At 69.3% G+C, this 50,524-nt stretch carries 46 protein-coding genes and 2 pseudogenes (1 of these 48 running past the window's edge); 25 read left to right on the forward strand and 23 right to left on the reverse strand.

All coding sequences use genetic code 11. The features are described from left to right. The 6 genes from ACWGJO_RS01310 to ACWGJO_RS01335 all read right to left on the reverse strand — a co-directional run. Window positions 1–907 carry the 5' portion of a Rieske 2Fe-2S domain-containing protein gene (locus ACWGJO_RS01310; RefSeq protein ID WP_452181579.1) on the reverse strand. The gene continues 2 nt to the left of window position 1, outside the view, so the window shows 907 of its 909 coding nt (coding positions 1–907); it begins with the start codon at window positions 905–907; only part of the stop codon is in view: it crosses the left edge, with 1 base visible at window position 1. Between the two features lie 113 nt (window positions 908–1,020). Further along, entirely contained in the window at window positions 1,021–1,737 is a 717-nt protein-coding gene (locus tag ACWGJO_RS01315; protein WP_452181580.1) for a glycosyltransferase, read from the reverse strand. Beyond that, entirely contained in the window at window positions 1,734–2,393 is a 660-nt protein-coding gene (locus ACWGJO_RS01320; RefSeq protein ID WP_452181581.1) for an SAM-dependent methyltransferase, read from the reverse strand. The genes ACWGJO_RS01315 and ACWGJO_RS01320 overlap by 4 nt, the downstream gene beginning before the upstream one ends. After that, window positions 2,390–3,202 (reverse strand): PIG-L deacetylase family protein, encoded by an 813-nt coding sequence (locus tag ACWGJO_RS01325; protein ID WP_452181582.1) that lies wholly within the window; start codon window positions 3,200–3,202, stop codon window positions 2,390–2,392. Before ACWGJO_RS01325 ends, ACWGJO_RS01320 begins: the two co-directional genes overlap by 4 nt. Beyond that, window positions 3,199–4,260, reverse strand: a complete 1,062-nt coding sequence (locus ACWGJO_RS01330; RefSeq protein ID WP_452181583.1) for an acyl-CoA dehydrogenase — start codon at window positions 4,258–4,260, stop codon at window positions 3,199–3,201. The genes ACWGJO_RS01325 and ACWGJO_RS01330 overlap by 4 nt, the downstream gene beginning before the upstream one ends. Window positions 4,261–4,636: 376 nt before the next feature. Further along, entirely contained in the window at window positions 4,637–5,149 is a 513-nt protein-coding gene (locus ACWGJO_RS01335) for a hypothetical protein (protein ID WP_452181584.1), read from the reverse strand. Window positions 5,150–5,728: 579 nt separating this feature from the next. Between ACWGJO_RS01335 and ACWGJO_RS01340 the strand changes: the two genes are divergently transcribed. Beyond that, window positions 5,729–5,995 (forward strand): hypothetical protein, encoded by a 267-nt coding sequence (locus ACWGJO_RS01340; RefSeq protein ID WP_452181585.1) that lies wholly within the window; start codon window positions 5,729–5,731, stop codon window positions 5,993–5,995. Window positions 5,996–6,029: 34 nt separating this feature from the next. On the opposite strand, the gene ACWGJO_RS01345 is transcribed toward ACWGJO_RS01340, so the two are convergent. Together ACWGJO_RS01345 and ACWGJO_RS01350 are read right to left on the reverse strand one after the other, a co-directional pair. After that, window positions 6,030–6,278: a DUF6296 family protein gene (locus ACWGJO_RS01345; protein WP_452181586.1), complete on the reverse strand. Its 249-nt coding sequence runs from the start codon at window positions 6,276–6,278 to the stop codon at window positions 6,030–6,032. 128 nt (window positions 6,279–6,406) lie between these two features. After that, a complete protein-coding gene (locus tag ACWGJO_RS01350; RefSeq protein ID WP_452181587.1) occupies window positions 6,407–6,532 on the reverse strand; it encodes a hypothetical protein in 126 nt (41 codons plus the stop codon). Between the two features lie 444 nt (window positions 6,533–6,976). Here ACWGJO_RS01350 and ACWGJO_RS01355 point away from each other — a divergent pair, with 444 nt between their 5' ends. After that, the gene (locus ACWGJO_RS01355; RefSeq protein ID WP_452181588.1) at window positions 6,977–7,402 is read left to right on the forward strand and encodes a BrxA/BrxB family bacilliredoxin; all 426 of its coding nucleotides are present in this window, start codon (window positions 6,977–6,979) and stop codon (window positions 7,400–7,402) included. 214 nt (window positions 7,403–7,616) lie between these two features. On the opposite strand, the gene ACWGJO_RS01360 is transcribed toward ACWGJO_RS01355, so the two are convergent. Beyond that, complete coding sequence (locus ACWGJO_RS01360; RefSeq protein ID WP_452181589.1) at window positions 7,617–8,312, reverse strand: HAD family hydrolase; 696 nt, start codon at window positions 8,310–8,312, stop codon at window positions 7,617–7,619. 115 nt (window positions 8,313–8,427) lie between these two features. Between ACWGJO_RS01360 and ACWGJO_RS01365 the strand changes: the two genes are divergently transcribed. From ACWGJO_RS01365 to ACWGJO_RS01405, 9 genes and pseudogenes are all read left to right on the forward strand, one after another. Further along, window positions 8,428–9,495: an SDR family oxidoreductase gene (locus tag ACWGJO_RS01365; RefSeq protein WP_452181590.1), complete on the forward strand. Its 1,068-nt coding sequence runs from the start codon at window positions 8,428–8,430 to the stop codon at window positions 9,493–9,495. Window positions 9,496–9,505: 10 nt separating this feature from the next. Beyond that, window positions 9,506–9,829, forward strand: coding sequence for a plasmid stabilization protein (locus ACWGJO_RS01370; protein WP_452181591.1), 324 nt, complete (start codon window positions 9,506–9,508; stop codon window positions 9,827–9,829). A 352-nt stretch (window positions 9,830–10,181) separates the two neighbouring features. After that, window positions 10,182–10,631, forward strand: a complete 450-nt coding sequence (locus ACWGJO_RS01375) for a hypothetical protein (RefSeq protein WP_452181592.1) — start codon at window positions 10,182–10,184, stop codon at window positions 10,629–10,631. Further along, the gene (locus tag ACWGJO_RS01380) at window positions 10,628–10,924 is read left to right on the forward strand and encodes a monovalent cation/H+ antiporter complex subunit F (RefSeq protein ID WP_452181593.1); all 297 of its coding nucleotides are present in this window, start codon (window positions 10,628–10,630) and stop codon (window positions 10,922–10,924) included. The genes ACWGJO_RS01375 and ACWGJO_RS01380 overlap by 4 nt, the downstream gene beginning before the upstream one ends. Window positions 10,925–10,984: 60 nt before the next feature. After that, window positions 10,985–11,287, forward strand: coding sequence for a cation:proton antiporter (locus ACWGJO_RS01385; protein ID WP_452181594.1), 303 nt, complete (start codon window positions 10,985–10,987; stop codon window positions 11,285–11,287). Continuing rightward, window positions 11,284–11,577: a Na(+)/H(+) antiporter subunit B gene (locus tag ACWGJO_RS01390; protein WP_452181595.1), complete on the forward strand. Its 294-nt coding sequence runs from the start codon at window positions 11,284–11,286 to the stop codon at window positions 11,575–11,577. The genes ACWGJO_RS01385 and ACWGJO_RS01390 overlap by 4 nt, the downstream gene beginning before the upstream one ends. Further along, window positions 11,574–12,326, forward strand: coding sequence for an MnhB domain-containing protein (locus ACWGJO_RS01395; protein WP_452181596.1), 753 nt, complete (start codon window positions 11,574–11,576; stop codon window positions 12,324–12,326). The genes ACWGJO_RS01390 and ACWGJO_RS01395 overlap by 4 nt, the downstream gene beginning before the upstream one ends. Further along, window positions 12,326–12,673, forward strand: a complete 348-nt coding sequence (locus ACWGJO_RS01400) for a sodium:proton antiporter (RefSeq protein ID WP_396323516.1) — start codon at window positions 12,326–12,328, stop codon at window positions 12,671–12,673. Before ACWGJO_RS01395 ends, ACWGJO_RS01400 begins: the two co-directional genes overlap by 1 nt. 6 nt (window positions 12,674–12,679) lie before the next feature. After that, window positions 12,680–14,494, forward strand: a pseudogene (locus tag ACWGJO_RS01405) (complex I subunit 5 family protein). A 601-nt stretch (window positions 14,495–15,095) separates the two neighbouring features. Here the strand turns inward: ACWGJO_RS01405 and ACWGJO_RS01410 are convergent. Next, complete coding sequence (locus tag ACWGJO_RS01410; RefSeq protein ID WP_452181597.1) at window positions 15,096–16,001, reverse strand: SigB/SigF/SigG family RNA polymerase sigma factor; 906 nt, start codon at window positions 15,999–16,001, stop codon at window positions 15,096–15,098. Window positions 16,002–16,341: 340 nt separating this feature from the next. Then, window positions 16,342–16,764, reverse strand: a complete 423-nt coding sequence (locus ACWGJO_RS01415) for an STAS domain-containing protein (RefSeq protein WP_452181598.1) — start codon at window positions 16,762–16,764, stop codon at window positions 16,342–16,344. Between the two features lie 131 nt (window positions 16,765–16,895). Here ACWGJO_RS01415 and ACWGJO_RS01420 point away from each other — a divergent pair, with 131 nt between their 5' ends. The 5 genes from ACWGJO_RS01420 (at window position 16,896) to ACWGJO_RS01440 (ending at window position 19,351) form a co-directional block, all read left to right on the forward strand. Further along, window positions 16,896–17,252, forward strand: a complete 357-nt coding sequence (locus ACWGJO_RS01420) for a helix-turn-helix transcriptional regulator (RefSeq protein ID WP_452181599.1) — start codon at window positions 16,896–16,898, stop codon at window positions 17,250–17,252. Window positions 17,253–17,342: 90 nt separating this feature from the next. After that, window positions 17,343–17,891 (forward strand): DUF6328 family protein, encoded by a 549-nt coding sequence (locus ACWGJO_RS01425; RefSeq protein ID WP_452181600.1) that lies wholly within the window; start codon window positions 17,343–17,345, stop codon window positions 17,889–17,891. A 141-nt stretch (window positions 17,892–18,032) separates the two neighbouring features. After that, a complete protein-coding gene (locus tag ACWGJO_RS01430; protein WP_452181601.1) occupies window positions 18,033–18,533 on the forward strand; it encodes an ATP-binding protein in 501 nt (166 codons plus the stop codon). A 192-nt stretch (window positions 18,534–18,725) separates the two neighbouring features. Next, on the forward strand, window positions 18,726–18,899 hold the full coding sequence (locus tag ACWGJO_RS01435; protein WP_452181602.1) for a CsbD family protein: 174 nt from the start codon (window positions 18,726–18,728) through the stop codon (window positions 18,897–18,899). A gap of 242 nt (window positions 18,900–19,141) precedes the next feature. Further along, window positions 19,142–19,351, forward strand: coding sequence for a hypothetical protein (locus ACWGJO_RS01440; RefSeq protein WP_452181603.1), 210 nt, complete (start codon window positions 19,142–19,144; stop codon window positions 19,349–19,351). Between the two features lie 469 nt (window positions 19,352–19,820). Here ACWGJO_RS01440 and ACWGJO_RS01445 read toward each other — a convergent pair whose 3' ends face one another. The 3 genes and pseudogenes from ACWGJO_RS01445 to ACWGJO_RS01455 all read right to left on the reverse strand — a co-directional run. Next, window positions 19,821–20,981, reverse strand: a complete 1,161-nt coding sequence (locus ACWGJO_RS01445) for a tyrosine-type recombinase/integrase (protein WP_452181604.1) — start codon at window positions 20,979–20,981, stop codon at window positions 19,821–19,823. Window positions 20,982–22,151: 1,170 nt separating this feature from the next. After that, window positions 22,152–24,101: a helicase-related protein gene (locus ACWGJO_RS01450; protein ID WP_452181605.1), complete on the reverse strand. Its 1,950-nt coding sequence runs from the start codon at window positions 24,099–24,101 to the stop codon at window positions 22,152–22,154. A gap of 301 nt (window positions 24,102–24,402) precedes the next feature. Further along, window positions 24,403–25,239: pseudogene (locus tag ACWGJO_RS01455) on the reverse strand (DEAD/DEAH box helicase); the annotation flags it as partial. On the opposite strand from ACWGJO_RS01455, the gene ACWGJO_RS01460 reads away from it, so the two are divergent. Continuing rightward, on the forward strand, window positions 25,183–25,608 hold the full coding sequence (locus ACWGJO_RS01460) for a hypothetical protein (protein WP_452181606.1): 426 nt from the start codon (window positions 25,183–25,185) through the stop codon (window positions 25,606–25,608). The pseudogene ACWGJO_RS01455 and the gene ACWGJO_RS01460 overlap by 57 nt on opposite strands. Window positions 25,609–25,682: 74 nt before the next feature. Here ACWGJO_RS01460 and ACWGJO_RS01465 read toward each other — a convergent pair whose 3' ends face one another. The 7 genes from ACWGJO_RS01465 to ACWGJO_RS01495 all read right to left on the reverse strand — a co-directional run bounded on the left by ACWGJO_RS01465 (window position 25,683) and on the right by ACWGJO_RS01495 (window position 33,529). Beyond that, on the reverse strand, window positions 25,683–26,576 hold the full coding sequence (locus ACWGJO_RS01465; RefSeq protein WP_452181607.1) for a hypothetical protein: 894 nt from the start codon (window positions 26,574–26,576) through the stop codon (window positions 25,683–25,685). 625 nt (window positions 26,577–27,201) lie between these two features. Next, window positions 27,202–28,563 carry a restriction endonuclease gene (locus ACWGJO_RS01470; RefSeq protein ID WP_452181608.1) on the reverse strand — a complete coding sequence of 454 codons (1,362 nt, stop codon included), beginning with the start codon at window positions 28,561–28,563 and terminating at the stop codon, window positions 27,202–27,204. A 327-nt stretch (window positions 28,564–28,890) separates the two neighbouring features. Continuing rightward, window positions 28,891–29,076 carry a hypothetical protein gene (locus ACWGJO_RS01475; RefSeq protein WP_452181609.1) on the reverse strand — a complete coding sequence of 62 codons (186 nt, stop codon included), beginning with the start codon at window positions 29,074–29,076 and terminating at the stop codon, window positions 28,891–28,893. 94 nt (window positions 29,077–29,170) lie between these two features. Further along, window positions 29,171–30,421 (reverse strand): tyrosine-type recombinase/integrase, encoded by a 1,251-nt coding sequence (locus tag ACWGJO_RS01480; protein ID WP_452181610.1) that lies wholly within the window; start codon window positions 30,419–30,421, stop codon window positions 29,171–29,173. Continuing rightward, entirely contained in the window at window positions 30,422–30,730 is a 309-nt protein-coding gene (locus ACWGJO_RS01485; RefSeq protein WP_452181611.1) for a hypothetical protein, read from the reverse strand. It lies immediately after the preceding gene. A gap of 610 nt (window positions 30,731–31,340) precedes the next feature. Continuing rightward, a complete protein-coding gene (locus ACWGJO_RS01490) occupies window positions 31,341–32,708 on the reverse strand; it encodes a tyrosine-type recombinase/integrase (RefSeq protein WP_452181612.1) in 1,368 nt (455 codons plus the stop codon). Window positions 32,709–32,923: 215 nt separating this feature from the next. Next, entirely contained in the window at window positions 32,924–33,529 is a 606-nt protein-coding gene (locus tag ACWGJO_RS01495; RefSeq protein WP_452181613.1) for a hypothetical protein, read from the reverse strand. Window positions 33,530–33,785: 256 nt separating this feature from the next. On the opposite strand from ACWGJO_RS01495, the gene ACWGJO_RS01500 reads away from it, so the two are divergent. After that, the gene (locus ACWGJO_RS01500; protein ID WP_452181614.1) at window positions 33,786–34,724 is read left to right on the forward strand and encodes a phosphorothioated DNA-binding restriction endonuclease; all 939 of its coding nucleotides are present in this window, start codon (window positions 33,786–33,788) and stop codon (window positions 34,722–34,724) included. 111 nt (window positions 34,725–34,835) lie between these two features. Here ACWGJO_RS01500 and ACWGJO_RS01505 read toward each other — a convergent pair whose 3' ends face one another. Next, window positions 34,836–36,749, reverse strand: coding sequence for a DNA/RNA helicase domain-containing protein (locus tag ACWGJO_RS01505; protein WP_452181615.1), 1,914 nt, complete (start codon window positions 36,747–36,749; stop codon window positions 34,836–34,838). Window positions 36,750–39,234: 2,485 nt separating this feature from the next. Between ACWGJO_RS01505 and ACWGJO_RS01510 the strand changes: the two genes are divergently transcribed. From ACWGJO_RS01510 to cas7c, 4 genes are all read left to right on the forward strand, one after another. After that, a complete protein-coding gene (locus ACWGJO_RS01510) occupies window positions 39,235–41,373 on the forward strand; it encodes a CRISPR-associated endonuclease Cas3'' (RefSeq protein ID WP_452181616.1) in 2,139 nt (712 codons plus the stop codon). A gap of 473 nt (window positions 41,374–41,846) precedes the next feature. Continuing rightward, window positions 41,847–42,539: a type I-C CRISPR-associated protein Cas5c gene (gene cas5c, locus ACWGJO_RS01515; RefSeq protein ID WP_452181617.1), complete on the forward strand. Its 693-nt coding sequence runs from the start codon at window positions 41,847–41,849 to the stop codon at window positions 42,537–42,539. Window positions 42,540–42,541: 2 nt separating this feature from the next. Next, on the forward strand, window positions 42,542–44,389 hold the full coding sequence (gene cas8c, locus ACWGJO_RS01520; RefSeq protein ID WP_452181618.1) for a type I-C CRISPR-associated protein Cas8c/Csd1: 1,848 nt from the start codon (window positions 42,542–42,544) through the stop codon (window positions 44,387–44,389). Window positions 44,390–44,420: 31 nt separating this feature from the next. Next, window positions 44,421–45,278: a type I-C CRISPR-associated protein Cas7/Csd2 gene (cas7c, locus tag ACWGJO_RS01525; protein ID WP_452181619.1), complete on the forward strand. Its 858-nt coding sequence runs from the start codon at window positions 44,421–44,423 to the stop codon at window positions 45,276–45,278. A gap of 2,771 nt (window positions 45,279–48,049) precedes the next feature. On the opposite strand, the gene ACWGJO_RS01530 is transcribed toward cas7c, so the two are convergent. Continuing rightward, window positions 48,050–48,343: a hypothetical protein gene (locus ACWGJO_RS01530; protein ID WP_452181620.1), complete on the reverse strand. Its 294-nt coding sequence runs from the start codon at window positions 48,341–48,343 to the stop codon at window positions 48,050–48,052. Window positions 48,344–49,272: 929 nt separating this feature from the next. Here ACWGJO_RS01530 and ACWGJO_RS01535 point away from each other — a divergent pair. The 3 genes from ACWGJO_RS01535 to ACWGJO_RS01545 all read left to right on the forward strand — a co-directional run bounded on the left by ACWGJO_RS01535 (window position 49,273) and on the right by ACWGJO_RS01545 (window position 50,475). Beyond that, a complete protein-coding gene (locus ACWGJO_RS01535; RefSeq protein ID WP_452181621.1) occupies window positions 49,273–49,677 on the forward strand; it encodes a hypothetical protein in 405 nt (134 codons plus the stop codon). Between the two features lie 80 nt (window positions 49,678–49,757). Further along, window positions 49,758–49,958 carry a hypothetical protein gene (locus ACWGJO_RS01540; protein ID WP_452181622.1) on the forward strand — a complete coding sequence of 67 codons (201 nt, stop codon included), beginning with the start codon at window positions 49,758–49,760 and terminating at the stop codon, window positions 49,956–49,958. 109 nt (window positions 49,959–50,067) lie between these two features. After that, window positions 50,068–50,475, forward strand: coding sequence for a VOC family protein (locus ACWGJO_RS01545; RefSeq protein ID WP_452181623.1), 408 nt, complete (start codon window positions 50,068–50,070; stop codon window positions 50,473–50,475). The last annotated feature ends 49 nt before the right edge of the window (window positions 50,476–50,524 follow it).

Here is a 50,524-nt window from a genome sequence, read left to right on the forward strand (position 1 = left end):
AGCCGGCGTCGGGCAGGCGCACTTGAAGGTTGCCGGCGCTGTCGGTGCGGGTGGCGAAGCACGGTTGCGGGGCGGTCGCCGGCCCTCCGACGTTCCAGCCGTCCGAGAGCCGGAAGACGCTGCCGTGCCAGGGGCACGTCACACAGCCGTCGGCGACCTCGCCCTGTGAGAGGGGGCCGGAGAAGTGGCTGCACCGGTCGGCCAGAACCCGGAACGCGTCGTCGGCCTGCCGCACGACCAGCACCGGCACCTCGCCGACCATCCGGCGCGCCGCCTCGCCGATCGTGAACTCGTCCGCGCGGCCGAGGTCGTGCCAGCCGGGCTCGACGAGGTGGGGGACGGGTTCTGTCTTGTTCGCGCCGGCGGCCTGCCGGTAGGCGAGGTGGCCGCCGATCGCCGCACCGGTCCCGACCGCGGTCAGTCCGGCGAAGCCGAGCGCGCGTCCCAGCCCGTTACGGCCGCGCGAGCGGGCCGCCCACGACGCACCGTACAGACCCACCGCGGCCGCGATCGACGCCGCGTGCAGCAGACCGGTACGCATCTGCTGCTCGTGCTGCTCGGCCCAGTCGACCCAGCCCGTCCACGCCGTGGGGGCGGCGGTGACGACGCCGATCGCGACGAGCAGGCGTGCGGCGCGTTCCGAGCCGGGCACCAGGTCGAGGACGCCTGCGGACAGCCAGGCACCGACCGGAACTTGGACCAGCGCGGGGTGCAGCGGGTGCCCCAGGGGGCGGCCGTGCAGCACGCCGCGCAGCCGCCCCAGCGGAAGGCCCTGGACGGCACGCTTCAGGGGCTCGGTGACCGCGTCGAGTTCCTCGGCCCCAGCCACGGCGTCGAGCACCTTCAACGCCCGGACGCCGATACCGTCGTCACCGTCCGACCGTGCGGCGTCGGTGATACGGGTCATGATGGTTCCCATGGGAACCACGCTGCCCGCTGCCCCGCAGCCGCGCTGGCCGGGTTGAGCCGGACGGCGTACCGGGTATCCCGTGCGATCCACTGTCGACAGACCTGGGGCTGTCAACCGGCCAAGGCGTCGAGGTCGCGCAGATAGTCACCGAATCCGCCGCGGGCGCGTGGATCGCGCCGCGCCGAGGTGAGGACGGGGCTGCGGTCGGTGCGCTTGACGCGGTAGCCGCCGGCTTCCAGGGCGGCGACCAGGGCGCGGTCCTCGCCAACGGGCAGCGACTCAAAGCCGCCGGCCGCGCGGTAGGCGTCGGCCCGCACGGCGAGATTCGCGCCGTGGACGTGCCGATGCCCGCCGGCGTACCTCTCCTGCTGGTAGTGCCGCCGGAAAGCAGCGCCGGTGCCTTGCGGGTGGCCGGTCCAGTCCGCGACGTGGACGGTGCCCACGACGGCGTGCCAACCACCGTCCGCGTCGGCCCGCTGGCGGGCCAGCCAGTCGGCCGGGACGCGGGAATCCGCGTCGGTGTGGGCCAACCACATGCTGTCGAGAGTGAGGCCCGGGCAGGAGCTGAGGGTGAGGTCCAGGGCGTGGCGGCTGCCGGCCGCACGGGCGGTCCCGACGTTGCCCGCGGTCAGTTCCAGCAGCTCGGCGCCGTGCCGGCGGGCGATGGCCGCAGTGCCGTCCGTGCAGGCGTCGGCCACCACGACCACCCGGCTCGGCAGGTCCCGCACGTGCGGATGCCGGGCCGCCCGGTGCAACGCGTCCAGGCAGCCGGCGAGCAGCTCCTGTTCGTCGCGGGCCGGCACGATCACGGCGAGGGCGTGGATCACGTCAGCCCTTCGGCGGCGGCGACCGACAGGCTTGCCGCCGGGGTGCCGGGCCGCTCGGGGCGGGTGAACACGTCCAGGAGGAAGTCCGGCTCGGTGTGCGAGGCGATCCGTACCAGGGCCGGATGGCCGCCGGCCTGCTGGTGGACGGCCTCGGCGCTGCGGGCATGGTCGGCCACCAGGTGGCGCCAGTGGACGAGTTCCAGGGTTCCCCCTGGCTCCAGCGACCGCACCGCGCGGTCCAGCAGGTCGGCGGCCTCGACGGCGTCGAAGTAGTACAGGAGTTCCGAAAGGACGACGAGGTCGAAGCTCTCCTGCGGCCAGTCGTCGGGCAGCAGGCGGTGCTCGACCCGCACGTGCGGCAGGTGCGCCAGACGGGCACGGGCCCGCGCGAGGGGGCGTTCCTCCCGGTCGCAGGAGAGCAGGGCCCGGCAGCGGTCGGCGAGCAGAGAGGACAGGACGCCGACCGAGCAGCCGGGCTCGAAGGCGCTGCGGTAGGCGGCTCTGGGCAGAGCCGCGAGGGTGAGGGCGTACTTGCGCTGCTCGTACCAGCGGTCGGCGAGTCGCCATGGATCGTCGTGGTCGGCGTACATGCGGGCGAAATAGCCCCCTGGCGTGCCCGTCGCCTCGCCCACAGTGCCGGGTCGGGACGCGGTCATCGCCAGATCACCTCGAAGTCGCGCCGAATATGGGCGAGTTCGTCGGGCGGCAGGATCGCCGCGTCCTCGGGCCCGGTGCCGAGCGGCTCTGTCTGACTGCGGAAGCACTCCAGCGCCGCGCGCTTGCGGGCCCGGGCGGTGGGCGGCAGCGGGATGCGGGCCGCGCGGTGCCAGGGCAGTCGCGGATCGCCGGGCGCGGCCCAGTGCCAGGCCCACACCGGGTACTCCCACACCGGCACGCCCCGCGCGGCCCCGGCTGCCAGGGCGGCACGGCCGGCCGCCTCGTGGTCCGGGTGCAGGTCCCCGCTGAACGGCGCCACGCACAGGTCGCAGTCGCGCAGCAGCTCGGCCAGCTCGCCGGTCAGCTCCTGTTCGTGCCGTGCGACCCGGCCGTCGGGCACGCCCAGCGCCACGCTCTGTACGTCGGCGCCCAGCCGGCCGAGCGCCTGGTGCAGCTCCCGGGTTCGGACGGCCGCCAGGTCGCGGGCCACCGGGGTGCGGCTGTGCGGGTGGGAAGCCTCGCCGGCGGTGACCGACACCAGGCGCAGCCGGATGTCGCCGGCCGCGAGGGCGGCGATCGTGCCGCCGAAGCCGAGGACCTCGTCGTCGGGATGGGCCGCCACGACAAGGACCCGCGCAGGGCGGCCTCGCGTGGTCGGCAGGCAGGCGAGCGGGTCGATGACGGGAAGGCGGTGAAGCCCGGGCCAGTCCTGCCAGTCCTGTTCGGGGGTGCCGGGCGCCTGGATCGGGTCGGCCGGGGACGATTTCGGCTCAACGGTGGAGAGGGGCTGGGCCTGGCGACTCGTCACTTGTCCTCCCAGTCCAGGCGGGCGGCGGAGGCGGCCCTGCCGAGAGCGGCGAGGTCCCGCTCGGCGTGATGCTGGCGCAGATAGACGGTCAGGTCCGCGACGGCGCGCGCATGGACGGCGTCGTGTCCCAGCGGCGCGGCGCCCAGTGCCCGGCCGACCCGGACCAGGACCTCGCCGGCGGCGTCCTCGACGGCGGCACGCACCCGCATCGTGCGCAGGCGCGCCCTGCCGTCCGCGTCGAGGGGGTCGGTGTCCACGGCAGCAGCGGAGCCGTCCAGCAAAGAGTCGATGGTGGCCAGGCGGGCGTCGACGGCACCGAGGTGCGCCAGCGCGTGCGCGTCCAGGTCCCACGTGCGCGAGGCGGACAGCAGCGTACGGGCGACCGCGCGCGCACCGCCGTACCAGCAGGCGGCGACGCCGATCCCTCCGTGATGGAACCCGGGACGCGCCAGATAGGCACCCGGCTCGCCGACCGGGACGGCGCGGACTCCGTCGAGGTTGACGTCCAGGGTGTCGCTGCCCGCCATACCCGGCCCGGGCCAGCTACCCGGCAGCGGTTCGACGCCGGGCTGTGCGACCTCGACAGCGAACAGGAGCCGCCGATCCCCCTCCCGCGCGGTCACCAGCGCGTGCGTGCACACCCGGGCGCCCGAGCAGAACGGCTTCACCCCGAACAGCCGCCACCCGCCCGGCACCCTGCGGGCCTCCAACGTGTAGCCGGGCGGCTCGGCTGCCCACACCCCCCAGCGGGCCCCGTCCGCGCCCGTCGGCAGGTCGTCCGTGCCCTCGGCGTCGATCTCGGCGAGAACCGCGACGGCGTCCGCGTGCCCCTCGGCGAGCCGGGCCAGGGACAGATCCCACTGCGCCCACCGGGTCAGCGCCTCCCACCGGGTACGGGTCCGGCCGCCACCGGGCAGCGGCAGGTCCAGCTCGCCGCAGAGCGCCATCCGGGTGAACTCCTCCGCGATGCACCGGCGGTGCTGCTCCGCATCGGCTCCCAGGTTCGAAGGATCGCCCAAGCCGCTCAGCGCACCGGCCACCACCTCGTCGGTACTCATCGGCTGTCCTTCCTGTCCGCCCTGCGCGGATCAGGCTGGCGTGGCAGCCGCACAGGCCACGGCGGCAACGTGGACGGTCGGAAGGACGAGCCAGCGGTCACAACGAACTCCTCGACATCGGGCCGGGCGCGGGCAGCGCCGCGCTCGGCAATGCTCCGACTCTGCACCGCGAGCCGGATCCCTGCCCGCTCGACGGCGACAGTTCGCGGCGCCGAACGAGGCACTCAGAGCCGGCAGCAGGACAAGAAGAGAGGAACCATCGCCGGTTGCCTCCACGCGGCCGGACAGCTGATGTCGGGCACGCGTCTGCCCCCGCTGCGACAATCCACTCAGCCAACCCCACCGCTAAGCGAAACGCCGATCCGGCGGAATCAGCTCACAGGGGCGACGGCGAGCTGCTGCCCCCGCCGGACGCGGGGCCTCTGCCGGTGAGGACCTCGGCGCTGACCGCCTGGTGCCAGGCGCTCAGCGTGCGTGTCTGCTCAACCGCACGCCGGATGAGCCGGTCCAGGTCGTCCGGGTCAAGGCGGGGATCGTTGTCGGCAATGGCGCGCAGCGCCTGCCACAGCGCGGTCTTGCCCTCGACGCCGGTGCGCATCGCTTCCAGCTCGATCAGGTCGCTCAGCGGAGAGCGCCGCGCCAGGGTTCCGTTGGGCTTGAGGCGCGCGATACGTTCACCCGCCAGGCCGAGCCAGGTGCGGTAGTGGCGCACGGGCACCGCGAGGGTGTTCATGATCCGTACGAGGTCGTCGCGGTCCTGCTCCACATCGCGGGCCAGGCGGCGCAGCTCGGTCGCGCGGCGGCTGTCCGAGTGTGTGTCGGCCATGCGGCGGGCTAGCGCGGCGCCGCCGAACGCACCGGTCAGGTGATCGTTCAGGTAGACGCTCATCGGCTCCGCCAGGAGTTGGGGAGACATTGCGAGTCCTCCGAGAGAGTGCCGGCCCGGCCGCGCCGGCAGGGACAGAGGCACCGGGGGTGCGCGGCCCGGGGAGTTCTTCCATGGTGCCCTGTGCCGTCGGCGAATGCCTGTGCGGCGAGGCTCTCCACAACGGTTCGGCGAGAGGCTCGGTGGGTCCCGGACAGCGTGCCGGCCGGCAGGCGGGGGACGTCCGGCGGACGTGGTTGCCGACGTGACCACAGACGGGGCGCGGCGACCGCCGCCGTAGGAGCGCGTTGCATGGACGAGGTGCGCGAGGCGAGCAAGGCGGTCCCAGCGCCGGCCCTCGTCGTGCGCCGGTTTCGAGCGCGGCGTGCTGGTGTCCTACCAGTGGGCCACCGGAGCGCAGCCCGAAGCGCTCATCACCGCTGGCGCGTCACTCGGTACTGGGGCTCACCCGCGTGACGTGCTGGTTACCGCCTGGCCGGTGTTCGGGCACGGCAGGCTGTTGGGCTCTGCCCGGTCGGCGGGATCGGGAGCGCTCCCTTCGCGGGGTGGCGTTCGGGCGGCGGGGCGGCGAGCATCAAGCCTATGGCCGACCACGAACTTCCCCTGAGTCACGATGCGTTCTACCTGGACGCCACAGCCCGCATGTTCGGGTGGAGCGTCGCGCGGGAGACTGACGAGAGCCTCGTGCTGTCGCTGTCCGAGTGGACGCTGCGGGCGTTGTTCTCGCACGACGGTGGTTTCCGCTGCGCGCGGGCCAAGGGTCCGGGCAGCGCCGATGTGGAGTTGGCGCTGCGGGAGGTCCTCGACGTGGTGGAGGAGTACGGCAGCGCCAAGCCGCCGACACCGTAGCCCGGCCTCGAAGAGAGCTGCCGGCGGGGACTCGTCAGTGCAGCGGCTCGGCATGCAGACACTGCCACTGCCGGGCTCCGCCGCCAGGACAGTCCGCTCCCGGGAGCGGCTGCGCGACGTGGTCGTCACCGATCTGCACGCGGAACGCGCCCGACTCGTCCGCGTACACGGGCAGTCCTTCCGCGGTGAGATCGCCGGTCAAGTGCACCACGAGCACGGTGGGCGGCCCGTGGCGGCCGGGGGTGCCAGGAAGGGTGATGCCGTAGCGCCGGATGGGGGCCATGAGGGGCACTCTCCTCACCGTCTTCGTACCCTGGGCGGCCTGTCGCCGCAGGGGGCGCCGCCACCTGCGGAATGCTCGTCCATCGTAGTCGCGTGGCCCGGAGCACAGCCTGGGGCTGGTGGGGCTGCTCATTGCCCTTGGCGGCCGAGGCTGCGACGGTGGGCAAAGACCCGTCCGCCACCCTCGCCGGCGAACGCGCCCAGGGCGAAGCCGGCACGATCGGCGCCGGAGACGATGCCGACGAGATCCTTCACCCCATGGGCCGTCCACGAGGTCCGCCGGCTGCCCGTCATCGACGGCCGCCGCCTGATCTGCATCGTCGCCCAGACCGACGTCGCACGCGCACTGCCCGACCCTCAGGTCGGCCAGCCCAGCGACTGGTACCGCAGGCCCCCCGAGCCGGCCACTTCGCCCCGTGCCGACAGCGCCTTCCCGGGCAGGCGTCGAACGACCGGTGGGGCCGTTCCGAGACGGGCTGTCGGTGGCCAGTTGGATTCCCCCACCGGCGGCCACCTGTCGGCGGTCGCTTGGCCACGAATCTCGCCACGGTCAGTAGCGAAGCTTGGCTCATTGCCCCGGGCGACCCCGCGCTCGGTCGGCACGTCGCTTCCGAGCCGACGGTTCCGGTCGGTGTCGCCATGAGCGGACACGAACCAGTACCTTGAGTAACTCACTCGTGATTCTCAGTGAGGATTGTAATGCCGTACTCACCGTTGCTGATCAAGCCGTTCCGGGACGAACTGACCTCGGTCGGCTTCGTCGAGCTGTACACCTCTGACGATGTCGACCGCGCCATGAAGGATGCCGCCACCGGCATGACCCTGGTGGTCTTCAACTCCGTCGCCGGCTGCGCGGCCGCCACGGCCCGCCCTGGTGTCCGGCTCGCTCTCGAAGGGGACGCCAAGCGCCCGGACCGGCTGCTCACCGTCTTCGACGAGCAGGACATCGAAGCCACCGCCAAGATGCGCTCCTACATCGAGGACATCCCCCCGTCCCACCCCTCCATCGCCCTCTTCAAGGACGGCGAACTCGTCTACTTCGTACCCCGCCACCGCATTGAAGGCCGCGACGCCCAGAGCCTCGCCGCCGACCTCCAATCCGCCTTCAACGAGCTCGGCCGGTAACAGCCCCACCGCGCTGCGGACCGGTCCCTGCCTACTGGCCGGGACCGGTCCGCACGGGTCGCGGTTCCTCAAGACACATTGCGCGAGCCGACTGGTCCGTCAACGGTCACCGCGAGTGTCCGGCAGTCCGCCGCCGCGGAGCGCAAACTGGCCGCAGGCGGGGGCCACCAGTGGGGAACCGCCGGCCGTGCACGGGAGTCAATCTCGGCCGCTGTCAACGGGCCCAGTGGGCCTCGGGCGCGTAGCCTGCCGGGTCTGCGAGGACGCTGCCGTCCAGGCCGGTGAGAAGCTCGGTGACGTCGGCGTGGATCTCCAGTGCCCCGGCCGCGCGAAGGGCGCGCTCGCCGAAGCCGCCGGACAGGACCGCGATGCACGGCACCTCGGCCTGGGCGGCGGCCTGCACGTCCCACGGGGTGTCGCCGACGAACACCGCCCGGTCGGGTCCGACACCGGCCTTGGCCAGGGCGGCATGGACGAGGTCGGGGGCGGGCTTGCTGGCGTCCACGTCGTCGGCGCAGGTAGCGGCGTCGATCGCGTCGTCCGCGTCCAGGGCGCGCCGCATCACCGCGAGGTCCCGGGAGGAGGCGGAGGAGGCAAGAACGACCGTCCAGCCGCGGCGCTTGAGAGCCCGCAGCAAGTCGCCGGCCCCGTCGAAGGCCCGCAGGCCGGGCCAGAACCGGGCGAACAGCGCATGGTGCGCCGTGCTGATCGCCTCGTCGCGGTCGCGGTCGCGTCCCTCGCCGAGCAAATGGTCCAGGAGCTGGTCGCCGCCCATGCCGATCGCGCCATGGATGCGCGCCATCGCCGGGTTGTGACCGAACTGGGCCAGGGCTTGCGCCCAGGCCACGGTGTGCCAGTAGTTCGTGTCGAGCAGCGTCCCGTCGACGTCGAACAGCGCTGCGGCCGGCATCGTCCGCCTCCTCGCTCGGGTCGTGTTCGCCGATCCTCGACGCTACGGCCCGCCCGCGCCGACTGCACGGCCGCCACGCCCGTTTCCGGCCGCCGATCGCGGGAACCCGCCCCGTATGACACCTCACCAGCCGACCGTCCGGACCGTGGTGGTCACCGGGGCCAGCGGCGGCATCGGACGCGCCTGCGCAGTAGCGTTCGCCACCCGTGGGGACCGGCTCGCGTTGATCGCCCGCGGCCGTGCCGGCTTGGCCGGGGCGGTGCGCGAGGCGGAGCAGGCCGGTGCCGCGAAGGTGATCGCCATCGAGATGGACGTCGCCGACCCGCAGGCGGTGGAGGTCGCCGCCGAGCGGGTCGAGCAGGAGCTCGGCCCGATCGACGTGTGGGTCAACGACGCATTCGCCTCCGTCTTCGCCCCCTTTGTCGAAATCACCCCCGAGGAGTTCCGGCGGGTCACCGAGGTCAGCTACCTCGGCTACGTGTACGCCACCGGTGCGGCGCTACGCCGCATGCTGCCGCGTGACGCGGGGGTGATCGTGCAGGTCGGCTCGGCGATCGCCTACCGCGGCATCCCGCTGCAGAGCGCCTACAGCGGCGCCAAGCACGCCATCCAGGGCTTCAACGAGGCGCTGCGCTGCGAACTCCTCGCCTCCGGCACCAAGGTGCGCACCACGATGGTGCAGATGCCGGCCGTGAACACACCGCAGTTCGACTGGGTCCGCTCCCGCCTGCCCCGGCGCGCCCAGCCGGTGCCACCGATCTACCAGCCCGAGGTCGCCGCCCGCGCCGTCCTGTACGCGGCCGACCACCCCGGGCGGCGCGAGTACTGGGTCGGGGCCAGCACGGTGGCCACCCTGATCGCGAACACCCTCGTTCCGGGCCTGCTGGACCGCTACCTGGCCCGCACCGGCTTCGCCTCCCAGCAGACAGGCCGGCGGCGGCGCACGAGCGACCCGGACAACCTCTTCCAACCTGTGGATTCGGGGCGGGACTTCGGAGCCCACGGCCGGTTCGACGACCAGGCACAAGCTCGCAGCCTCCAACAGGAAGCCGCCCACCGCCTGGGCGCTCTCGCCAGCGGGGCACGGCGGGCGGCCGGATGGGTGAGGGCGGGTTTGCCCCGGGCTCGCGCCGGGTTCGTCTCCCCGATGCGGGGCACACGCGCCTCGCAGCCACACGAGTAGGAGAGTGACCATGCCTCGCGGATCAACTCCCAAGCGGGAACGCCAGTACGAGCACATCAAGGACAGTGCGCAGGAGCGCGGTGAGAGCGAGAAGCGCGCCAAGGAGATCGCCGCCCGCACGGTCAACAAGGAACGGGCACGGCACGGCGAGTCGAAGACCGCCAGCCGTAGCTCGGTCAAGGACATCTCCTCCTCCCGGCGCGGCGGCCTGCGCTCCCACAGCGGATCCCAGGGCCCGACGAAGGAGCAGCTGTACAACGAGGCGAAGAAGCGCAACATCCACGGCCGCTCGAAGATGAACAAGAAGCAGCTCGAGCACGCACTCGGCCGATAGGAGACCGTGATCATGGGATCCGTTCCCATTCGGCCCGACCCGGACGTCACCCCCGTGCCGCCACCCGCATCTCCGTCACCCCCGGGCCCGCCGAAGCCGGTCGAACCGCCACAACCTCCGGACCCGCCGGCACCGCCCGGCCCGCCCACCCCGCCCCCCGAGCCGACCACCCCACCCCGCCCGGGCGAACCCGCCCCGCAGGAGCCCGGGTCTCGCCCCCAGGAACCGCCGGACTGAACGCAGCTTGCTCGGCGGCGCTGAACCGTACGGGTGGCGCGCCGGGCATGCCACCCGCCATTCGCGGGGCGGCGGGCCAGGTGGTCGAACAATGGCTTGGGTGACAGGAGGTCCGGTGCGCGCTGGGGTCGAGATCGTGGTGTGGTGCGCAGGCCTGCTGGGCCTGACGGTGGTGTCGATCAGCTCGGTGACGCCCGCCGAGCTGGCGGTCGCCGGCGTCGCAGCGGTGGGCGGGGCACCGGCGGCGCGGCGGATGCGCTTGGCCGCCGGCGCCGGTTTCACTGGAGCCCGCTGCGCAGCACGGTCGGTGCTGTCCCTGCCTCGGGCGGTCGTTCGCGGCCTGGCCGTCCTGGTGGCCGCCATGGCGCACTGCCCCGAGACTGCGGTACGGCGCGTCCGCCTGAAGCCGGGGGCGGACGCGGGCTGGGCCGGCGTGCTGCTCGCCGCTTCCCCGGACACCTGCGTGATCGACGTCCCTGGCCACGACGAGGTGGTGGTGCACGCCCTGCGGCCGGACGCGGGCCCTGTCGAAAGGGCCGTCGCCCTCCAGGGCAGGAAGCGGTGAACGCGTGGGCCGTGGCCGCCCTCGTCCTGCTGGCCGCCCCGGTACCCGCCTGCCTGTGGGTGGTGGCGCGAGGCACCGCGGTGCGCCGACTCGCGGGGGCCTCCCTGCTGTCGACCATCGTCGGGGCGGTGTTCCTCCTGCTACCGCAGGCCTACGACCGGTCCTCCTACCAGGACCTCGCGCTGATGCTGGCCATCCTCGCACCCGCCGGCACGCTGGTCTTCACCCGATTCGTGGCCGGCCGACAGCACGAGACACGGCCGGATCCCGACGCTTCCAGCACCGAGACGTGACTGGCAGTCCACCCGGCCCCGGCCGGCGTTCGCAGGAAAATGCGCAGGAGAGGAGGCCGGATGACGATACGACACCTGATCACGCTCGTGCTCCTCTGGTCCGGGGCGGGGTGCATGCTGCTCTCCGCACTGGCGATGCTGCGCCTTCGCGGGACACTGGTGCGGCTGCACGCCCTGAGCCCCGCGTCCGTGGCCGGAATGCCGCTGATCGCCGCGGCTGTCGCCGTGGACCAGGGGGTTGGCCGGCCGGCGGTCAAGACGCTGTTCATCGGACTGCTCTTCGCCGTCGGTGGCACGGTCACCACGATCGCCATCGGCCGCGCCTCCCGCCAGACCGAGGGCTCCGAGGAGGGAACCTCGTGAACGAGTGGCTGATCGGCGCCGCTCTGCTGTTCGTGGTCGTTGCTGCCACCGCGGCGGTGCTCACCCGCGACCCGGCCCGCCAGGCCGTCGTCCTGTCCGCACTCGGGCTGGGTCTGTCGGTGCTGTTCGCCGTACTGCAGGCCCCGGACGTGGCCCTGTCCCAGCTGGCCGTCGGCACCGCGCTGACCCCGCTGCTGATCCTCCTCAGTGTCCGCAAGGTCACCCGTCGCTCCACCGGCAAGCCCGGCACCGACGACCGCGGCGAGAGCACCGGACAGGGGGAGGGGTGACGGCGCGCGCCCGGCTGATCATGTTCCTGGTCGCCGCCGCCGTGATCGCCGCCTTCTTCGCCGCCGCCTGCACCGGGATACCGCGCTTCGGCGGATCCGACCACCCGTACGGCGACCGGGCGGTGGCGGCGGCCCTCTCCCATCGCACGGCCAACGTCGTCTCCTCCGTCAACTTCGACATCCGCGCCTTCGACACCCTGGGCGAGGAGTCCATCCTCTTCGGCACCGTCCTGGGCGCGACCCTGCTGCTGCGCCGGGCCCGCGACGAACGCCACCGCCGCGCCGAGGCCGAGCGCGTCATGCCCACCACCCGCCTGTTCGGCGCGCTTCTGCTCCCGGTCACCCTGGTGGTGGGCGTCTACATCGTCGCGCACGGCCAGCTCAGCCCTGGCGGCGGCTTCCAGGGCGGAGTAGTGCTCGCCACCGCCCTGCACCTGGCCTACGTCGCGGCCGACTACCGGGCCCTGAAGAAGCTTCGCCCACTGACCGTCCTGGACGTCGCGGACTCACTCGCCGCCGCCTCCTTCACCCTCGTCGGCTTGGCCGGTCTGATCGCCGGCGGCGCGTTCCTGAAGAACGTGCTGCCGCTCGGCACCTTCAACGAGATCACGTCCGGCGGCACCGTCCCCGTGCTCAACGCCGCCGTCGGAGTCGAGGTCGCCTCCGGGCTCATCGCCCTGCTCGCCCACTTCCTCGACCAGGCCGTCGAACTCACCGACCCCGACGAACCTCAGACCGGAGACAGCTGATGGGGATCTGGCCCTACCTTGCCGCCGGATGGGTCCTGCTCATCGCCCTCTACGGCCTGGTCACCAGCCGCAACCTGATCCACGCCATCGGATGCCTGGCCGTCGCCCAGTCCTCCACCTACCTACTGCTCCTGGCCGTCGGCTACCGCCGCAACGGCACAGCTCCCGTCTACTCCGACCTCACACCTGGCACCCGCCCGGTCGTCGACCCCGTGGTCCAGGCCCTGGCCCTGACCGACGTGGTGGTCGGCGCCACCGTCACGGCACTCCTGCTCGCCCTGACCGTTCAACTGCGCAAACGCCACCACACCGTCGACCCGCAGGCCCTCACCGGCCTGAAGGGCTGACCGGCCGTGACAGCTGCCGACCTCCTGCCGCTGGCCGTCGCCATCCCGCTGCTCGGCGCAGCCCTGCTCGCCGTAGCCGGGCGCCTGCTGCCCCGGACCGGCTGCGACATCATCGCGACCACCCTCGCCACGGCCGAGGTGCTCTGCCTCGTCCTGGTGTGGACGCGCGGCGGACCACTCGCCACGGCCGACCTGGGCGGCTGGCCCGCCCGGGTCGGCATCGTGCTCGCCGCGGACCGGATCGGAGCCGGTCTGGCCCTGCTGGTCGCCGCCCTGGTCCTTGCCGTGATCGTCTACTCCTGGCGGTACTTCGACGAACCGAAGGGCGAGCACGCCGGCATCTTCCCCGCCCTGATCCTGCTGTTCGAGGCCGGCATGGCCGGTTTCGCGCTCACCGGAGACCTGTTCAACGCCTTCGTCTTCTTCGAACTCATGGGAGCCGCCGCCTACGCGCTGACCGGCTACCGCATCGAAGACCCCCGCCCGCTCCAGGGCGCGCTCACCTTCGGCATCGTCACCTCCTTCGCCGCCTACTGCTCCCTGCTGGGCATCGGCGTGCTCTACTCCCGGACCGGCGAACTGAACCTGGCCCGCCTCGGCCACCAGCTCGCCGGGCACCGCACCGACCTGCTGACCGTGGTCGCGTTCGTCCTCATCTGCACCGCCTTCCTGGTCAAGGCCGCCGCCGTCCCGTTCCACTTCTGGCTGCCCGACGCCCACGCGGTCGCCCCGACCCCGGTGTGCATGCTGATGTCCGGCGTCATGGTCGAACTCGGCGTCTACGGCATCGCCCGCGTCTAGTGGACCGTATTCTCCGGCCCCGGCGGCATCCCCCACGATGCGTTCCGCACCACCTTCGCGGCCCTGGGCGTGCTGACCGCCCTGGTCGGCGCCGTGATGTGCTGGCAGCAAAGACATCTCAAGCGCCTGCTGGCGTTCTCCACCGTCAGCCACGTCGGCCTGTTCCTCATCGGCGTCGCACTGCTCACCCCCGACGGCGTCGTCGGGACGGCGCTCTACGTCGGCGCGCACGGCTGCGTGAAGGCCGCCCTGTTCGCCCTGACCGGGGTCCTGCTGGACCGCTACGGCTCCGTCGACGAGCACGGCCTGTACGGCAGGGCACGCGAGCTGCGCGGGGTCGGTGTCCTGTTCGTCGTCGGCGCCCTCGCGCTGGCCGGGCTTCCGCCATTCGGTACCGGCCTGGGCAAAGCCGTGACCGAGGACGCCGCCGGACACTGGCAGCCGTGGCTGCCCGCCGTGTTCGTCGCCGCCTCCGCCCTCACCGGCGCCGCAGTGCTCCGCGCCGGCCTGCGGGTCTTCTGGGGCGCCGGACCGGCGCCCCGCAGCAGCGCCGGCGAGGAGGAGACCACCGGTGAGCGCAAGGAACCCGAGATCCGCTCCATGAGGCGCACTCTGCCTCCGACCATGATCATCGTCCCCGCCGTCCTGCTCGCTCTCGCCGCAGCCCTCGGCTGCCTGCCCATGGTCGTTGACACCCTCGCGCGCGGGGCGGCCGCCTTCACCGACCCCGCCCGCTACACGGCCGCAGTCACCGGGCAGAGCGCACCGTCTGCGATCCCTGCGCCGCCCGCGGACTGGACCACCACGGGTATCTTTCTCGGCCTGCTGTCCGCCGGACTCGCCGTCGCACTCGCCACCGCCGCAATCCGCCGGCACCCACCAGAAATGCCCGAGCGACACCCTGCCGCCCTCGCCGTCCGGGCACTGCGCCGCCTGCACTCCGGACACCTCGGTGACTACCTGGCCTGGCTGGCACTCGGCGTCGCGGTGCTGTGCGCCGCGATCACCGCCCAGGTCTGAAGCGCCGCCCGCCTCGTGGTCGGCAACAGCGCGAGCAGCTGCGACTCGGCGTTGCGCTGCGGACATGCGCGACGGACTGGCGACGGACTGTGGGACGCCAAAGCGCGCGGGCGACCGCGCCGGAGCCGGACAGTACCGGACACCGCAAGCACTCGTCGGCCGCGGCACGTTGCACGGCACGAGAGCGGGCGTGCGTATGAGCGGGGCTGCGCCGGAATCGCACGGCCGGGGATGACTCCGCGACGGGTCGTCAGGAAACCTTCGGGCCAACGTCGGCGCCGCATCCTGGCCAGGTCCGCGCGTGCTCGTTCGGCACGGCCGTGCGCGGTTTCCTTCCGTGCCGGCTTCTCCGCGTACGCGGGCATGGCGGCCCGTGGGCTGCACCATCGAGGTCATCGTCGCGCGCCGGCCTGGCGGTCCGCAGGGTCCGGGTGCCGGGCGGTCACGGTCGGCTGCGCGCCTCGGTGACGTCCCTGCTCGATCCGCCGCCGTTCCGAGGCGCAGCCGGGCTGCCCGCGCACGCGGCGCGGTCGGCAACGCCGTCGGCGCTGGTCTGCCGGAAGCAGGTGCACCAGTCCGGCTCGCGGAAAAGTGCACCTCGTCAGTGGGCGTGTGCGGATTGGCTCCCGGCGTCCTGATCGTCGGTCAAGCCCGTGCGCAGGACCTGGAAGCTGTGGGTGAGCAGCCGGGAGACGTGCATCTGTGAGATCCCGAGGCGCCGCCCGATCTCGGCCTGGGTGAGGTCCTGGGTGAATCGCAGAGCCAGTATCGTGCGCTCGCGCTCGGGCAGTTCGGCTATCAGGGGTTTGAGGGACTGTACGTCCTCCACCACGGCGAGCGCCTGGTCGCAGCAGCCCAAGCGACACTCCCGGGCGCTGTCCGCGTCGCCGTCGTCCATCGGGGCGTCCAATGAGCTCGCGGTTCGCGCGGTGGCGACTCCGAGCGCCTCGACCACCTCGTCCTGTGGCAGCGAGACGTGTACGGCGAGTTCCTCAGTGCTGGGCGCCCGACCGAGGTCCTGCTCCAGCTCGTCCGATCCCCTGACGACAGCTAGCCGGGCCTCCTGGAGGCGCCTGGGGACGTGCACCGCCCAGGTGGAGTCGCGGAAGAACCGGCGGATCTCGCCGATGATCGTCGGGAGGGCGAACGTGGTGAACTCCACTCCACGGTCCGGGTCGAAGCGGTCGATGGCCTTGATCAGGCCCACGGTGCCGGTCTGGATGATGTCGTCCATCGGTTGGTGGCTGCTGCGAAAGCGCCTGGCCGCGAACTTCACGAGGGAGACGTTCAGTTCGATCAGCATGCCGCGCACATAGGAGTGCAACTCGGTGCCCTGCTCCGTCTGCCGCAGGCGGAGCAGGAGGACGCGCGACAGCTCCCTGGCCTCCGTCGTGCTGACGGCAAGTGGATCGGCGATCTCCGGCAACCCGTGAAGGCGAGGGAAGAAACCCGGATCGGTGACAGTACGCGCCTCGATCTCCGGCGTCACCGTTGTCGGCATAGCCATTGAGCGTTCCTTTCCGTACCCCATCCGCCTTTTCCGTGCTGGTCGCGCCTGGTCTGCGCTCGAAAAGCAGCACTGCCTGTGCGCTCCGCGACCAGCCTGCCGCAGCTGGAAGCTGCCATCCCGGTCAGTCCCTCCGGACCCAATGCGAAGGCCAGTCCGGCTCCACAACGGCACCTACGCGGGCTGGTCTTGGACAACTCCCGCCGCTCCGCGGGACTCCTCACACTCCCGACCGTCCACTACCTGCGGAGGTCCCTCGCACGGCCGTCCGTAACAGGCCTGACATGCCCGGCGGGGAGGCGGCAGGCTCGTGCTGCGGGGCAACGTGCCGGCCGATAGCTCATATTGACCGGCCGCGCCAGTGAGGGGAGGCGAGCGCTTCTCGGGTCCCTGTGAGGTCGACGAGCCGCGATACCCGGGGGCTCATAGAGCCCACCCGTACGGCGCGTCCGGTGGCTGCGGCACGGTTGCGTGCCCACAGCAGGACGTTCAGACCGGCGCAGTCGCAGAACGACAGGCCTGCGAGATCCAGTTCGAGCCCGACGGTGCACTCGTTCAAGGCGGTCGCCAACGCTCGCCTGAACGTGTCAGCCCCGTCGTGGTCGACCTCGCCGACCACTGATACCAGAGCCGAGCCGTCGGCCTTTCCGACGACTTCAACAGTGAACCGGACAGCTGCCGACCGTGGCCCCAACGTCGGCGCGGCCGTGCCAGTTGGCGAAACCGACGGAACCGACTGCGGGCACAGCTGGTGACGATACATGGCCGTGCTCCTCCCGCAAGAGGAAGGGTCTCCTAGACCGATCGTCTGCCTGCAATCGAAGCATGTCAAGGAATGCACGAACATTTGTGCACATATTGAAGGACGTGAAACGTCGATCGTACGATGGGCATATGGACGCGAATGCCACCGGCCGTCGGAGCTGGACGTTTCTGACCAGCCACGCCCGGGTGCTCTCTTTGATCGCCAAGGATCCCGGGATCCGCTTGCGTGACGTGGCCGCGACCTGCCAGCTGACCGAGCGCGCCGTGCAGACCATCGTCGCCGACCTGGAAGCGGGCGGTTACCTCACGCACTCGCGAGAAGGGCGGCGCAATCGCTATCACGTCACACCTCACACCCAGTTGCGACACCCCGCCGAAGCCGGCCACACCGTAGCCGCCCTGCTCCAGCTGCTCGACGAGGAACCCGCCACTACCGACGGTGAGCCGGACCATCCCTCTCAACGCCCGGCCGAGCGGGATTCGTGACCGCCATGGCTCCCCGCTCCCGCACGGGGCCATCCCTTGGCGCTGCTCCCCGTATCGGGCCGGAGCCCCTCAATCCGAGGAGGCCGTTGCATGAACACCGAACAGCGCCACACAGGGACTTCACCGCGCAGCTCACAGGGCGGCGGCCCCGGTCGTGAGGAGACGGCCGAGGAGCGGGCGGACCGGCTGTGGAGCGAGATGCTGCAAGAGGTCCGCGTCTGCCAGACCGGTGCCCAGATCCTCTTCGGCTTTCTGCTGAGCGTCGCGTTCACTCCCCGCTTCGCGTCGCTGGGAGGATTCGACAAGAGCCTGTACGTCGTCACGGTCATCCTCGGCGCCTGCGCCACCGCAGCGCTCATCGCCCCCGTCTCCTTTCACCACTTCTTCGCCGGGCACGACCTCAAGACGGAGCTGGTTCACGTGGCCGGCAAGCTCATCGGATGCGGCATGATCCTGCTCGGCCTCACCATCGGAGCCGCGCTCCTCCTGCTGCTGCGGACGGCCACCGGTCACGCGCTGCTGGCCGCGGTTCTCACCAGCTGCGTTCTGCTCTGGTTCGCCGTCTCGTGGCTCATCCTGCCTCTGATGACCCTGCGCCGAACCGAGCGACGCGCCTCCCGGCAGCAGCACACATCCTGACCCGTCGACCTGCCGTTCCCGCGAGCGGTGCGAGACCTCGGATCGAGATTCAGGTGTGTACTCGCCCGTCGTGGGCACGCGCGAATCGGAGCAGCCTCGCCGCGCAAGGCCAGAACCACCAGACCAGGCGGAGGTGACGGGGTGAACAACATCGCGAGCACCGGAACCGGCGGCGCCTGCCGCGGGGCGGGCGATGCACGCCGTCTCGACCTTTCCGCAGCGCAGCACGCGGTCACCGCCGCTCGCGACTTCACCAGAGACGTTCTCGCCGACTGGAAGCTCGGCGAGCCCGCCGGAAGTGACGCTGTTCTCGTGGTCTGCGAGCTGGTCGCGAACGCCGCGCAACACACCGCGGGCCCCCGGGCTCTACGCCTCCACCACTCCAGCACAGCGCTGCGCATCGAGGTCAGTGATACGGATCCCGTCGCACCCACCCGCCGGCTCCCCCGTGTCGGGCGACCCGGCGGGTACGGGCTGATCGTGCTCGAGCAGCTGTGTCACCGCTGGGGCAGCGACCTGCGTCCTGCCGGGAAGACGGTCTGGGCGGAGATCCTCCTGACACCACCGGGACTCGGCGGCTGTCCCGCCCTGGTGCCGACGCACCGACCTCGGCCACCTCAGCGCCCGAAGGCCGGTTCGTGAGGCACTGGAGCGCCCCAGGGTCGGCCGGTGCCAGTGGAGGCCGCCGGCTCCGGCAGGGGAAACCCGGCGCCCGGTAGCGCCGGGCTCTGCATGAACACCCCCATTCGGGGAACGCGCACCGCACGCTCACCCGCCCGGAGCGGACCGCCCCGGGCGTCGGACGTCATCCAGCATCACAAGGAGATAAAAGACATGAGCGGCGAGGACAAGGCCAAGAACGTCGCCGAGAAGGCGAAGGGCAAGGCGAAGGAGGCGGCGGGCAAGGCGGTCGGCAACGAGCGCCTGACCGCAGAGGGGAAGGCCGACCAGGTCAGTGGCGACGCCAAGCAGGCAGGAGAAAAGATCAAGGACGTTTTCAAGCACTGAACCATCCCGGAGAGGGTGCCTGCCGTAGGCGCCGGCGGGCACCCTCCGCAGCGGGAGCGCGATGCGAATCCGACTTCCCCGACCGAATGCCAGTTGCCGGGGCGCGACGACCCCCGACGTACCCGAACCGGCGCAGTATCGGCCGACGCGACCCTGTTCGCCCTGGTGCCTCTGATCTCGTCGATCTTCGTTCTCGAGAACGGCAACTCCGTGGACGCGGCGCCCATGGGAGCGTCCCGCTCGTGGGCGCGCTGCTGCTGGCCCCGATCCTCGGCATCCTCCTGATCGCCATCCCCGGCACCGGCCGGATCCTGCGGCTGTGCCGCAGGCTACGCGACCAAGAGTCCCGCTGGCGCCTGCCACCCGCCTGGCGCCCCGACCTCACCGATCGCTCCACCTCCGAGAGGGAACCCACGGCCGGCCCGAGCCCCCGATCGCGTCGCAACCAGTAGTTCTGGTGGGCCCAGCCGGCGTCTGAACCGCCGTCCCAGGCCACACTGGCGATGTCGGCGCGCTGGCCTATGCCTTGTGTTTGACGAGTTCGGTGCGATTGTGTCGACCGCGGTGGCGAAGATACGGAGATCCGAGGCGAACTTCCGAACCCGGTCGGCATCGCGCATGTAGCTGCTGCTCATGCCGGTATCGCCGACATCGATCCAGACGCATGGGCCGCCGTCCTCGGGGGCGGCGAGGATACCGGCCTTGAGAGCTGCGTGCTCGATGTCACCGCCCGGGACAGTCGCCCTCCGGCAGAAAGACGGTGGGTTCCTCCGTCTTGGCGCGCGCGGTCCCAGATGTGGCGGCGGTCGGCGTCATGCTGTCTCCAGTGCTAGAGGGCGGCTTGGAAGGACGAGGCAGGCCGCCACCAGCTGATACCCGCTGCCTGTGGGCGGAATTGATGGCGGCCGAGGCTGGGATCGCCTACGCGGCGAACCGCAGTGCGCGGGTGGGGCCGTCAACGACGTGGTGGGCGTCGGCTCGGTCGAGTGCGGTGGAGAGTGCCTTGACGGCTTCGTCTGCGGAGTCTTTGAGGAGGTGGCCGTAGAGGTTGATGGTGATGGCGAGGGTGGAGTGGCGCATCGTCTTGGAGACGACGGCGACGGGGATGTCTTCGGCGATCATGATGCTGGCGGCGGTGTGCCTGAGGTCGTGCAGGCCGATCTTGGGGAGGCCGGCTTCGGTGGTGCGCCTGCGGAGCTGGTCGAGGACCCACTGCGGGCGCAAGGGCAGGCCATCCGGCTTGGCGAAGACCAGGCCTTCGAGCAGGTTGTCGGGGTGGGTGGCCATCTGGAGGTCGGCCTGGCGGTGGAGGGCGGTCATGACTCGGGGGGAGAGGCTGATCCAGGCGCGGCTGGCCTCGGTCTTGGGCTCGCGGAAGAGGATGTCGTTGTTGTTGACGGCGGCGAGGGTCCAGCGGACGTAGAGCTGGCGGTCCATGAGGTGGACGTCGGACCAGTGCAGGGCGAGGACTTCGCCGCGGCGCATGCCAGTGCCGAGCATGACCTCGAACAGGTCGGTGAGCCGGTCGGCGTAGTGCGCGGCGTTGTGGCGCAGGAACGCGGCCGCCTCGTCGGGGGTCCAGCAGGTGCGCTCGGCGGCCCGGGGCTTGGGCGGGACGGAGTGCTTGGCCGGGTTGTAGCGCAGCCGCCACGAGCGCACCGCGTGGTTCAGTGCATTGCGCAGAGTGGCCACGACCCGGTAGATCGTGACCCGGCCGCGGCCGGCCTTCTGCTGGGCGCCCACCCAGGCGTCGATCTGCTTCGGCCGCAGGTCGGGCAGCCGATAGTGGCCGAAGGCAGGGATCAGGTCGCGTTCGACGCAGTCCGCGTAGCCGGCGTAGGTGTTCGGCGCGAGCACCTCCTTCTTCGCCGCCAGCCACCCCCGCAGGAAGCTCGCCACCGTGACGCGCCGGTCCTCGTAGACGCCACGCAGCTCACCGTTCAGCACCGCCCTCATCTCCCGGGCTGCCTCCGCGCGGGTGGCGAACCCACCGCGCCGGCGGGTCTTCCGCTTCCCGCCCTCGGGGGCCAGGTCGACGCAGTACGTCCACGACCCGTGACCCGCCTCCTCCAACAATCGCACGCACCACGGACCCAACTGCTTCCCGTGCCCGTCCGAACAACCACACCGCCGGTAGACCCGGCCCCGCCGCGCACGCTGTCCCATGAGCTTCCCCTTCTCTCGGACTGGGTGGTGCTTCTGGGGTAAGAGTGGCCGCCGTGTCGGGTGTGGCGGCAGAGCGTGCGGGGCGGTGCGCGAAGCACGTCAGAACCACACGGCGACGACACGCTCAAGACGACACACCGCCCGGAAGATCACTATGCGCAACCGGTGGGTAAGCGACCGTGATCCGCCCGCAGGCGCCGGCTCCGTGGGCCGACTGGCGGCATCGACGCAGGGGCGGTCGGGCAGGCGCGACGCCGTTTACTGAAGGGCCGACAGGTCTCGATCACGGGCAGTAGCTGTGGCGGGGCGCTCGGCCTGGGGACCACTTTGGGACCACACCTGATGAGCGCCTATGGGCGCCGATGGTCCGAAACGGACACTTCTGCACGAAGTAAACACTGAGCCACTGTCAGCTCTCCGTGCCATCGCTTCCGTCGGGAAGTCCCAACTCACTTGTACCCCAGGGTAGTTCAGCAAGAGAAAAGCCGAGGCCTTGAGGCCTCGGCTGCCGACAATAGTTGAACCCCTTGACTGGGGGTCAAGGGGTCGCAGGTTCAAATCCTGTCGTCCCGACAGTATGTCGGAAGGCCGTTGGCCGGGAGAAATCCCAGGTCAGCGGCCTTTTTGTTGATGGCCTAACAGGTGATGAGCGGCTGCGGCACCGCCGCTTTGTGATCTTGCTGGGGACCAGCCGGGGACCGCAGCCGTCGGCCGAGGGCCCGTCGTAGACCGGTGCGGCGGTCGCGCGTTCGCGCCTACACCAGGTCGCCGGCCTGTCAGCCCGGGGGGACCTTGGGCAGTCCGATCAGGGCGTCGATGTTCAGGTGCTCGGCGAGCAAGGCCTTGAGGTCGCGGTCGTCGATAGACATGCGACAAGCGCAGCGCCCTGCTGCAGGGATGGAGCACCGCCTCAGTGCCGTCAGTGCCCATGAGGGAGACCGACTTGCATCGCTCCGTGATGCCGGTGGTAGGGCTCGAAGCGCTGCTGGACAGGGTGACTGCTCCTGCAACGGACCCACAGATCGGGACCGTCACGAGGGCAGCCAACGCTGACCCCTCCTATGGCATAAAGCCGTGACGGCCCGCTCAGTCTGACCATGGAGACCTCGCGATAGTCAGTTGTCCGTTCACCAGGGAGAGATTTAGCGACAGCCCGCTGTCGAGTACGGCGAGAACGTCGACCTGGTGCTGGACCTGGATGTATCCCGCGTAGATCGGTCCGACGAAGATGCTGAGCGTCGGCGAATCGGGGGTCGGCCGCTCCATAGTGGCTTCGCCTGAGGCCGGTTCCCTCCATGGGTCAAGGACTACCTCGACGCTGACAGTTCTGCCGTCTATGAGTTCGCCAATCAGATCCCGTGGCTGACGCACGTATTCCAGAAGTTCGTCGATCTCCCGCGGTGTGGGTTGGAACAGGGAGAGCCAGCCGTCAATCTGCCAGTCGGACACCCATTCCTTCATGTCCGCGGTCGGGATCTGCTGATTGGCTGCGACGGACCCCATGGCGTGGGCGAGACGGCGCGAGGTTATTCCAGAGGTGAGCAGCTTCAGAGCCTGGACTGTGTCGACGCCGTGCCGCAGGTACCAGCCGGTCTCAAGGTGGAGACGGGTGAGGGAACCGAAGTCGGCGAGTTGAGTGTTGACCAGGTGGATCAGCGCACCAAGGGTCCACGACAAGGCGTGCTCGAAGGTGCGACTGATGTTGTCGACCGTCTGTTCCAGTGCCCATACCCGCTCCACGTTTGGCAGCCAACGCTGTGCGAGGCGAGGGATTGGCAGGCCGGAGATCCAATCGGTAATGGCTTGGCCTACTGGCACTTCCACGGGGTTACCCCGGTGCTCCCGGTCGGTGAACTGCCAGCTTCCCGTGACCTCGGGCAGACCGAGCAGCGTGTCGAGTACGCGGTGCTCGGCGAGGAAGTCGAGCGTGCGGCGAAGCGGCCACTCGTCCGGGGCCAGCGACCACCCTTCGAAGTCGCCTTCCCACTGTGTCTCGTCACGGTGCGCTGTCAGGGTGCGGACCTCAGCGGTGAGCCATTGGGCAAGCTCGTCGAGGTTGCGAGCGGTGAATAGGCTGGTTCCGGTGGTGGCCCAGCGCCTGCGGGCCGCGGGGCTGGTTGCGGCGTGAACTTCGGCGACCTTCTCGGCTAGCGATAGCCACCTTGAGCGCGCCCGGGGGTCCTCCACGAGCTGGAGTGCGGGGAGGTTCTCGACGGCCTTGAGGGGGGTACGGTCCAAGGCCGGCATCGAGCCGAGGGCATCCACCGTGAACCACACGTAGGCGGCGAAGTCTGCAATCAGTGTGCCTGCGAGCTTGAGTACCTCGTCAGCGTCGTCTCGGACCCTGTTCTCGGCCTCAGCGAGCTGTTCCAGGACCTGGGAGTCCAATAGGGCTGAGGTGACGTGTAGCTGGTCGTCGCTCGGGGTGAGTCGGTCGAAGTCGGCTGTGGTTGGTGTGACCTGTCGAGTGAGAAGTATCCACCCCTCGCTCTCGCGGCCTGCACGCCCGGCCCGGCCGACCGCGTTCAGCAGCTCCGCGTCCGTCATCTGCCGTTGCCGTTCGTAGGTCCGGAAGTCCCCGTCGATCGGATGATGGACGATGACAGTGCGTACGGGCAGGTTGACGCCATCGGTCAAGGTACTGGTGCTGGCGATCGCTAGGAGCTGCCCGGTGCGCACCGCGTCCTCGATCGCCTCTAGGACATCGTCGGGCAGCGCGCCGTGATGGTAGGCGACACCCTTGCGTGCGCACGACACCAGGGGGTGCTCCTCCCCTAGGGTTTCGGATAGGTAGACGGCCAAGGGCTCGGCCGCAGCCCGTGCTTCTAGGTGATCGGCTATCGCGCGCGCGGTGTCGCGGGCGGTCTTCTTTGTCGGGACGACCATCAGCACGCTGCCTTTGGTCGCTAGGTAGGCGGCGCCTGCCGCGAACAGTTGGTAGTTCGCAGTGCCGCCTGCGAGCAACGTACCCTTGTTCCAGTCTCCTTCGTACGTCTCGGCGAATGATCGCCGCCCGAGCTCCCGGGTGAGCAGCACTGTCGGTTTGGACGCTGTGGTGGGTGGGGCGCAGGGCCATCCGCAGGGCCACCGGCACCACCGCCTTAATGCGTCCGCGCGCTCTTTTGGTGGGCGTGCGCTCAGTCCGCTCCACGCGATCTCGCATGTAGTACGGAGATAGCAACCCGTGCAGGCGCCGCGGCCCGCGCCAGGTGTCGCTGAAGAACACCTCTTCTGGCGGGTGGGCCGGGTCCAACCAAGACGCCAGCGCTGCCCGGTTCCCGACGGCTGCGGACAGCAGCACCAGTCGCGGTGCTTCCGGGTGAATCTGGCAGAACGCCAGCAGCCCCTCCAGTACGAAGCCTCGTTGGGCTTGCGCCATGTGATGGGCCTCGTCCACCACGATTAGCCCGACGCCGTCAAGAGCTTCCACGGGATCGTGGCGCAGCATGTGCATCAGCCGTTCGGGGGTGAGGATCTCCACGTCGTCGTTGAGATTCCCCAGTATCCTGTCGCCGATGGGGAAGTCCGGCAGATCGGCGGCCAGCCGCCGTCCCAGCAGCCGTAGCCGTCCACGCAGGGCTTGCCGCATTTCGCGGCCGAGGCTGCGCATCGGCGAAACGTACAGCACCCGGCCGTTGGCCTGTGCCAGGTGCGCGCAGATCACCAGTTGTGCCATGAGCGTCTTGCCTGCGCTTGTGGGTACGCTAATGAGGCTGCGCGTCGTCGCGGGGTCGACTGGGTTTCCCCGCTCGAGTTCGAGCAATCTGCGCTGCGGCGGCCACAGCGTGAGCACCGGTGGGTTGGAGAGTGCGAAGGTCCGGGCGACGGCCGGCGGCGTGCCTGGTGGCAGTAGCTGGTAGAGGCTGCTGCCAGAAAGGTCTTCACTGAGCTCGAGTAGGTGCGAGGCCACCCAGCGCGCCAGCAAGTCGCCGGTACCAGTCTGCTGTGCCACGACATCCCCGAGTAGCTGCACCGCGGTGTCGAGGTCGTTCTGCTCGCCGAATGCGAGGTGTTGGTGGAGGTGGTGAACTGCGTCGACGACAGCCTCGGCTGGACCGTACATGGTGCCGGCTAGAGTGTCCGGCCGATCGAAGCGGCGGCCGAGAAGCGCGCGGAGTTGGGCGAGCTGGCGGCGCCAAGCCCGAAGCACCGTGGTGAGTTTGGGGCGGTCCATGCCGAGGAAGGCCACGCCCGCCTCAAGGGCGAGGGTTTCGATGTGATCGGGGAGCTCTGCGTCGGTTCTTACGAGCTGTTCGACTGCGCGGTAGACCGCAGTGGCGTTGGGGTCCTGCTCACACCGCCGGTAGCCAGCCTGCGCAGCGAATGCGATCTTCAGACGCTCGGTGTCGTCGCGCTCACCTGCGAGGGCAAGGTCGAGGACGTGAGCACTGACGGCGAACGCATGACGTACCTGGGCGGGGTCATAGTCCGCGGCGCCAGGGCTGACTGCGGCCAGGCCGTGGAGGAGCCACGCAGTGTTCAGGACGTCCTCCGGAACACCTGCGTCGGCCCGCACGGCATTGATCTCCAGCTCCGTCAGTAGGGCAAGAAGCTCTGCAGAGGTGGGAAGGATCGCTCCGCTGTGATTGCCAAGGGCAAGAGTCAGGACCTGAAGGTCTAGAGTGCGTTCCACACATAGCTCCTTACGTCCTTGGCGAACTCACCGAGTTCATCGATGCCGATGATCAGTCCTGCCATCGCGCCGTCATGCCTGTGTGATGTGAAGTGTGTGTGAGACAAGTGGAATGCCTGCTGCGGGACTGCGGTCTCGTCGAGTGCCACGCTCACCCCCGCGTTGCTGGAAGGGGCTGCCTGCACCCACTGCCGCACGAGGGTGCTGACAAACGCGTGCGAGTCCTTGGAAAGGTGCTGGTCGGCGAACGACATCATCGCCAGGTATTCGGCCCCGCTCGTGCCGAGCTGGCGCCACGCGTTCCGGATCGTCGTTCCCACATCGCTCGACTTCGTAGGGTCGGCCGTGAACTTCTTCATCTCCCACAATCTGAAGGAGAATCCGCCCTCTGCACCTGTCAGACGGTGAACGACGATCCCGTCACCACCACTGTCCGTCACCGTGCCGCTGGGGGAGTTGATGATCTCGATTGTCCGGTCGACCTCGGGCGGAAGCTCGCGAGTTATCAGGTACCACAGCCACTCGCCGACGTATCCGATTAGAGCGTTGGTCGCTTCCTCTCCCGCTGCCTTGAACACCGGTATGGCGAAGGCCAGCACCTCCGCGCGATCGTCGCCGGCCAGCTTCGTTCCCGAGAGCACGGCATGCCGCCACAGGCTGTAGGCCGCCGGCTGATTGCCGGTGCGATCCTGCATGACCGAATCGGCCACGATCCAGGCCGCCGCCGCCCGTGCCTCTGCGCTCAGGTCGTCGAAGACGACCAGCTCCCACGGACACACCTGCCCGGTTCCCTTACTCGAGCGGTCGAACAACGCAGTCAGCCGCCCACTTACAGCATCAGCCCGCCGCTGCGCGGCGTAGGCCGGTATGGAGGCCACTCCAAACTCCTCATGCCCCTGGTGAGTACATCTTAGGAGAACATCTGTTCCAGAGCGGTCAGGCATCGGTGACGGCCTGCTCAGGGAGCCGGCGGCCCATGTATCGACGGCGCGAGGCTTAACAGCCCGTTGACCAGACATCTCTCCGGAGACTTCCGGTGCAGAGAGTAGTGGCGTCGAGGTCCCACACGTGGGAGGGCGGAAGAAGTCTCGGCAGCGGTGGAGCCGTTGGTGGGACTCTCTCGCGGGAGAGCAGTCGAGTTCAGCACGGCTGTTTCTGCTTCAGTTGCAGAGCCAGCGGGACTGTCGGGGCGGTGACGGCCTTGCCAAGGGTCTCGCGGATCTTGCCGCAGGTGGAAGTCCCCTGTCCAACCTCAACCTCACTTGCGCCAAGTGATCTGCGGGAAAGGAAGGTTGTCACAGGACCAAATCCTGTCGCCCCGGCATTGTGTCGGAAGACCGTTGGCCGGGAATAATCCTAGGTCAGCGGCCGTTGGTCGATCGTCCGACACGTGTCGGGCGACTCTGACGCCCCCGTTTTGTGATCTGGTCGGCGACCAGCTGGGGACCGCAGCCGTCGGCCTAGGGGTCGAGGCAGTCCGGTGTGGAGGCCGCGCTTTCGTGCCTACATGAGGTCGTCGGCCTGCCAGCCCGGGGGGACCTTGGGCAGGCCGATCAGGGCGTCGATGTTCAGGTGCTCGGCGAGCAGGGCCTTGAGGTTGCGGCCGTCGATGAGGCGCAGGCGGCCGTTGCGGTGGGCGAAGTCGTAGCTGTCCTTGCCGAACCACGAGGTGGTGACGACGATGCCGTAGCCGGCGTCCTTGTCCTGGATGACCCCGGACATGGCGCGGACGGTGTTCACCGGGACGATGTTCTTGGAGCGTTTGGCCTGGATGGCGAAGATGGTGGATCCGGTCGGGTCGGTCAGCGTCGCGACGGCGTCCACGCCGTCGTCGCGGGAGCCCTGGGTGCGCCAGGTCTCGTAGCCCATGGCTTCGAAGAGTTCACGCACCAGGCGTTCGAAGTCGTAGGGGTTCATCTGGAGCAGGTCGGGCCGGCTGTCGAGGGTGGCGACCACGGCGGTGTCGGTGATGATGCGGTAGCGGGACAGGTCGGCCTCGACGATGGGCGTGACCGGTTCCAGGTCGTGGGGGTGCTTGGAGACGGTGGCGCCGAGCCGGTGGAGGCACTGCTGCGGGTCGAGCCTGGGCTCGTCCAGGACGAGTTCGGCGAAGTCCTTGCGCTGGGCGACGACACTGACGACGCAGGCCCGGATCGCCTGGCCGGTCGCCGTATCGGTGGCGTTGACGCGGCCGTTGAGGACGACGGTCTCCACGAACGCGGCCGGTGTGGCGGAGAACGCCTCGTCTAGCGCGCGCAGGGCCAGGCGGGCCACCAGCCTGGCGTAGGCCTCGTGGATCTCGGCTGGCTTGGCGGGTTGGGGGACGACCTGGGCGCGCTGTGCGACGTAGCGGTAGGAGGCCACCTCGGGGACGATCTCGTGGTTCGGCAGCTCGACGTCGACCAGGAGTTGCTGGGCCTCGGGGACGTAGACCGCCTGGGCCGCGGCCCGGCAGCCCGGGGGGACAGGGGAGCGCTGCAGCAGGTCCTCGATCCGCTCCGCGAGGCCCTGAGGGCCATCGTGGGCGAACGCTTCTTCGACGTGCGGGTGCCAGGCCTCCAGGCCCTCGGGGCGCAGCAGCAGGACTGATTCCAGCTCCTCGCGGCGCCGGTTGCACTCGGCGGTGCCCTCCTCGGCCTGGGCCTTGAGCCGGGTCGTCTCGGCTTGCCGGGCTTGCCGTTGGGCTTCCTTCTCGGCCAGGGCGTCCGCGCGCTTCTTCGCCTCCTCCTCCCAGCGCCGAGCCGTCAGGCGCTTGGCCAACTCGGCTTCCACCCGGGCGGCTTCCTTGGTACGGGCGGCCTCCTCGCGTTGGAGGTGCTTCTCGCCGGCGGCCAGGAGCCGGGCGTGTTCGACGGCGGGGTCCACCTTCCGCTTCCTGGGACGGGGTTGAGCCGGCGGGGCGGCAGCGCGGCCGGTCGCCTGTTGGGTCCCGCCCTGCGCTTGCGCGGCTCGCGCCTGCTGCTTCAAGCGGTACGCCTCGGCAAGGATCTCCGCCACCGTCTTTCGGCGTGCCACCCGGTCCACCCCCTGGTCCACGACAGCGCGGGCCCACGCGGGGCCGCGCTGCCTGCGCGATATGCCAGCAGCACTACCCGGCTGGGGACGCCAAGAATCCGCGGCCCCGAACCGAGTAGGGGATGAGCAACCGGTAGGGGGGCACAACGTGCCGACGCGGCTGGGGAGATGAAGTGATCACTCACGCGGTAGCGGAGAAGGGCCTGCGTCGTACATCTCGACCGGGCGGTTGCACAGGTCGCGTACGTCCTCCAGCGGCGCGGCGATTCCAGATGCTTGGAGGCTGCCGTGGATGTTGCGCGCGGTCTGCTCGCGGAGCAGCAACCGGACCCAGGGCGGCGCGTCTTCTTCATCGTCTGCCACAGGCCACTTCTACAGCACGGTGGTTGACGATGACGAGCCCGCCGTTGCGGGCAACGTGCCAGTGGGGGTCTCCGGCGGATGTCCAGTGGGGCTGCTACTGGACGAGGCGAAGATGGCGCACTGTCGCCTCGGCCGGTGCCGCCGTCGGCGACGAGGTGTGCCGGTCGGCCGACAGGTGCCTGCTGAGGGTCTGGCCGGCCTTTGCGATGGAGCTCTTGTCCGGGTGGAGGTATCGCTGGGTGGTGGTGATGTGGCCGTGTCCGGCGATCTTCTGGAGGACGTGGATGGGGACGCCGGCGTCGGCGAGCCAGGTGAGGCCGGTGTGCCGGAGGTCGTGTCGGCGTAGGTACTCGTAGCCGAGGCTGACGACGACTTCGTCCCAGTGGGTGGCGTCGCGCAGGATGGCGGTGGTGATGCGGCCGCCGCGGGGTCCGGTGAAGAGGCGGGCCATGGGGTCGTTGCCGACGACGTTCATGCGCCAGTTCACGAGGTCGCGGATCTCTTCGATGATGGGGACGGTGCGGCGCCGCTTGCCCTTGGTGCCTTTGTCGATGAGGCCGCCGGGGCCGGTGGTGGTTTGGCGGCAGAGGTCCCAGGTCCAGTCGAAGCGGTTGATGTCCTTGACGCGGACGCCGGAGACTTCGCCGATGCGGGCGGCGGTGCAGGCGGCGAAGCGGACGATGTCGCCCCAGCCGCGGTAGTGGTTGTGGGAGCGCTCGACCAGGGCGTTGGCGAGTTCGTCGAGGGCGTCCCAGTCGGCGAGGGCGAGGGAGCGGGGGTCGTCGAGTTCGTCTTCGGCTTTCTTGTAGAGGCGTTGCCAGCCGCTCATGCGGGAGGGGTTGAAGTCGATGAGGCCGTCGCGGACGGCTTGCTCCATGATGCGCACGAGCGGGGCGAGGCTGTTCTTGACGGAGGAGATGCTGAGTCCGTCGGCGATCCAGGAGTGGAGGGCCCTGTCGGTGATGCCGTTGGTGATGCTGGTGACGGGTATGTGGCCGAGGACCGGGGTGACGCGCAGCTTCCAGCCGGCGGTGTAGGGGTCGAGGGTGGTGGTCTCAAGGCCGCGCATCGCCAGGTCCCAGTTCTCGTCGCCGTACTCGGCGAGGGTCATGGTGAGGGTCTTGGGGGTGATGCCGCGTGCTGCGGCCTGCTGCATGCGGGCGATCCAGGCCTCGGCTTCGGGTTCTGTGGGGACGGAGGAGGAAGCCGACTTGCGGCCGCCGCCGTTGGGGTCGGTCCAGCGCACGCGGGCGCGGTAGCGGAAATGAGGGCGGCGGTCGGGGCGGTGCTCGATGTCGGTGGTGAGCTTGACACCCATGGGGATGAGCGGGGTGTGGTCGGGCATTCAGGCTGCCTCGGATGGGTCGGTGCGCTTCTGGGCGAGCCACAGCTGGGTGTCGGGGATGCTGTAGAGGTAGAGCCGGGGCGCGATCTGGACGAAGGGCGGGCCTTGCGGGGGAGTGGCGGAGCGCCAGCGCCGCAGGGTTGAGGGGTCGACCGTCAACAGTGAGGCGAGTTCTTCGGTCGAGTACCAGCCGCTGTGCAGGAGGTCGAATTCGGGTGCCGGATCGGCCTCGTGAGCGGAGCCGGCGGTGACGGCCGGGGTCGGAACCGAGAGGCGGCTTGCGGTGGGAACGTGGGGTCGGACGTGCATGGTCTCCCTCTGATGGGGTGGTGGAGCCGCTCGGGCTCGGCCGGGCACGCCCACAGTCACCTGTCCGCCTGGACGGGCGGAACAGGGTTTGGCGTGCTGAACGGGGCAGACCGTACGCACGGGTCGTTCTTCGAAGCGCGTCGAGCCCCGGCGGGCATGCCGGGTGGGAGGCGACCTGACGCCTGAGGCCGCTGACGAGGGCCTGCTGTCGCGGGGAGTCCGTGCAGGTCACCCCAGGGTGCGGGGGCGATCCTCGGTGCCGGCCGCGATGCACGCCGTAAATGGCGGTCTTGCCCGGTGGGTCGCGGCCGGAGTGCCGCGCGATGGCCCGGAGTACCCTGAAAGTGACGGCAGACGCGGGACGGCAGCTACGGTCTGTGACGAACGTAAGGAGTCCAGGGCTGTCGGTCCCCTACTTCGCGCCGACGCTAAACTTTTAATCCGCAGGTCTGCCGATTTCGTTCGGGGATCACCTTTCGTTCCGCCATCCCTTGTGACCTGGTCTTTCTTGCGCCCCTGAGGGCGCGGCCGGGCGACTTTCTCGTCCTCGATGGGCCGTGAGTGGGTCGTTCGTGGGGTGCCCCGGGTCTGGCGATGGACCGTCAAATTCCTACGCTGAGCTACGAATCCCTCTGTTTGGGGAGGCTCCCGGCCGGGCCTCCGTGCGCCGCTTGTGCGGCCTCGGCTGGTACCGGATGCCTCGGGAGAGCTTTCGGGCCGCATCGATGACCACTCGAGCTGTTGCCTCGGCGCTGAGATGGGCCGTCTCGGGGAGGACCGAGGTGTAGGTGTCGGCGGTGGTCATGATCGTAGAGTGCCCCAACTGGGCTTGGATGACTTTGAGATCGGATCCGCCGGTCAAGGCGAGGCTCGCCGCTCCGTGGCGCAGGTCGTGGAGCCGGACTGGCGGTAGGTCACTTCTGCGCACCATGTTCTGGAAGACGTGGCCGATGTGGTCCGGGCGCAGCGGACGTCCGTAGGCATCGGTGAAAATGTAATCGGACTCATTCCAACTAATTCCCGCGGCCAGTTTCTCCTTTCTCTGCTGGCTACGGTGTGTGTTCAGCACGTGGATGGTGTTTCCGTCGAGGGCGATCGTCCGTTCGCCGGCGCGCGTCTTCACGGGGCAGACCTCCAGCCGTCCGTTCTCCCGTTGCTGTAGTTGCCGTGCGACCGTGAGTGTGCGGCTCGAGGCGTCGAAGTCCGACCAGCGGAGGCCCGCGCCTTCCCCGCGGCGCAGACCCCTCAAGGCGTACAGGTGATAGAGGGCGTACAAGCGGTGATCGCTGGCGTACGCCAGGAACGCGGCTGTCTGGGTGGGTGTCCAGACTGCGACGGGTGGGTGCTCGCCGGTCCGTTTCCACTCCGCCACTCGGTTGTCTGTCCAGACCACCGGGTGCGGTCGCGGCGCTCGTGGGAGATCCAGGTTCCGGGCGGGGTTGGCCGTCAGGAGGCCGTTGCGCACCGCATGGTTCAAAGCGGCACGAAGTGTCGCCTGCACGCGACGCAATGTGCCTGCGCTGATCGGCCGGTTGGCGTTTTGGTGTCGGCGAACGATGGTGCTGAAGGCCTGCTGTACCGAGTCGTTGGTCAGGTCGCAAAGCAGTTCGCGGCCCAGCAGCGGCAGGAGGTACTGCTCCAGGTGCTGGCGATAGCCGCGGGCGGTCGACGGCCGGAGATGGGGCTCGACGATGTCGTACCAGCGCTGTAGCCACTGGCCGGTTGTGAGTAGTCCGCCCTGGTGCGCGAGGTTGGGGTCGCGCAGGCGCTTGAGCGCGCGCTCGGCCTCAGCCCGCGTACGGTAGCCGCCCCGGCGCAGCCGGGAGCGGTGATCGTCGACGGCCGCGTGCCGTGGCATCGCGAGATACCAGGAACCGTGGCCACGGCGGTGGAGGTGCGGGCAGAGACTTCCAAGCTGCCGGCCGGTACGGGAGTCCCGGCAGCCGCACCGCTTGTAGATCGTTCCAGTGCCACGCATGACGTCCTCCCTCTGGATTAGCAGATGAACGTATGGCCAGCATGTACCTGTGGCGCCGCGAGACCGCCCTGTTCCGGAGGCCAACCGGCGAGGCTCTTGAACGGCGCTCGGAAGCGACAAGCGCGGCGAGGCGTACGGCCAAGCCCCTGCTTTCAGCAGATCGACTCGGGACAAGATCGAACCCGCAATCGGCCGTCTGTCGGAGACCCCTCACATCAGCGTTGCCGCGGGATGGGCAGGGGCTCGTGGCGGTGCCAGATCAGTGATCGATCTTCGCGGCGAAGCTCCGCGGATCCCCATTCCAGGCGGACCACGCCCTCAGCCAACGAGCAGGCGTAGGCGACGAGCACAAGCTTGGTGTCCGGCGAGAGGCGCGCGAGATCCGCATGAGGCTCGTCCTCGTCCGGCAGTTCGATGCCGAGATCCAGCTCTCCCTGACGCGGGTCGGGGCCATGCCTGCGGATGAGGTCTGCGCGAAGCCCTGACGCGCTCCGGAGTCTGGCAGCGGTCACGGGTACGTCCTTCTTCGCGTACCGGTAGGGATAGACGACATGGCCGGCGACCACGGCGACGGTCCGTGCCTGGAGGCGCACCAGCTCAACGCCGGGAAGCTGGCAGAGGCCGGCCGACAGCTCCTCGTACTGAGCGGCGTAGAGCCCGTGTCCGTAGGCTTCGAGCGTCTGCGTGTGAACGCCTTCGTGGCCGCCCTGGGCACGTTCGTGGGCCCGGACAAGGCATGCGGGCACGATGCCCGCGACCTCGGCGGCGAGGGAGCCGAAGACCGTGCGTGCCCACGGACTGGCCGAGTGTGCGTCCGACATGCAAATCCCCCGATCGATCGTCTGATGACCACCCTCAGGGTCCGACAGTCCGCCGATCTGCACGGTGGATCAAGGGCGCATTGGGGGATCTCAGGGCGCACGGAGCAGGTGGTGCTGCGTGGTGAGGCTGGGGATTGGTTCGGGCATCGTCGGGAGGAGTCCGGACCGCTCTGTGTCCGCAGGCGACGCCAGGACGATGTTCTGCTGGGGGCTGAGGCTCAGGTGGTGTCCGTGTCCCGGAATACGCTAGGCGGCCATGGACTGGCTGGAGCGGGTGGCGAAGCTGAGACGGTGGACGAGCAACGACGTTCGGGCGCCGCACAAACCGTTGCTGCTGCTGTACGCGCTGGGCAGCTTCCAGCGCGATGCCGACGGTGAACTGCGGTACAGCGCTGTCGAGGAGGAGCTGAAGCGGCTGCTCGAGGAGTACGGGCCGTCCCATCCGACCACCCCCGCGTACCCGTTCCACCATCTGGTCAGTGACGGTGTCTGGGAGGTCAGGACCGACCAGGGGCTGGGGAGCCCGGGGAGTGGCGTGCGGGTCCTGCGCTCCAGCGGGGCGACCGGCAGGCTCGCGTCCGAGTTGCGAACGGCGCTGCGGAAGGAGCCGGCGCTCCTGGGCCGGTTGGCGCGGGTGCTCCTGGACTTCCACTTCCCGCCGTCACTGCACGCAGACCTGTGCGAGGCCGTCGGCCTTGACCTGGACCTGGTCGAGGCCGCGGGCGTGACCGGCGGCCCGGGCGGCCCGGGCGGGCGGGAGCGAGCGGCGCGACGGCAGCGGGACCGGCGGATGCGTGAACTCGTCCTGACCGCTTATGAGTTCCAGTGCGCCTTCTGCGGCTACGACGGGATGCTGGGCGCGAGCACGGTCGGCCTGGAGGCAGCGCACGTGCGCTGGTGGTCCTACGACGGGCCGGACGAGGTCGACAACGGCCTGTGCCTCTGCTCGCTGCACCACAAGCTCTTCGACAAGGGCGTCCTGGGCCTGGGGGAGGGCCACCGCATACTCGTCTCGCGGCGCTTCGTCGGGCGCAGCGAGGCCAGCAGGCAGCACGTGCTCGCCCTGGCCGGACGGCCGGTCATCGGCCCGCAGGCGGGGGTTCCCGCGGTCGCGGGCCAGCACCGGCAGTGGCACGCCGAACAGGTCTTCCGGGGTGAGGCCCGGGAGCCCCTGACCCCGGCGCTTTCGGGCTGACAGAGGCCGTACGGTCGCTGACTGGTCAGCGACCGTACGCCGTCCGACTCCAACTCGGGTGGCCCGTTCCCGATCGCGCAGAATCGACGGGACCGTGTGTCCTGCCCGGAATCAGTGAGTGGTCATCGGCCGTGGGTCGCTCTGCTCCATCGCGGTCTGTCCCACCTGCTCCGTGACCAGCTCCCGAAGCTTGGCCCGCGTCTCCGGGTCCGTCGAATACACCACCGTGCCGATCATTCCCCGCGTCAGCAGCACCTTGTAGGTATTGCGGATCAGACGGTCGATGTCGGCATCGCTGATGGACTTGCGGAACACCGGGTCCTTGGACGCCGTCCGGTCGGTGACCCACCGGTCGGTGCGCCAGACGAGGTCCGGCCCGAGGATGACGCCGCTCCAGTCGTACTCGAAGCCCTGCGCGGTGTACACGCAGCCGACCTGGCCGAAGCCGGCCGGATCGGTGGCCCACAACGCGGCCGGCGGGGCACCGGCGATCGAGCGGTCGCCGTACACGTTCCACGGACGAGCCCAGTCACCAATGTGCACGTCGAGAGGGAGCTGGTCGCCCGGAGCCACCTTCGTCGTCCACTTCCAGCAGTACCCGGCCGACATCCGGGCCCCGTACCCCTCCGCGCGCCGGGCCTCGAGGAACGCCTCCAGCTCCTGGGGGCTGTCCACGACCTCCAGGGCGACCTTGCCGTCGGGCTCCCAACCGACCGGGCCACCGGCCTCGAGGCCCAGCAGCCGCACCACCCAGCTCAGGTAGGCGTCACTGCCGCCGCAGCGGAACTGGCTGTCCAGCTCCACCACCTGGCACTCCAAGCCCTTCACCGCGGCGGCCGCCCGGATCTGGGCCACCGTGCCCATCTCGCCCGGCCGCACGACCTGGTGCTCGTCCAGCAGGAACACCGGCACCCGGGCGGCGTCGATCAGCTCCTCGATCTGGGCCTTCCCCGTGCGCTGGGCAGCCCGCGTGTAGCGGTTCGCCGACGTCTCCCGGATCCGGTGCGCCTCGTCGCAGATCAGCACGTCCAGACCGTTGCGCTCGGCGGTCATGAAGCTGTTGAAGTACTTGAACAGGTCCTGGACCTCACGCTTCCGCGCCCCGGCGACCCGGCGCATCGTGGTGGTGAACGAGCTGGAGCCGGTCGCGTGCAGAGCCGTGACGCCACGCCGGTACAGATCACCCAGGAGGGACAGCGCGATGACGCTCTTCCCGGTACCCGGGCCGCCCGTGATGACGACGACCTCCTTGTGATCGGACTGCTGCGCCTGGCGGACCGCGCGCAGCACCAGCTCGTAGGCGACCCGCTGCTCGTCCAGCAGGACGAACTGCTCGCGCTCGCGGACCTCGTCGGCGGCGACCGCCATCAGCTGCTTGGACGGGGCTACCTTGCCCGCGAGCAACTGGTCCGCCGCCTCGGCACCGGAGACCGGCTTCAGTTTCGAGCGGAGGTACTGGACGAACTCCCCGCGGCGCTCGGCGGTGAAGAGCCGGCCGCGTTCGTCCTGCGGTACCTCGTAGAGGCCCTGGACGCCGAACTCCGTGGCGTTGTGGAGGAACGCCACGCCGGACAGCCGCTCGGGATGGGCGGCGAGCGCGCCGTTGAAGGAGATCAGGTAGTCGCAGTAGCCGCGGACCTGCTCGATCGGGTTCAGCACCGGCCGGGTGTAGGCGTCGACCCGGCAGAGCAGCGGCTCACCGTCCTCCGGGGCCGCGTTGCTCCACTGCTTGAGCTCGACCACCACGTACGACGGCTCGCCCGTGCCCGGGTGGACGCCGGCGAGTATGACGTCCGCGCGCTTGCTGTTGAGCGGCAGCGAATACTCGAGGAGCACCTCCACCATGCCGAGACCGGCGTCCAGCAGCGCGTTGGTCAGAACCGGGATGCTCCGCTCCCAGGACCGCACCTCGGACGGGCTCGGCTTGTGGCCGTGCTTGTGGACGAACTGGTCGATGAGACGCACGAACAGTGATCCGGCCAGGCTCTCGGCGGCGACCGCGGACGCGGAGTCGCGGAACAGCAAGACATGCTCCCAGGTAGCACGAAGTGAATCGTGCGGGTGGGGGCATGTCCCTGAGGGGAAGCCCGGCGGGCCGCGCTGATGACAGGGCCCAACCTACAACGGGGGCCTGGGCTCGTACCCGAACGCCTGCATGGGACTCAATCCTCCGTTTGGGTGACGCGATCCATTGAGCGTGCGGCGCACTGAAGTGCACCCCTTCGGTCGACTATGGGGTGAACTGTCGCATCAGCGAGACTTGCTTGGTCAGTGGCCCTCCGCAGTATGACCTCAACCTGATAGGTTCCGACGGTGCGCCCAGAGTGACGCCACGCCGCTGCTTGACTCCTTCATGCCGATCACTTGCTTCTAGCAGTTCTAGCGGTCGCGGAAACAATGCGGCGACCACTCGCCGGGACAGCCGAGGATCGCAACGATCCTGGCCCAGTCTGTGGTGCTGCTCGTTGAACGTGGGCGCCGCCTTCCGGAGTTGCCGGTGATCGCAATGGCGGCATCGAATGAGCCCGTAGCATCGAGGTCGCGTGGCAGTCGTCCTTCCGGGCGGCCGGGGACCGTAATTTCAGTGACCCAGCACTATTGATCAGAACATCGGGGTAGCGGTCGCCCTTTGGGACGGTCGAGGATTGCAACATCGTCTACGTCCGGCTGGTCGACAAGACCGCCGTTGTGGCGGTCGCCCTTCTGAGCGGCCGAGGATTGCAACTACATGCCGAACGGCATGGTGACCGCGCGCGGCGCAGTGGCGGTTGCCCTTCGGGGCGACCGAGGATTGCAGCACCCGGGTCTCCGCCTTCACGGGGGCGCGGGGGCAGGTGGCGGTCGCCCGCCGGGGCGGCAGAGGATCAACAGCGTGATCGACAACGCAGTGCACCGAGACAAGAAGGTGGCTGTCGTCCCCGGGCCGACCGACGACCACAACACCATCGCCGACTGATCAAGGAGAGCGTCATGCTCAAGTGGCGTTCCCCCCGGGGGGGAAGCCGAGGATAGCAATGGACAGACGCTCACGTCGGCCATGGCGAGTGGCGGTCGGCCTCGCGGGCGGCCGAGGATCGCAACACCCCGATCGGTTTGCTGATCAGGCACTGGGACTCGTGGTGGTCGTCCTCCTTGGTGGCCGAGGATCGAAACCAGAACCGCACGACGGAGCTGAAGCCGGCCTTGACCGGTGGCGGTGGCCCTTCCGGGTGGCCGAGGATCGCAACTTGAGTATCTGCCCGACGGCACTACTTATCTGCCCAATGGCGGTTGCCCTTCGGGGCGGCCGAGGATCGCAACGTATTGGGGATGCCGGGGCTTGGGACGTCCACCATGTGGCGGTCGCCCTCCAGGGCGGCCGAGGATCGTATCCCTCCCAGGCCAGGCGCCCGGCGTCGCCTGGACCTACAGCGGTCGCCTTTCGGGGCCGCCGAGAATCGCAACTTCGCCGGGACCTCGTCGACGGTCACCAGGACCGCAGTGTCGGTCCTCCTCCGGGACGGCGGAGGGTCGCAACTCCATCGCTGACAGCTCCTCGGTGCCCTCCACCACCGTGGTGGTTGTCCTTCGGGGTGGCCGAGGATCCCAACAGCGTCGCGGACCTGGCGGTGCTCTTGGCCGGCATGGTGGCGGTTGCCCTTCGGGGCGGCGGAGGATCACAACAGATTCGGCACCGACAGCGGGAACACGGCCGACCAGAGAGGCGGTCACCCTTTGGGGGGCCGAGGATCGAAACAGGAAGGTGACGTTGTAAAGGCGAGCTAGATGGTCCAGTAGCGGTCGCGCTTCGAAGCGGCCGAGGATCGCAGCAAACTTGATCTTGGTCAGGCCAAGAATGCGGCCGGGCGTGGCGGTCGCTCTCCGGGGGCCGAGGATCGAAACCAGTCCACGATGCAGAACATCTTCGTGACGTGGGACGTGGCGGTTGCCCTCCGGGGTGGCTGAGGAGCGCAACACCAGCAGCGGCTCCGGCTTCCAGTTGGTGCCGACGTGGCGGTCGCTCTCCGGGGCGGCCGAGGATCGTAACTGGGGGACGGACGCGAGGTTGATGACGTGGCCGGCGGTGGCGGTTGCTCTCCCGGGCGGCCGAGGATCGCAACCACTTCCGCAACGCCGAGCCTTACGGCGTGCCAAGTGGCGGTCGCCCTCCGAGGCGACCGAGGATCGTAACCGCGCCATGGCGCGCACGTCGGACGAAGTCGCCGAGTGGCGGTCGCCCTTCGGGGCAGCCGAGGATCGCAACCAGATCCACTGGATGACCCAGCACATGAGCCCCACCAGTGGTGGTCGCCTCCCCGGGGGGCGACCGAGGATCGGAACGCCACCGAACAGTGACAGTGCGTCGGCCTCGTCGGTGACTTGGCGGCGGTAGCTGTTCCTGGCTGCCGAGGACCGTCGTCTTGGGGCAGGCGTCCGACCGGTCTGGGCTTGTGATGACGATGCCTGCTCGGTTTGGGGCTTGATCGCCGTCGCATGCCCATGTCGTATCGGATCGCTAGGCTTCTGAGTCATGCGTGACAGATCTCTCTACGCTCACTCGCCCAACGGCGCCGGCCAGTGGCATCTGTTGGGAGATCATCTTCGTGGATCGGCTGAACTGGCTGCTCGGTTCGGTGCGGAGTTCGGAATGGCTGCCGCGGCAGAGTATTTGGCGCTCGTTCACGACGTCGGCAAGGGTGCTTGTGCGTGGCAGGACCGCCTGGTGGAGGTTGCCGATACCGGAGCGAGGGTCGGGATCGATCACAAGCGGGCCGGGGTCCATCTCGTTGCTCAGTGTTTGCCCTGGCCTCTTGCCGGGGTGGTGGAGGGGCACCACGGGGGCTTGCGGTCCGGGGGTGAGCTGCGGGCTCTGGTGAGGGAGTTGCGGGCGCGGCCTGGCGTTGTGGATGAGGCGATTCGGCGGGTGGCGCTGCAGGTTCCCGAGATCGAGCAGTCGGGGATTGCGGTGCCGGGTTGGCTGTCAGACCCTGATGGCGACAGCGGCCTATCTGATGTCGACCTGATGGTCCGGATGCTGTTCAGCTGTGTCGTCGACGCGGACCACCTGGATACCCACGCGCACTTTCGCGGCCACTCGCCCTATGTCCGGCCGGGCGCGGACATGGCTGCCCTTGCCGAGCGGTTCGAAGAAGCTCGGAAGACCATGCTCGCAGGCCGGAAGCCGTCGCGGATCGACAAGATCCGCACAGACATCTACGACCAGGCCGTCGCCGCGGCGGGCGGCGGGCCGGGGATCTACCGGCTGCACGTGCCGACTGGCGGGGGAAAGACACTGGCCGCGGCCGCGTTCGGGCTGCACCACGCAGTGCGGAACGGTCAGCGGCGGATCATCGTCGCGGTGCCGTTCATCAGCATCACCGAGCAGAACGCCTCCGTCTACCGAAGGATGCTCGGCGAGCGGGACGTCCTCGAACACCACTCCTCCGTCGATCTCGACCGCGCGGGCTGGGCCCGCCTGGCGGCGGAGAACTGGGACGCGCCGTTCGTGATCACGACCACGGTGCAGCTGTTCGAGTCCCTCTTCAGCCGCTCGCCGTCCAGGATGCGCAAGCTCCACCGGCTGGCCGGATCGGTGATCGTCCTGGACGAGGTCCAGGCGCTGCCGGACCGGCTGCTGGTTCCCATCCTGTCGGCACTGCGGGGGCTGACCGAGCGGTTCGGCACGACGGTGCTGCTGTCGTCCGCTACCCAGCCCGAGTTCAGCAGCATCGACGGCACGAGGCACCGGCACGTCATCCCCGACCCCGCACCGCTCTTCTCGGCTCTCGAACGCGTCCGCTACGAGTGGCGAGAGGACACCACACTGGCCGCCATGGCCGGCGAAGCCTCCCGGCACGAGCAGATGCTGATGGTCGTCTCCACCACCCGCGACGCAAACGCCGTCCACCAACAGCTGCCCGCGGGCGCCCTGCACCTGTCCACCCGCATGACCTCGGGACACCGCCGGGAGACGATCGAGGAGATCCGCACGCTCCTGGCGGCCGAGCAGTGTGTCCGGGTCGTGTCCACGTCGCTGATCGAGGCCGGCGTCGACCTCGACTTCCCGATCGTCTTCCGCGCCTGGGCCCCACCGGAGAACCTCCAGCAAGCGGCCGGCCGCTGCAACCGCGAGGGCCACTTGCACCGCGGGACGGTCGTCGTCTTCAAGGCCCACGACAGCGGCCGGATCCCGGACCCGTCGTACAGGCTCTCGCTCGGCATCGCCAACAACCGCTTCGGCGACGGCCCCGACAAGGCCGACCCGGACAATCTCACCGCACTCGCCCACTACTCCAGGACCCGATACCGGCTCCAGGGCCTCGCCAACCTCGGAAACCCGATCGAAGAACTGCGACGGCAACTCGACTTCCCGGCCGTGGCAGAGCAGTTCGTCATGATCGGCGAAAGCACGGCGAGCGTCGTCCACGTCCGGCCCGAGCTGAAACCCGAGGAACAAGCCGCGGCCCGTGCCGCCATCGACATGCTCCGCACAGGCCAGCCCTGCGGACCCGAGACCCTGCGCGTCCTGCAGCCCCACATCGCCGGCATCCCCAAGGCCGAGGCGGACGCCGCGCTGGCAGCCGGCCACGCGAAGCTCATCGTCGACGACCTCGTCGAGTGGGTCGGCCCCTACCATCCACAGCGTGGCATCGAGCCGCCGAATCGGTAGCGGTGCCCCGGGCGGCTGCCGGCCCCGACCACTCTCGCCCGGAAGCGAGTCGGCTGGCCACGTCGCGAGGAACTCCCTGCGCCTCCTCGCCCTGAGCGTGCGGAGGCCTCACTGCGGTCCGGCAGGGACAGCCGGGTCGGAACGCGCGTGTTGGGTAGGCTCCCGGACCGTGGCGCCGCCTCCTCGCAGGGGCGGCGAGGATCGAAACACAGGCGTGCTGGTGTCTGTCAGCACGTTCGCGCCCCCGTCGGCCTCCCGGCGGGGGCGTCATTGTCAGTGACCCCTGATACACATTCGGCAACGACATGGGCCGTGGACATCACGGTGCCGTCGAGGCTGTCAAGCCCTCCCGGGAAGCAGCTTCATAGGAGTGCTCGTGATGCTACGGTCCGTGCCTGACACATCGTCACATTGCCCTGGAGAGGGTGATTTCCTTGCCGAGCCATGCCCAGACGCGCTGGCCGGAGCCGCCGGTGACCGTCGAGCTGTGGGGACCACTGGCCTGCTTCACGCGACCCGAACTGAAAGTCGAACGGGTCAGCTACCCCGTCATGACGCCCTCCGCGGCCGTCGGAGCGCTCAGCGCCATCTTCTGGAAACCGGAGATGCAGTACGTCATCCAGTCGATCGAGATCCTCACCCCGATCGACTGGATCAACATCCGACGCAACGAGGTCAAGTCCGCCATCACCGCACCCCGCATCAAGGCCCTGCGCGCGGACCACAAAGAACGCTACGACGTCGAGCACGACCGGGACCAGCGCAACACCGTGGCACTGCGCGACGTCGCCTACCGCGTGAACACCCAGATCATCCCGACCCACAGCGCCAAGGCACCGGCCGCCAAATACCGGGAGCAACTGCGACGCCGCACCGAGCGCGGCGGATGCTTCTCGCAGCCCTTCCTCGGCTGCCGGGAGTTCTCCGCGAACTTCGGCCCCCGCGGATCATGGCCCGGCAGCCCCACCGACGCGAAAGCCGGCCCCATCGAGCGAACCGAGGAGCTCGGCGTGATGCTGCACTCGATCAGGTACGGCGACCGCGGCCAGGAGACATACCACTGGTTCCGCGCCCGCCTGGACAACGGCGTGCTCCACGTCCCGCGACGCCCCCTGGGCGACGACGAGGTCCACATGCCCGCCGGCTCCTGGCGAACCGGAGCCTGACCATGCTGCTGCAACGCCTCACCGAACGCGTCGCCGACCAGGAACACTCCTACACGAAACCAGCGACGATCAAATGGGCCGTGTTCCTCGACGGCGACCTGGCGGACCTCCAGGACCTGCGAGTACCCAAGGGTCAGCCCGCGCTCCGCCTGGACGTGCCGACCTCCACCCGCACGGTCGCCATCGCACCGTGCCTGCTCGCCGACAACGCCCAGTACGTCTTCGGCGTACCGAAGGCCGACCCCAAAACCGGAGAGATCAAGGACAAGGACGCCGCCCGGGCGGCGAAATGCCGCACGGCCTTCGCCGAGCTCGCCCGGCAATGGGCAGCCGCCAACCCCGGCGACCCCACCGCCGAAGCCGTCGTCCGCTTCCTCGGCACCACGATGGAGCTGCCGGCTGACATGGCCGCCGGCGACCTGGTTGCCATCAGCGTCGACGGCCAATGGGCCCACCAGCAGCCGACCGCCCTGCAGTTCTGGGCGGAGAAGGTCAGCGACTCCAAAGGAGCTGGCAACACCGGCCTGTGCCTCGTCTGCGGACACGAACGCCCCCTGCTCGCCACCGTTCCGATTTCGATCGCCATGGGCGCCATCCCCGCCAAACAGGCCAAGAGCACCCAGCTCGTCAGCGTGAACACCGCCGCCCAAGGCCGCGCCGGCGTCACCGCCGGACTCGCCGCCACCCCCCTGTGCGAGAGGTGCGGAACGGCCGCCACCACCTCACTCGGCGAACTCCTCGCCGACCCGAAGCACCGCCGGCGCGCCGACACCGCAGTGACGGTCTGGTGGACCCGCGAACCTGTCAAACGCAACCACTTCGGAAACCTGGACGACCCGCAACCCGAGGACATCGCCAATCTCATCGCGAAGATCTTCAAACCGGGCACCGGGACCACCGAATACTCCGCCGACGTCAACAAGTTCTACTCCGCCACCCTAGGCGCCAACTCCTCACGCGTCGTTGTACGCGACTGGATCGACGTCCCCCTGCCCGTCATCGAAGACTGCCTCGGCCGCTGGTTCCGCGACCACCGATACCTCGACCCCTGGTCACCCCAAGGCACCCAGGACCACCCGCACCCGGACACCGACCCGCGCTACCAGGCCTACCCGATCTGGCGACTCACCCTCGCCTGCGCCCGATGGGTCAAAACCGACAAGAAATACCACCCCAAGACCATCCCCGAAGGCATCGACGAAGCACTCCTCCACAGCGCCCTCCACGGCACACCACCCCCCGCCTGGATGCTCCCCCGACTCCTCGCCCGCATCCGCGCCGACCGCCGCATCGACGGCCCCCGCACCGCCCTCCTACGCCTAGCCCTCACCCGCCACCACACCCAGGAGCACGGCATGCCCGGCCTCGACCCCAACGCCAACGACCCCGCCTACATGTGCGGCCGCCTCTTCGCCACCCTCGCCGCCGTCCAACGCCGCGCAGCAAAAGACACCGGACGCACCGTCAACACCACCATCACCGACAAATACTTCGGCACCGCCATGAGCAGCCCCGCCACCGTCCTCGCCAACCTCCGCGCCGGCGCCGAAAACCACCTCCGCATCATCCGCCGCCGCAACCAGCCCACCGCCAACGCCCTCGAAGCCCGCATGCGCGACATCTACCAACACCTCAACGACGTCCCCCTGCTGCTCACCGTCCCCGAACAGGGCCGTTTCGTCCTCGGCTACGAACACCAGCGCGCGGCCGACATCACTGCCGCACTCGCCTACAAGGCTGCCAAGGAGCATGCCGCCGGGCCGGCCGAGCCCCAGCCTGCCGGGGCCGGTGCGCTCTTCGACGTCTCGGACCTCATCGAAGCTGCCCCGGCCGATGCCGAAACCGCCTGACCACCCGTTTACCGGAAAGCGAGAGCCCACCATGACGATCCCCGCCCACCTCGACCCCGCGCGCAAGCACGACTTCGTGTTCCTCTTCGACATCGTCGACGGCAACCCCAACGGCGACCCCGACAACGGCGGCGCCCCCCGTACCGACCCCATCACCATGCAGGGCTACGTCACCGACGTCGCCCTCAAGCGGAAGATCCGCAACACCGTCGCCCTCCTGAACGCCGGCCGCCCCGGCTACGACATCTACGTGGAAGCCGGCGTTGCCCTCAACGCCCAGCACGAGCGCGCCTACGACACCGGCGGCGCGGCCAACGAGTCCGAAGCCCGCGGCTGGATGTGCCAGACCTTCTACGACATCCGCATGATGGGCGCCGTCATGACCACCGGTAAGAACCGCGACCGGACCGCCGGCCGCGTCCAGGGCCCCCTGCAGCTCACGTTCAGCAGGTCCATCGACCCCGTCACCACGATCGAAGTCCCCATCACCCGCGTCACCCCGACCCGAGTCGAGGACCTGGCCACCAAGCAGACCGAGATGGGCACCAAGAACATCGTCCCCTACGGCCTCTACCGCGGCGCCGGCCACTTCTCAGCCCCGCTCGCCGCCAAGACCGGCGTCACCAGCGAAGACCTCCAGGCCCTGTGGCAGGCCTTCGAGATGATGCTGGAACACGACCGCGCCGCCGCCCGCGCCTCCATGGCACTCCGCGGCCTCTGGGTCTTCAGCCACGCCAACGCCTACGGCCAAACCCCCGCCCACAAGCTCCTCGATCGCGTGCACGTCACCCCGCTCGGCCACACCGCAGCACGCTCGTACTCCGACTACAAGGTCACAGTCGACCCAGACGTTCCGGAAGGAATCACTCTTACCGCACTGGTCGACTAGCCAGACCCAAACAGCCCTGGACAGCTGCCTCGCAACTTGATAACTCAACATTGGAACGTATTCGAGCCCAGGCCAGGCCAATGGCCTCCTGACTCGCCGAGGGTCGAAACCCGTCACCCTTCGGGGCAGGCGAAGATCGCAACTCGTAAGTCGTGCAGCTCGCGAGGTAGTCGCGGCACAGTGGCGGTCGCCTTCCTGGGCGGCCGAGGATCGCAACTACGCGACGTCCGAGTAGTCCTCGGTTATGTTGGCTAGTGGCGGTCGCCCTCCCGGGCGGCCGAGGATCGCAACTTCCGGGCCCTGCGCAGTGGCCTGACCCGCATGCCCGTGGCTCTCGCCTTCCAGAGTGGACGAGGATCGCAATGGGTTCACCAACCCCTTCGTCCTGCAGTGCTGGGCGTGGCGGTCGCCTTCCGGGGCGGCCGAGGATTGCAACCCCTTGCCCCACAGCGCGGTGCGACGCCGCTTCCTAGGCGGCGGTTGCCCTTCGGAGCGGCCGAGGATCGCAACGCCTATGACGTCGAGGAGGGCGCGTGGGTCAAGGGCGTGGCGGTTGCCGTCCGGGGTGGCTAAGGATCGCAACACCGGGAACGCCCGCGACGATGCCAACGCAAGCCGTGTGGCGACCCCCGGGGCTGAGGATCGCAACCGCGACATCGTCACCGCTGGCTGGCAGACAGTGCGAGGTGGCGGTCGTCCCCTGGGAACGACCGAGGGTTGCAACAGCGCGACGGTGTCGCCGCTGGCAAGCCGGTGGGAGGTGGCGGTCGTCCTCCCGGACGCCCGAGGATTGCAATGCCAAGGACCGCGTACTGTGGCTGGAGAATCCCCAATGGTGCTTGCCCTCTCGGGCGGCCGAGGATCGCAACTCCCGGTACTGGCCCGTGTAGACGCCAGCGACGGACGATGGCGGTTGTTCTCCGGGACGACCGAGGATCGCAACAAACTTGCCCGGCAGTACGAACTGTCCAACTGCCTTGTGGCGGTCGCTCTTCAGGGTGGCTGAGGATCGCAACGCGCACTACTTCCTCGACCATTACGACGCGCAGTAGCGTGGCGGTCGCCTTCGCAGGCGGCCGGGGATCGCAACATGGACCCCGTACACGCCTCCGCCGACGGCAACGCCTTGGCGGTCGCCCTTTCGGGTGGCCGAGGATCGCAACGCCAACGCCCCGAAGCGCACTCAGCGGGCGGCTGGCGTGGCGGTGGCCCTTCGGGGTGGCCGAGGATCTCAACGGCTTGACGCCAAGCACGGAGCAGGTCCTGGCGAGGTGGCGGTCGCCTTCCCGGGCGGCCGAGGATCGCAACCAGAAAGCTGGAACGCCCGCCCAGAAAACTGGAACGTGGCGGTTGCCCTCCGGGGCGGCCGAGGATCGTAACCAAGCGGTTGAGATGCGGGTGCTGGCCGCGCTGGTGCGGTTGCCCTCTGCGGCAGCCGAGGATCGCAACGTGTATCGCGTCGCCGCTCCCTTGCGGTAGTGAACGGTGGCGGTCGCCTTCCGGGCGGTTGAGGATCGCAACAGAGAGTGTGCGGGCAGGCGGCTACAGCCTTCTGAGTGGCGGTTGCTCTCCGGGGCGGTCGAGGATCGCAACTTCCCGTACTGTCGGCGGGACGGCCAGGTGTACGCGCGTGGCGGTCGCCCTCCGGGGCGGCCAGGATCGCAACACGTGCCGACTCTCCGTCCCCCAGCCCGGCGGCCGGTGGCGGTTGCCCTCCGGGGCGGTCGAGGCTCTCAACCAGCAGCTTGTGCGTCGTTGCTCGGTCGATGGCTCTCAGCGGCGGTCGCCTTCCGGGGCGGCCGAGGATCGCAACTTCGTCCCCGGCCCGTACACCGCGACCGCCACCGACCGTGGCGGTCGCCCTTCGGGGCGGCCGAGGATCGCAACTCGGCCTCGTGCAGGCGGCGATCGCGCTCGCCGTCGGGTGGCGGTCGCCCTTCGGGGCGGCCGAGGATCGCAACGCCGCGACGCTCGTGTGGATGCGGCGCATGGCCCTGGTGGCGGTCGCCCTTCGGGGCGGCCGAGGATCGCAACATCTGCCCGATGAGCTCGTAGCCCCAACGCAGGTAGTGGCGGTGGCCCTTCGGGGCGGCCGAGGATCCCAACATCCCGTGGGCCCGCGACCTCGACCGCACCATCGTCGTGGCGGCCGAGGATCGCAACTCGTTCACGCCCGGGTTCGCGAGCGTGCGCGACATGCTGATGGTCGCCCTCCGGGGCGGCCAAGGATCGCAACCAGACGATCGAGCGCAACGTCCTCGATCCGCTGCAGAGTGGCGGTCGTCCCCCTGGGTGGCCGAGGATCGCAACGTCGATGACACCGAAGCGTACGTGCAAGCCCCCGAGGTAGCGGTCACCCTTCGAGGCGGTCGAGGATCGAAACGACTGGAACGAGCTGCCCCGCCCGGGCGAGTCCGGTGTGGCGATCGCTCTCCGGGGTGTCCGAGGATCGCAACGTCCTGGACGAGGCGGCGGTGATCTGCCCGGTGCCGGTGGCGGTCGCCATCCCGGGCGGACGAGGATCGCAGCGACGGCCCTCGCAAGCGTCTGACGGGCGCGCAGGTGGTGGCGGTGGCTCTTCGGGGTGTCCGAGGATCGCAACATCGCCTCCAAGCTCTTCGAGAAGCAGGGACAGATCGTGGCGATCGCTTTTCGGGGTGGCCGAGGATCGCAACCGCGTCCGCTCCGGCTCGTGGATCCTGGTCTCGCAGTGGCGGTCGTCCGTCGGGGGCGAGGGATCGCAACGGCGGGAACACTGATGCCCGTGGCATCTACGGCAAGTGGTGGTTGCCCTTCTGGGTGGCCGTGGATCGCAACTCGGTGGTGATGTCGAGTTCGGTGCCGTTGTTCTTGTGGCGGTAGCCTTCCGGGCAGCCGAGGATCGCAACATCGGCACGCAGACCCGCGCGGATGCGAATGCCGCGGTGGCGGTTGCCCTTCGGGGCGGCCGAGGATCGCAACGGCACCAAAGCCGAAGAGCTGGGCACGGCACTGTTGGCGGTCGCTCCTGGAGCGGCCGAGGATCGAAACAAAGCTGCCGTCAATCGACTCTGGATGACCGACACTGTGGGGAGCTTGACTGCCAGTGTGGCGGTTGCCCTTTGGGGCGACCGAGAATCGCAACGGCTTCCTGGAGGTGGAAAACCTGTGCAGCCTCTATTGGCGGTCGCCTTTCCGGATGGCCGTGGATCGCAACATCGACCCGGCCTACCTCCATGGCGAACATGCCATGGAGGCGGCCATCTTCCAGGGCGGCCGAGGATCACAACCTCCCTATGTGTGGCCCAAGCTCGCTGTGCGTGCCGGCGGCGGTCGCCTTACTCGGTGGCCGAGGATCGCAATGATGGCCCGCGCTCGATCCAGCAGGTGATCAACGGGGTTGCGGTTGCCCTTCGGGGCGGCTAAGGATCGCAACGAATTTGATCTTGGTCAGGCCGCGAATGCGGCCAGTGTGGCGGTCACCCTTCGGGGTGGCCGAGGGTCGCAACGACATGGCGGCCATCCACGGCAAGACCATCAAGGGGTGGCGGTCGCTCTTCGGACGGCCGGGGATCGCAACGGCGCAACCGACTTCATCGCGTGGATCGCCCCACGCGGTGGCGGTCGTCCTTCGGGGCGGCCGAGGATTGCAACATGTAGAGGCTGCCCCAGGAGCGCCCACCCACGTCCGGGTGGCGGTCGCCCTTCGGGGGCGAGGATTGCAGGGGGTAGTGGACGTCAGTGATCACAACGGGCCCGCCGGGTGGCGGTCGCCCTGTGGGACAGCCGAGGATTGCACTCCCGGTGCGGGGTCGAGTTGGATCCCGAGGTGCGAGTGGCGATCGACTATTGAGCCTTCGCCATCTTCGAACGTGCTGGTCGGAGGGGCTGGTGTGACGCTGGGGCGGGGTGCTCGTGCTGGTCGTGGGCAGGAGTCTGTCGTCTTGATCGTCTGACGGGCCGGTTTCGCCGATTCCTCCGCGTCCCAGGCCTGGTGAGGCCTACGATCCGACTCATGGTGGAGTCCGAGATCGCGGAACGGATCGCCGCGCGACGCGCGGAGGCGGACGAACTCGAAGAACAGCTGACCAAGCAGATCGCGGAGGTCCGGACCGAGCGCGACGAACTCGCGGTGGCCGAACGAGTCTGGCAGCGGATGACCGAACAGCTCGCCGCCGAAACAGCCGCGGCCGAGCCGGTGACCGCGCAGGTCGCGGGCCGTGCGGTGGTGCTGGTCCCGCATCGCGGGCCCGGCGTAGGTAAGGACGCGCTGCCGCCGCTGGGGCTCGAGGTGGTGGTGCGGAGCAAGCCGGAGCCGCTGCGCGGGAAAGCTGTCCAAGCTCGCCGGGCGGAGCTGGCTGCGGAAACCGCCCGACGGCCGCTTCGCCGCGTGTCTGTGACCCGGGACGCGACGCGGTGATGGGGCTCACCCATTTCGGCTCTGACCGGAGTTCGTTAATGATCTTCAAGACATTGCCGGACCTCGAGTAATCTCCCGATGTGACTGGGACTGAGCCAACGAATCCTCAGGTCGAGGCCGACCGTGGGCGCATCGCGCTGTGGCTGGCCCCGGCCGACCTGGCCTGGCTGGCCAAGCATTGCGGCTGCGGGGTCGACGCAAGCGAGGAGGAGAAGGACCACTGCGGTCGGATCCGCTTCCGCGCGAGTGCCGCGCTGCACAAGCACGGCCGCTCCGGCTGACAGTCGGTCAACCGATGACATTCTCGGAACTGCGATCAGAGAGGAGCCCAGTGAGGAGCTATGAGGATTGCCGCCGGGCGCCGGTCGTTCGAGCTCGCCGAGGGACGGGATGAGAGTCCATATTCATCTGGGGTACGTATCGCTGGAACGGGCCCTGAGGTTCTACGTCGAAGAGTTGGGATACTTCTCGTTCGCGCAGGACTTCGGGATGGGCCACATCCTGCTCAGGTCCGTACACACCGAGGACCTCGGCCTGATGCTTCGCGAGGTTGACGCCGCATCGGGCGATCACCCGATCTTCTCGCTCTCCGTCGCGAACGCCTCGGCGGAGTTCGAGAGACTCAAGGCCCTGAAGTTCGAAGAGGGCGTCGGGCTGGTCGGCAGCGAACTCATGGAGTGGCCTCTCGGGCGTACGTTCACGGTCAACGACCCTTCGGGAAATCGGTTCACCATTGACGAGTGGCGCTACAGCAAGCCTCGCCAACTTCGAACGTGCTGGTCGGAGGGGCCGGCGTGACGTTCTCCGGGGTGCTCGTCCTGGTCGTGGGCGGGAGTCAGCGGTCTTG

The organism is Kitasatospora sp. NPDC054795 (genome assembly GCF_053611565.1).

What these genes read in the sequence shown, in the direction of transcription:
- ACWGJO_RS01320 (WP_452181581.1), bottom strand. Translation starts at nt 2,393, where the DNA reads ATGACCGCGTCCCGACCCGGCACTGTGGGCGAGGCGACGGGCACGCCA.
- ACWGJO_RS01330 (WP_452181583.1), bottom strand. Translation starts at nt 4,260, where the DNA reads ATGAGTACCGACGAGGTGGTGGCCGGTGCGCTGAGCGGCTTGGGCGAT.
- ACWGJO_RS01335 (WP_452181584.1), bottom strand. Translation starts at nt 5,149, where the DNA reads ATGAGCGTCTACCTGAACGATCACCTGACCGGTGCGTTCGGCGGCGCC.
- ACWGJO_RS01340 (WP_452181585.1), top strand. Translation starts at nt 5,729, where the DNA reads ATGGCCGACCACGAACTTCCCCTGAGTCACGATGCGTTCTACCTGGAC.
- ACWGJO_RS01345 (WP_452181586.1), bottom strand. Translation starts at nt 6,278, where the DNA reads ATGGCCCCCATCCGGCGCTACGGCATCACCCTTCCTGGCACCCCCGGC.
- ACWGJO_RS01355 (WP_452181588.1), top strand. Translation starts at nt 6,977, where the DNA reads ATGCCGTACTCACCGTTGCTGATCAAGCCGTTCCGGGACGAACTGACC.
- ACWGJO_RS01360 (WP_452181589.1), bottom strand. Translation starts at nt 8,312, where the DNA reads ATGCCGGCCGCAGCGCTGTTCGACGTCGACGGGACGCTGCTCGACACG.
- ACWGJO_RS01365 (WP_452181590.1), top strand. Translation starts at nt 8,428, where the DNA reads ATGACACCTCACCAGCCGACCGTCCGGACCGTGGTGGTCACCGGGGCC.
- ACWGJO_RS01370 (WP_452181591.1), top strand. Translation starts at nt 9,506, where the DNA reads ATGCCTCGCGGATCAACTCCCAAGCGGGAACGCCAGTACGAGCACATC.
- ACWGJO_RS01385 (WP_452181594.1), top strand. Translation starts at nt 10,985, where the DNA reads ATGACGATACGACACCTGATCACGCTCGTGCTCCTCTGGTCCGGGGCG.
- ACWGJO_RS01400 (WP_396323516.1), top strand. Translation starts at nt 12,326, where the DNA reads ATGGGGATCTGGCCCTACCTTGCCGCCGGATGGGTCCTGCTCATCGCC.
- ACWGJO_RS01410 (WP_452181597.1), bottom strand. Translation starts at nt 16,001, where the DNA reads ATGGCTATGCCGACAACGGTGACGCCGGAGATCGAGGCGCGTACTGTC.
- ACWGJO_RS01415 (WP_452181598.1), bottom strand. Translation starts at nt 16,764, where the DNA reads ATGTATCGTCACCAGCTGTGCCCGCAGTCGGTTCCGTCGGTTTCGCCA.
- ACWGJO_RS01420 (WP_452181599.1), top strand. Translation starts at nt 16,896, where the DNA reads ATGGACGCGAATGCCACCGGCCGTCGGAGCTGGACGTTTCTGACCAGC.
- ACWGJO_RS01425 (WP_452181600.1), top strand. Translation starts at nt 17,343, where the DNA reads ATGAACACCGAACAGCGCCACACAGGGACTTCACCGCGCAGCTCACAG.
- ACWGJO_RS01435 (WP_452181602.1), top strand. Translation starts at nt 18,726, where the DNA reads ATGAGCGGCGAGGACAAGGCCAAGAACGTCGCCGAGAAGGCGAAGGGC.
- ACWGJO_RS01480 (WP_452181610.1), bottom strand. Translation starts at nt 30,421, where the DNA reads ATGCCCGACCACACCCCGCTCATCCCCATGGGTGTCAAGCTCACCACC.
- ACWGJO_RS01485 (WP_452181611.1), bottom strand. Translation starts at nt 30,730, where the DNA reads ATGCACGTCCGACCCCACGTTCCCACCGCAAGCCGCCTCTCGGTTCCG.
- ACWGJO_RS01490 (WP_452181612.1), bottom strand. Translation starts at nt 32,708, where the DNA reads ATGCGTGGCACTGGAACGATCTACAAGCGGTGCGGCTGCCGGGACTCC.
- ACWGJO_RS01495 (WP_452181613.1), bottom strand. Translation starts at nt 33,529, where the DNA reads ATGTCGGACGCACACTCGGCCAGTCCGTGGGCACGCACGGTCTTCGGC.
- ACWGJO_RS01500 (WP_452181614.1), top strand. Translation starts at nt 33,786, where the DNA reads ATGGACTGGCTGGAGCGGGTGGCGAAGCTGAGACGGTGGACGAGCAAC.
- ACWGJO_RS01510 (WP_452181616.1), top strand. Translation starts at nt 39,235, where the DNA reads ATGCGTGACAGATCTCTCTACGCTCACTCGCCCAACGGCGCCGGCCAG.
- cas8c (WP_452181618.1), top strand. Translation starts at nt 42,542, where the DNA reads ATGCTGCTGCAACGCCTCACCGAACGCGTCGCCGACCAGGAACACTCC.
- cas7c (WP_452181619.1), top strand. Translation starts at nt 44,421, where the DNA reads ATGACGATCCCCGCCCACCTCGACCCCGCGCGCAAGCACGACTTCGTG.
- ACWGJO_RS01535 (WP_452181621.1), top strand. Translation starts at nt 49,273, where the DNA reads ATGGTGGAGTCCGAGATCGCGGAACGGATCGCCGCGCGACGCGCGGAG.
- ACWGJO_RS01545 (WP_452181623.1), top strand. Translation starts at nt 50,068, where the DNA reads ATGAGAGTCCATATTCATCTGGGGTACGTATCGCTGGAACGGGCCCTG.